46 protein-coding genes, 1 tRNA gene, 1 riboswitch and 3 other annotated features (1 of these 51 only partly in view) are annotated in these 57671 nt (G+C 35.6%); of the genes, 34 read left to right on the forward strand and 13 right to left on the reverse strand.

The window, feature by feature from the left end:
* From uvrA to IGL17_RS02515, 7 genes are all read left to right on the forward strand, one after another.
* Positions 1 to 583: the 3' portion of an excinuclease ABC subunit UvrA gene (gene uvrA / locus IGL17_RS02485; RefSeq protein WP_002361280.1), read on the forward strand. Its footprint begins 2237 nt before the window's first position; 583 of the gene's 2820 nt are visible here — the last part of the coding sequence; the start codon falls outside the window, past its left edge; it ends in the stop codon at positions 581 to 583.
* Between the two features lie 171 nt (positions 584 to 754).
* Positions 755 to 1549 carry a YusW family protein gene (locus IGL17_RS02490; RefSeq protein ID WP_016616606.1) on the forward strand — a complete coding sequence of 265 codons (795 nt, stop codon included), beginning with the start codon at positions 755 to 757 and terminating at the stop codon, positions 1547 to 1549.
* Between the two features lie 165 nt (positions 1550 to 1714).
* Complete coding sequence (rapZ, locus tag IGL17_RS02495; RefSeq protein WP_002355625.1) at positions 1715 to 2602, forward strand: RNase adapter RapZ; 888 nt, start codon at positions 1715 to 1717, stop codon at positions 2600 to 2602.
* Entirely contained in the window at positions 2602 to 3597 is a 996-nt protein-coding gene (locus IGL17_RS02500; RefSeq protein ID WP_002355627.1) for a gluconeogenesis factor YvcK family protein, read from the forward strand. Before rapZ ends, IGL17_RS02500 begins: the two co-directional genes overlap by 1 nt.
* Before the next feature lie 33 nt (positions 3598 to 3630).
* Complete coding sequence (whiA, locus tag IGL17_RS02505; protein ID WP_002358736.1) at positions 3631 to 4566, forward strand: DNA-binding protein WhiA; 936 nt, start codon at positions 3631 to 3633, stop codon at positions 4564 to 4566.
* Positions 4567 to 4799: 233 nt separating this feature from the next.
* Positions 4800 to 5723 (forward strand): DUF7916 family protein, encoded by a 924-nt coding sequence (locus IGL17_RS02510; RefSeq protein ID WP_002358737.1) that lies wholly within the window; start codon positions 4800 to 4802, stop codon positions 5721 to 5723.
* Between the two features lie 112 nt (positions 5724 to 5835).
* Positions 5836 to 6354: a DsbA family protein gene (locus IGL17_RS02515; protein WP_010775633.1), complete on the forward strand. Its 519-nt coding sequence runs from the start codon at positions 5836 to 5838 to the stop codon at positions 6352 to 6354.
* Positions 6355 to 6398: 44 nt separating this feature from the next.
* On the opposite strand, the gene clpP is transcribed toward IGL17_RS02515, so the two are convergent.
* Complete coding sequence (gene clpP, locus IGL17_RS02520) at positions 6399 to 6992, reverse strand: ATP-dependent Clp endopeptidase proteolytic subunit ClpP (RefSeq protein ID WP_002355633.1); 594 nt, start codon at positions 6990 to 6992, stop codon at positions 6399 to 6401.
* Between the two features lie 195 nt (positions 6993 to 7187).
* On the opposite strand from clpP, the gene IGL17_RS02525 reads away from it, so the two are divergent.
* The gene (locus tag IGL17_RS02525) at positions 7188 to 7706 is read left to right on the forward strand and encodes a hypothetical protein (protein WP_002355635.1); all 519 of its coding nucleotides are present in this window, start codon (positions 7188 to 7190) and stop codon (positions 7704 to 7706) included.
* Positions 7707 to 7725: 19 nt separating this feature from the next.
* Here the strand turns inward: IGL17_RS02525 and IGL17_RS02530 are convergent, their stop codons facing one another.
* Positions 7726 to 8130 (reverse strand): DUF1622 domain-containing protein, encoded by a 405-nt coding sequence (locus IGL17_RS02530; RefSeq protein ID WP_002386155.1) that lies wholly within the window; start codon positions 8128 to 8130, stop codon positions 7726 to 7728.
* Positions 8131 to 8594: 464 nt separating this feature from the next.
* Between IGL17_RS02530 and IGL17_RS02535 the strand changes: the two genes are divergently transcribed.
* The 10 genes from IGL17_RS02535 (at position 8595) to IGL17_RS02580 (ending at position 24605) form a co-directional block, all read left to right on the forward strand.
* Complete coding sequence (locus IGL17_RS02535; RefSeq protein ID WP_438759928.1) at positions 8595 to 12407, forward strand: isopeptide-forming domain-containing fimbrial protein; 3813 nt, start codon at positions 8595 to 8597, stop codon at positions 12405 to 12407.
* A gap of 24 nt (positions 12408 to 12431) precedes the next feature.
* Positions 12432 to 12815 (forward strand): bacteriocin, encoded by a 384-nt coding sequence (locus tag IGL17_RS02540; RefSeq protein ID WP_002358745.1) that lies wholly within the window; start codon positions 12432 to 12434, stop codon positions 12813 to 12815.
* A gap of 173 nt (positions 12816 to 12988) precedes the next feature.
* Entirely contained in the window at positions 12989 to 13498 is a 510-nt protein-coding gene (locus IGL17_RS02545) for an SA1002 family membrane protein (protein WP_016618209.1), read from the forward strand.
* A 29-nt stretch (positions 13499 to 13527) separates the two neighbouring features.
* Positions 13528 to 15315 carry a glycerophosphoryl diester phosphodiesterase membrane domain-containing protein gene (locus IGL17_RS02550; protein WP_016618208.1) on the forward strand — a complete coding sequence of 596 codons (1788 nt, stop codon included), beginning with the start codon at positions 13528 to 13530 and terminating at the stop codon, positions 15313 to 15315.
* A 25-nt stretch (positions 15316 to 15340) separates the two neighbouring features.
* Positions 15341 to 15748: an NUDIX hydrolase gene (locus IGL17_RS02555; protein WP_002361287.1), complete on the forward strand. Its 408-nt coding sequence runs from the start codon at positions 15341 to 15343 to the stop codon at positions 15746 to 15748.
* A 233-nt stretch (positions 15749 to 15981) separates the two neighbouring features.
* A complete protein-coding gene (locus IGL17_RS02560; protein WP_002355647.1) occupies positions 15982 to 16182 on the forward strand; it encodes a cold-shock protein in 201 nt (66 codons plus the stop codon).
* A gap of 1326 nt (positions 16183 to 17508) precedes the next feature.
* Entirely contained in the window at positions 17509 to 19806 is a 2298-nt protein-coding gene (locus IGL17_RS02565) for a lectin-like domain-containing protein (protein ID WP_202255330.1), read from the forward strand.
* Positions 19807 to 20846: 1040 nt separating this feature from the next.
* Positions 20847 to 22196 (forward strand): hypothetical protein, encoded by a 1350-nt coding sequence (locus tag IGL17_RS02570; RefSeq protein WP_025193341.1) that lies wholly within the window; start codon positions 20847 to 20849, stop codon positions 22194 to 22196.
* A gap of 193 nt (positions 22197 to 22389) precedes the next feature.
* Positions 22390 to 23856 (forward strand): AAA family ATPase, encoded by a 1467-nt coding sequence (locus tag IGL17_RS02575; RefSeq protein ID WP_016618226.1) that lies wholly within the window; start codon positions 22390 to 22392, stop codon positions 23854 to 23856.
* 155 nt (positions 23857 to 24011) lie between these two features.
* Positions 24012 to 24605: a helix-turn-helix domain-containing protein gene (locus tag IGL17_RS02580; protein ID WP_016618225.1), complete on the forward strand. Its 594-nt coding sequence runs from the start codon at positions 24012 to 24014 to the stop codon at positions 24603 to 24605.
* Between the two features lie 244 nt (positions 24606 to 24849).
* Here the strand turns inward: IGL17_RS02580 and IGL17_RS02585 are convergent.
* A tRNA-Arg gene (locus IGL17_RS02585) sits at positions 24850 to 24921 on the reverse strand.
* 58 nt (positions 24922 to 24979) lie between these two features.
* Here IGL17_RS02585 and rpoN point away from each other — a divergent pair.
* The 7 genes from rpoN to IGL17_RS02620 all read left to right on the forward strand — a co-directional run bounded on the left by rpoN (position 24980) and on the right by IGL17_RS02620 (position 33714).
* The gene (rpoN, locus tag IGL17_RS02590) at positions 24980 to 26311 is read left to right on the forward strand and encodes an RNA polymerase factor sigma-54 (protein WP_002366210.1); all 1332 of its coding nucleotides are present in this window, start codon (positions 24980 to 24982) and stop codon (positions 26309 to 26311) included.
* A 200-nt stretch (positions 26312 to 26511) separates the two neighbouring features.
* On the forward strand, positions 26512 to 28389 hold the full coding sequence (locus tag IGL17_RS02595) for an acyltransferase family protein (protein ID WP_002398099.1): 1878 nt from the start codon (positions 26512 to 26514) through the stop codon (positions 28387 to 28389).
* A 125-nt stretch (positions 28390 to 28514) separates the two neighbouring features.
* Complete coding sequence (locus tag IGL17_RS02600) at positions 28515 to 29210, forward strand: ABC transporter ATP-binding protein (RefSeq protein ID WP_016618224.1); 696 nt, start codon at positions 28515 to 28517, stop codon at positions 29208 to 29210.
* Positions 29203 to 29895: a hypothetical protein gene (locus IGL17_RS02605; protein WP_016618223.1), complete on the forward strand. Its 693-nt coding sequence runs from the start codon at positions 29203 to 29205 to the stop codon at positions 29893 to 29895. Before IGL17_RS02600 ends, IGL17_RS02605 begins: the two co-directional genes overlap by 8 nt.
* A gap of 75 nt (positions 29896 to 29970) precedes the next feature.
* Positions 29971 to 30066, forward strand: a riboswitch (SMK box riboswitch).
* Complete coding sequence (gene metK / locus IGL17_RS02610; protein ID WP_002355656.1) at positions 30064 to 31248, forward strand: methionine adenosyltransferase; 1185 nt, start codon at positions 30064 to 30066, stop codon at positions 31246 to 31248. Its footprint overlaps the riboswitch before it by 3 nt.
* A 169-nt stretch (positions 31249 to 31417) precedes the next feature.
* A complete protein-coding gene (locus tag IGL17_RS02615) occupies positions 31418 to 32884 on the forward strand; it encodes an MDR family MFS transporter (protein ID WP_002364774.1) in 1467 nt (488 codons plus the stop codon).
* 38 nt (positions 32885 to 32922) lie between these two features.
* Positions 32923 to 33714, forward strand: a complete 792-nt coding sequence (locus tag IGL17_RS02620; protein ID WP_010822578.1) for an alpha/beta hydrolase — start codon at positions 32923 to 32925, stop codon at positions 33712 to 33714.
* Positions 33715 to 33794: 80 nt separating this feature from the next.
* On the opposite strand, the gene IGL17_RS02625 is transcribed toward IGL17_RS02620, so the two are convergent.
* Positions 33795 to 34457 carry a TetR/AcrR family transcriptional regulator gene (locus tag IGL17_RS02625; RefSeq protein ID WP_010713863.1) on the reverse strand — a complete coding sequence of 221 codons (663 nt, stop codon included), beginning with the start codon at positions 34455 to 34457 and terminating at the stop codon, positions 33795 to 33797.
* A 253-nt stretch (positions 34458 to 34710) separates the two neighbouring features.
* Here IGL17_RS02625 and erfC point away from each other — a divergent pair, with 253 nt between their 5' ends.
* From erfC to IGL17_RS02650, 5 genes are all read left to right on the forward strand, one after another.
* Positions 34711 to 36426: a multidrug ABC transporter ATP-binding protein/permease ErfC gene (erfC, locus tag IGL17_RS02630; protein WP_016618222.1), complete on the forward strand. Its 1716-nt coding sequence runs from the start codon at positions 34711 to 34713 to the stop codon at positions 36424 to 36426.
* The gene (gene erfD, locus IGL17_RS02635) at positions 36426 to 38195 is read left to right on the forward strand and encodes a multidrug ABC transporter ATP-binding protein/permease ErfD (protein ID WP_002358756.1); all 1770 of its coding nucleotides are present in this window, start codon (positions 36426 to 36428) and stop codon (positions 38193 to 38195) included. The genes erfC and erfD overlap by 1 nt, the downstream gene beginning before the upstream one ends.
* 545 nt (positions 38196 to 38740) lie before the next feature.
* Complete coding sequence (locus IGL17_RS02640; RefSeq protein WP_002355664.1) at positions 38741 to 39346, forward strand: TetR/AcrR family transcriptional regulator; 606 nt, start codon at positions 38741 to 38743, stop codon at positions 39344 to 39346.
* Positions 39347 to 39484: 138 nt separating this feature from the next.
* Entirely contained in the window at positions 39485 to 40564 is a 1080-nt protein-coding gene (locus tag IGL17_RS02645) for an ABC transporter permease (RefSeq protein ID WP_002355665.1), read from the forward strand.
* Between the two features lie 4 nt (positions 40565 to 40568).
* Positions 40569 to 41237: an ABC transporter ATP-binding protein gene (locus IGL17_RS02650; RefSeq protein ID WP_002363221.1), complete on the forward strand. Its 669-nt coding sequence runs from the start codon at positions 40569 to 40571 to the stop codon at positions 41235 to 41237.
* 56 nt (positions 41238 to 41293) lie between these two features.
* Here IGL17_RS02650 and IGL17_RS02655 read toward each other — a convergent pair whose 3' ends face one another.
* The 5 genes from IGL17_RS02655 to IGL17_RS02675 all read right to left on the reverse strand — a co-directional run bounded on the left by IGL17_RS02655 (position 41294) and on the right by IGL17_RS02675 (position 45343).
* The gene (locus IGL17_RS02655) at positions 41294 to 41857 is read right to left on the reverse strand and encodes a class I SAM-dependent methyltransferase (protein ID WP_002368069.1); all 564 of its coding nucleotides are present in this window, start codon (positions 41855 to 41857) and stop codon (positions 41294 to 41296) included.
* Positions 41857 to 42825 (reverse strand): TIGR01212 family radical SAM protein, encoded by a 969-nt coding sequence (locus IGL17_RS02660; RefSeq protein ID WP_002355668.1) that lies wholly within the window; start codon positions 42823 to 42825, stop codon positions 41857 to 41859. Before IGL17_RS02660 ends, IGL17_RS02655 begins: the two co-directional genes overlap by 1 nt.
* 15 nt (positions 42826 to 42840) lie before the next feature.
* Entirely contained in the window at positions 42841 to 43491 is a 651-nt protein-coding gene (locus IGL17_RS02665; protein ID WP_016618218.1) for a phosphatase PAP2 family protein, read from the reverse strand.
* Positions 43492 to 43658: 167 nt separating this feature from the next.
* Positions 43659 to 44684, reverse strand: coding sequence for a DUF4097 family beta strand repeat-containing protein (locus IGL17_RS02670; protein WP_002366219.1), 1026 nt, complete (start codon positions 44682 to 44684; stop codon positions 43659 to 43661).
* The gene (locus tag IGL17_RS02675; RefSeq protein WP_078126840.1) at positions 44684 to 45343 is read right to left on the reverse strand and encodes a DUF1700 domain-containing protein; all 660 of its coding nucleotides are present in this window, start codon (positions 45341 to 45343) and stop codon (positions 44684 to 44686) included. The genes IGL17_RS02670 and IGL17_RS02675 overlap by 1 nt, the downstream gene beginning before the upstream one ends.
* A 316-nt stretch (positions 45344 to 45659) precedes the next feature.
* Here IGL17_RS02675 and IGL17_RS02680 point away from each other — a divergent pair, with 316 nt between their 5' ends.
* From IGL17_RS02680 to IGL17_RS02695, 4 genes are all read left to right on the forward strand, one after another.
* Positions 45660 to 47873 carry an autolysin gene (locus IGL17_RS02680; RefSeq protein WP_048947686.1) on the forward strand — a complete coding sequence of 738 codons (2214 nt, stop codon included), beginning with the start codon at positions 45660 to 45662 and terminating at the stop codon, positions 47871 to 47873.
* 50 nt (positions 47874 to 47923) lie between these two features.
* Positions 47924 to 48156: a binding site (T-box leader), on the forward strand.
* 120 nt (positions 48157 to 48276) lie between these two features.
* Complete coding sequence (gene leuS / locus IGL17_RS02685) at positions 48277 to 50691, forward strand: leucine--tRNA ligase (protein ID WP_025193340.1); 2415 nt, start codon at positions 48277 to 48279, stop codon at positions 50689 to 50691.
* A gap of 470 nt (positions 50692 to 51161) precedes the next feature.
* Complete coding sequence (locus IGL17_RS02690) at positions 51162 to 52484, forward strand: hypothetical protein (RefSeq protein ID WP_438839731.1); 1323 nt, start codon at positions 51162 to 51164, stop codon at positions 52482 to 52484.
* Complete coding sequence (locus tag IGL17_RS02695; protein ID WP_002376017.1) at positions 52450 to 53388, forward strand: glycosyltransferase family 2 protein; 939 nt, start codon at positions 52450 to 52452, stop codon at positions 53386 to 53388. The genes IGL17_RS02690 and IGL17_RS02695 overlap by 35 nt, the downstream gene beginning before the upstream one ends.
* Before the next feature lie 775 nt (positions 53389 to 54163).
* On the opposite strand, the gene IGL17_RS02700 is transcribed toward IGL17_RS02695, so the two are convergent.
* The 4 genes from IGL17_RS02700 to IGL17_RS02715 all read right to left on the reverse strand — a co-directional run bounded on the left by IGL17_RS02700 (position 54164) and on the right by IGL17_RS02715 (position 56919).
* Positions 54164 to 54607 (reverse strand): hypothetical protein, encoded by a 444-nt coding sequence (locus IGL17_RS02700; protein WP_016618182.1) that lies wholly within the window; start codon positions 54605 to 54607, stop codon positions 54164 to 54166.
* Positions 54608 to 54782: 175 nt separating this feature from the next.
* Positions 54783 to 55616 (reverse strand): amino acid ABC transporter substrate-binding protein, encoded by an 834-nt coding sequence (locus IGL17_RS02705; protein WP_002355679.1) that lies wholly within the window; start codon positions 55614 to 55616, stop codon positions 54783 to 54785.
* A gap of 10 nt (positions 55617 to 55626) precedes the next feature.
* Positions 55627 to 56262: an amino acid ABC transporter ATP-binding protein gene (locus IGL17_RS02710; RefSeq protein WP_002355681.1), complete on the reverse strand. Its 636-nt coding sequence runs from the start codon at positions 56260 to 56262 to the stop codon at positions 55627 to 55629.
* A 12-nt stretch (positions 56263 to 56274) separates the two neighbouring features.
* Positions 56275 to 56919: an amino acid ABC transporter permease gene (locus IGL17_RS02715; protein ID WP_002383057.1), complete on the reverse strand. Its 645-nt coding sequence runs from the start codon at positions 56917 to 56919 to the stop codon at positions 56275 to 56277.
* 53 nt (positions 56920 to 56972) lie between these two features.
* Positions 56973 to 57215, reverse strand: a binding site (T-box leader).
* Between the two features lie 154 nt (positions 57216 to 57369).
* Positions 57370 to 57602 (reverse strand) — a binding site (T-box leader).
* Positions 57603 to 57671: the final 69 nt, after the last annotated feature.

Consider the following 57671-nt stretch of genomic DNA (forward strand, 5'->3'; position numbering starts at 1 on the left):
CATCAAAATTGAAATGCACTTTTTACCTGATGTCTATGTGCCTTGCGAAGTTTGTCATGGCAAACGTTATAATTCTGAGACGTTAGAAGTTCATTATAAAGGCAAAAACATTTCTGATATTTTAGATATGACGGTGGAAGATGCCGTAGAATTTTTCAAACATATCCCTAAAATTCATCGTAAATTGCAAACAATTGTGGATGTAGGCTTAGGCTATGTGACATTGGGGCAGCCAGCAACTACTTTATCTGGTGGAGAAGCACAGCGGATGAAGCTAGCGAGTGAACTTCATAAAAATTCTAATGGGAAAAACTTTTATATTCTGGATGAACCAACAACAGGCTTGCATACCGATGATATTGCGCGGTTGCTTCTAGTATTAGAGCGTTTAGTGGAAGCGGGCAATACCGTTTTAGTGATTGAACATAACTTGGATGTCATCAAATCTGCGGACCATGTGATTGATCTAGGGCCAGAAGGTGGCGACGGTGGTGGGACGATCGTGGCGACAGGAACACCAGAAGAAGTTGCTAAAGTCAAAGACAGTTACACAGGATATTATTTAAAACGTGTTCTGAAATAAACATTAATGATTAGATAAAGAACCTTGTTTTTATGGGAAACAAGGTTTTTTTATTATAAAATAACAAATATTTTTTAATTAAAATTAAAAATAAATGTTGACTTAATGTGTAATTAAAAGATATACTATGTTTGTTAACAAAATAACAATGAACACGAAGGGAAGTCTTAAATGAAAAACAAAAAAATAACAACAGGTTTATTAACAGCAGGAATGGTCTTAGCTATCGGAATCACACCTTTTGTACATAGTAACACAATGGAAGCAGCGACCTTAATTTCACAATCAGACCATGAAAAAGTAATGAGCTTTACCAAGAAAGACTTAAAAGAAGCAACGGGCATTCAATTGGAGCCGGCGACAGTACAAGCCGTTCATCAGGAATTAAAGCAACAAATCACCTGGGAAACATTAGGCTATTCCACAATTGATGCGCAAAATATTGCGACACGTTTTACACAAAATACATATCAGGCTCTGGGGATTTTAACAGATATCGCCAACCATTCAGAACTTCAATTGAAAGTCATTACCATTAATAATCCCTATCTAGCAACAGCTAAAATTGGTACCTTTAAGTGGGAAACTGTAACTCCTGAAGTTGGTGGGGACCATGAAACAGCAGACAATGAACTAACCACACCGACACCAACTGTTGCCAGTCTTCAAGAGATTGACGTAGAAATCGAATACGACGAAAATGAAATTGAGTTCACCTATGAAATAAAATCGAACGGAACAATTGAAGCAACGTATGAAGATGAATCTGCTGATTTAGAATTAGAAGGTAAGGCAGCACAAGACAAAATCATGACTCTTTTAGATGGATTGTCAATCAAAACAGCTACAAATGAACAAATTAAAGAACACATTACGAAAAAGTTAGCCGTGAATGAACAAGTAAAACAATTTGAGTTTGAAGCTAATTTTACTGATAAAACAGAAATTGAGTTTGTATTAAAATAACACAGAGTTATATAGTATAATTCAGCAATTAAAACAGCATTGACAAAAATGTCAATGCTGTTTTTCTATGAAAGAATAGAAATCTTTATAAGAATGATTGAAAAGCTTTCTTTGATACGCCCGGGGTGTTATAATATAGTGATGCAAGTGAAGGGAGTGTTGAATATGCCAGAAAATTTACAACTGGTTATTATTACAGGAATGAGTGGCGCTGGAAAAACAGTCGCTGTTCAAAGCTTTGAAGACATGGGCTATTTCTGTATCGACAATTTACCACCAAGCTTAATCCCAAAATTTTGGGAATTAATTAAAGAATCTGGAAAAGTTACCAAGATTGCGTTAGTGATTGATTTACGTTCACGGACCTTCTTTAGAGAAATTCAGGATATGTTAGTCGAACTTGAAAATACTAATTTTATTGATACAACGATTTTATTTTTAGATGCCACCGATGAAGAGTTGGTTTCTCGTTATAAAGAGACACGGCGTGCGCATCCAATGGCGATGGATGGTTTAGTGACAGAAGGTATTCGTAAAGAACGTGCAATGCTGGAAGAAATCAAGGCGGATGCTCAGTTGGTTATTGATACCACGGACTTGTCCCCTCGTCAATTGCGGGAACGTTTGAATAAAGAACTAGCAACGAGAGAGACACACGAATTTCGAGTGGAAATGGTGTCCTTCGGCTTTAAATATGGCTTGCCGATTGATGCAGATATCGTCATGGATGTTCGCTTTTTACCTAATCCCCATTATATTGATGAACTACGGCCGTTAACTGGAATGGATCAACCTGTTTATGATTATGTGATGGGCTTCCCAGAAACAGATGAATTTTATACAAAATTTATCGATTTACTGCGAACAGTCTTACCTGGATATAAAAAAGAAGGTAAAAGTAGCGTCACCATTGCAATTGGCTGTACTGGCGGACAACATCGCTCTGTTGCATTGACAGAACGTGTTGGCGCTGAATTAAAAGAGGAAGATTACCATGTAAATATTACCCACCGCGACCGCTTAAAAAGAAAAGAAACGGTTAATCGCTCTTAATGAAAACCTATCGAATTCGTAAACCGAAGATTGTGGTTGTTGGTGGTGGAACAGGCTTGCCAGTAATTTTAAAAAGTTTAAGAAATCAAAGTGTTGATATTACTGCCGTCGTAACGGTCGCTGATGATGGCGGTAGTAGTGGCGAGCTTCGTTCCTCTATTAATAACATGACACCTCCGGGAGATTTAAGAAATGTTTTAGTGGCACTGTCAGATATGCCACAATTATATGAAGATATTTTTCAATATCGTTTTGATAAATCAGATAGTCATTTTGCCAATCATGCAATCGGTAATTTAATCATTGCTGCTGTCTCAGAAATGAGAGGAAGTACGTATGAAGCGATTCAATTGCTTTCAAAAATGATGCATGTTGATGGACGGATTTATCCATCATCAGAACGGCCATTAACGTTACATGCCGTATTTAAGGATGGCTCAGTGGCGGTGGGAGAATCAAAAATTGCACTGGATCGCAAGACGATTGACCATGTGTTTGTAACAAATACACACGGAGAAGAACAGCCAAGAGCTGCGCGTAAAGTCGTCAAAGCAATTGAAGAAGCAGACATGGTCGTGTTAGGACCGGGGAGTCTTTTTACAAGTATTTTGCCTAATTTAGTTATTACAGAAATTGGGGAAGCCATCAAACAAACGGCAGCCGAAGTAGTCTATATTTGTAACATCATGACCCAAAAAGGGGAAACGGAACATTTTACGGATGCCGATCATGTTCGTGTCTTAAACGAACATCTACAAGCGCAGTTTGTTGATACAGTGCTGGTTAACACAGAAAAAGTACCAGAAAATTACATGGATCCTGAAATTTATGATGAATATTTAGTTCAAGTAAAGCATGATTTTCAAGGATTACGTGAAGAAGGATGCCGAGTTATTTCGACAGACTTTTTAGAATTAAGAGATGGCGGAGTTTTTCATGATGGGGAAAAAGTTGTTGAAGAACTTTTCCGTATCGTATTTGGAACGAAATATTAATTAATCAAAAGAATCAAGAGAGGAGGAGCTTAGATGTCTTTTGCCTCGGATGTCAAAAAAGAGTTAACTGGTTTAGAAGTCCATCGAGAACACGCGAAAGCAGAATTAGCAGCATTAATTCGGATGAACGGCTCACTTAGCTTAGTTAATCAACAGTTTGTCTTGAATGTACAAACGGAAAATGCTGCAATTGCTCGTCGAATGTATTCATTGCTGAAAGATCATTACCATGCACAAGCAGAATTATTAGTTCGTAAAAAAATGAAACTAAAGAAAAATAATGTTTACATTGTGCGTCTAAAACAAGATACACAAAAAATTCTAGCTGATTTGGATATTATGGATGGGGTCGTTTTTAATGGCAATGTGTCAAATGAAATCATGGGTAACGCGCAAAAAATGCGTTCCTATTTACGCGGGGCCTTTATGGCTTCTGGCTCAGTTAATAATCCGGAAACAAGTCGCTATCATTTAGAAATTTTTTCAATTTATGAAGAACACAATAATGATATTTGTAAGATGTTGAATTACTATGACTTAAACGCTCGAACATTGGGACGCCGAAATGGATATATTTGTTATTTAAAAGGTGCTGAAAAAATTGCCGACTTTTTAACGTTAATTGGTGCCACGAACTCTATGTTGAAATTTGAAGATGTCCGGATTGTCCGTGATATGCGGAATTCAGTAAATCGTTTAGTGAATTGCGAAACAGCGAATTTAAATAAAACTATTGATGCGGCTTCAAAACAAATTGAAAATATTCAATTTATTGAAAGTACAGTAGGGCTGACGTCATTACCGGAGAAACTTCAGGAAATCGCAGAATTACGGTTAGAGTATCCGGAAGTTAGTCTCAAAGAACTAGGGGAAATGATTCCTTCAGGAGCTATTTCTAAGTCAGGTATTAATCATCGTATTCGCAAAATTAATGAATTTGCAGAAAAATTACGAGAAAAAAGTGCGTAAATTTTCTGCTCCAGAAGTGAAGAATAACATTTCCGTTTGAAGTGCTATCCTTCACTTTTTCTTTAAGCGTGTAAAAAAAATTAAAGTGTGCAAAAAGTGTGTAGCACTGAAATGTAGTGTTGACCTGTGGTTTAAAGAAAGGACGTTGGCACGAATGTTGCATGTAATAAAATGCAAGCGATTACTTATTGCTGTTTTTAACTAAAACATTAAAAACTATTGGAGGGGTCAAAATGGTTCAACGATTAATTAGTGCAAATGCATCAGAAATCAAACGGATGTCAAAAGAAGAGCTGTTTCAGAGTATTAAAGCGAGCGAAGGGCGCGTAATTTTATCGGAAAATGTGGTAGTTCATCCATCCGTAGCAGGTGATATCACTTGTGCGGAAATGTCAAAAGCATATGGAGCAGACATGATTTTATTGAATGTTTTCGATGTTAATCAACCGATTGTAGTAGCCGCTTATGAAGGGCAATATACTGCGGAAACATGTGTCCCTAATGATGAGGTTGTTCATCGTTTGAAAGAACTAGTCGGTTTACCGATTGGCATGAATGTCGAACCTGTTGATGAAAATTTAGACTTAGCTTCAACGAGAGTTTCGATTGAACCAGGTAGAAAAGCATCAGCAGCTACTTTCAAAAAAGCCAATGAACTGGGTTTGGATTTTATCTTATTGACAGGTAATCCAGGAACTGGCGTGACCAACGACTTGATTGCTAAGAACGTGGCCTTAGCCAAAAAACATTTTGACGGTATCATTATTGCCGGAAAAATGCACAGTTCAGGCGTAGATGAACCAGTGGTCAGTTTAAAATCAGCTGAACAATTTATTGAAGCGGGCGCTGATATTGTCTTAGTACCAGCAGTCGGCACGGTTTGGGGCATTGATGATCAACAAGTCAAAGAAGTTGTGGATTTTGCACATTCAAAAGGAAAATTAGTTATGAGTGCCATTGGAACTTCACAAGAAAGTGCTCAACCTGAAGTTATCCAAGCAATCGGCATTAGAAATAAAATTTTAGGCGTAGATATTCAACATATTGGCGATGCCAATATGGGCTTAGTTGGTATTGAAAATATTAAAGAGCTTTCTGATGCGATACGTGGGAAAAGACATACTGTTGCTAGAATGGCTCGTTCGATTAATCGTTAAAAAAGTGAACAGAGGCACGAATTCAGAAAATTTGAATTCGTGTCTTATGATTTTTTTATTGAAAAACGGTATACTAAAAGAGAAATAAAGGTTTGAAAGGATGAGGTTTTTTATGGATATTTCAGTAATTGATGCAACAAAAGTTAACACAGAAACAGGGCTTCATATTGGTGAGCGCAATGCCCCTGTCAAAATGATAGAATTTATTAATGTTCGCTGTCCTTATTGCAGAAAATGGTTTGAAGAGTCTGAGGAACTGTTAGCACAATTTGTCAAAAGTGGTAAAGTTGAACGTATCATTAAGCTGTTTGATAAAGAAAAAGAAAGTTTACAACGCGGCAATGTGATGCATCACTACATTGACTATTCAGCGCCTGAACAAGCACTGTCAGCATTGCATAAAATGTTTGCTACGCAAGATGAATGGGGAAACTTAACCTTAGAAGAAGTAGCGACGTATGCTGAAAAAAATCTGGGCTTAAAAGAACAAACAGATGCAACGCTTGTTTCCGCCGTGATTGCTGAAGCCAATGCGGCGCACATTCAATTTGTACCAACGATCATCATTGGTGAGCATATCTTTGACGAAAGTGTCACTGAAGAAGAATTACGAGGATACATTGAAAAATAAAAAAATGGAAACAGCGACCGTCGCTGTTTCCATTTTTTTTATTTTTAATTTAAGGCGCTACTATTTTCCATTACTTCATCGATTAAACCATATTCTTTTGCTTGTTCGGCAGTCATATAGTTATCACGATCGGTATCACGTTCAATCACTTCAATTGGTTGGCCAGTTCGTTCAGCTAAAATTGAATTTAAACGTTGACGAGTATCTAAAATGTGACGAGCAGCAATTTCAATTTCTGTTGCTTGCCCTTGAGCGCCACCAAGTGGTTGGTGAATCATGATTTCCGCATTTGGTAAAGCGAAACGTTTGCCTTTTTGACCAGCTGTTAATAAGAAGCTACCCATTGAAGCCGCCATTCCTAATACAATCGTTTGGACATCCGCTTTAACGAAATTCATGGTATCGAAAATCGCTAAACCTGCAGAAACGCTGCCACCAGGAGAGTTAATGTACAAGTAAATGTCTTTTTCTGAATCTTGGGCATCTAAGAATAATAACTGTGCAATCACTGAGTTTGCCACGTTATCATCGATAGGGCCGCTTAGCATAATGATGCGGTCTTTTAATAAACGAGAGTAAATGTCATAAGCACGTTCACCGCGAGATGATTGTTCAATAACTGTTGGAATTAAATTCATAAGTAAATCCTCCTATATAAAGAAACTTTTAAAGTCATTCTATCACAAAGCACTTTGAATGCCTATGAAAAGTATACCTCTTTGGTCAATAAAGGTCAACGAAGTCGCTTGAAAAATTTTGTGTCATTTTTTATCCGAAACTTTTGGATTATGTTATACTAAAATGGAAAATTAGAAAAGAGCGAGGGGAAAAATATGTTTGTTTTTATCGCCGGAATGGTCGGTGTAATCGTCGGTGCGCTAATAGTCACAGCAAGTGCCGCCTTACATTCATCTTACAAAGAGCGAAAAGAAGTACGTTATCGTGAACTAGAACATTTGGTTAAAGAAATTGAATCATTGAATTTATTAAATAAAAAAGTCAAAGAAATTTTACAAAAGCGTGAATTATATATAGACAGATCAATTGAATACTTATCGATGGATGATTGTTTCATTAGCATCGATGATTTTATTTATTTGGAATCATTTTCTGCTCAAAATAATTTTTACTTACCGACGTACTTAATTGAAGAATTTTTCAAAAAAATTGCGCATCGTAAAGTCATTTTGACGGCCAGCGAAGTTGCTGAAATGGGTGGACACACCTATAAAGGCGGCCGTGTTATTTTAGAAAATTTTTCAGACGAGATTCTAGCAATTATTGAAGATAAAAAACGTAAAATGCAGCGTTTGTCTAACGAACCACTTCATTATTTTAAAGCGATTAAATAAAAAAGAACCAGCGTACCCACTAATTTTTTTGGGTATCTGGTTCTTTTTCTTGTTGTTCCATATCGGTCATAGTGTCTTCAATTTCTTTATGTAAGAAATAAGAAATAACTGTACGGATGATCACCAAGGTTGCCAATTTCAAAATATCTTGAAAAGTTGGTTTGACAATAGATTCAATAATATCAGCTGCAATTAAAATTTCTAAACTTAACAAAATGTAGCTGCCAAGGAAGTTTTTGATGAACGTATTCATTTTGGTTAAGGTAAAGCGGCTTTGATTTTGTCGTTCACTTTTAATGAAGTCTTTTCCTGCTAAACAAACACCCCAAACTAAAACAATAATCGAAAAAACATTCAGTCCTAAAATACATAGCTCAAAAAGTGGGGTTAAAAGCGTCATTAACTGATGGGGCCACTCATTCATCGTATTCACTCCTACCAAAAAGCCTTTTCTTTAACTATAACGAAACGGCTGACTAACGTCAAATATTGTTGAAATAAACGGGCTAAACTATTTAGCTTATAGAACAAAACTAAGAAAATTATGAATAGCATCTAACAATTAAGTAAAAGGACTGTAAAGGTTCTTTTACTTTTTTTGTGTAAAAAAAGACTTTTAAAAGGAATCAGGTGTCAAAAAGTAAGTGAAAACCAACTTTGTCAGTGGATAGTCTTTTCATTAATTTTTAAAAGACAAATTTTACGTTTTCAAGAGCCGAATACTGCCAAGTTTTAGCCTATAAAGGTGATAGAATCAGAAATTGAGTAAGAGATGTGTCACAAAAACAAGGGGACACATCGACTTGATGAAAGATTTAAGGAGCTGTAGTTGAAGTAAAGAGAAGCAAGTGTCCCAAACACTAGCGAAAGAAAATAGGGAGGATTAAAATGTTTAAGAAAGCAACGAAATTATTATCGACAATGGTGATTGTCGCTGGAACAGTTGTGGGAAATTTCAGTCCCACAATGGCTTTAGCCGAAGGAGTGGTTAAAGCAGGAGATACAGAAGGAATGACCAATACGGTGAAAGTGAAAGACGACAGTCTAGCTGATTGTAAACGGATATTGGAGGGACAAGCTACTTTCCCAGTTCAAGCGGGTGAAACGGAACCGGTTGATTTAGTGGTTGTTGAAGATGCCAGTGGTAGTTTTTCAGATAATTTTCCACATGTAAGACAAGCGATTGATGAAGTGGTTCAAGGTTTATCTGATCAAGACCGCGTGATGCTGGCTTCGTATCGTGGCGGAAAACAATTTATATTTCCTGATGGAAAAGTAAAAATTAATTCAGCTGATTATGATATGAATGTGCGTGTTGATACTCAATTAACCCATGATAAAAGCCAATTTGTTTCTGGCTTTGGAGATGTTCGGACGTATGGTGGTACACCAACTGCCTCAGGATTGAAACTTGCTTTAGATACGTACAATCAAACACACGGAGATTTAACGAATCGAAAAACATATTTCTTATTAGTGACAGATGGGGTCGCTAATACACGTTTAGATGGTTACTTGCATAAAACCAACACCAATGATTCAATCAATGAATATCCAGATCCAAGACATCCTTTTCAAGTTTCTGTTGAGTATAGTAATGACTATCAAGGTGCAGCAGCAGAAGTTTTAGCGTTAAACCAAGAAATTACTAACCAAGGCTATGAAATGATTAATGCGTATTGGGAAAGTGTTGAATCTTTAAGTTCAGTAAATTCATATTTTGATAAATATAAAACAGAAGTGGGTCCTTTTGTAAAACAAGAGTTGCAACAAGGATCTAGCACACCAGAAGATTTTATTACAAGCCAATCTATTGATGATTTTACAACCCAATTAAAACAAATTGTCAAAGATCGTCTGGCGCAATCGACACCAGCAACAGCTTCATTAACGATTGCCAATCAATTTGACATTCAATCGGCGACCGCTACGGACGATGCTGGAAATGATGTGCCTGTTCAAATTAACGGACAAACCATTTCAGCAACTAGTACAGAAGGTTACGTAGGAAACATCACGATTCACTACGAAGTCAAAGAAAATACAGCGATTGATGCAGCAACCCTTGTAAGTAGTGGGACAATGAATCAAGGAACAATTGCTAAGGAATTTCCAGAAGCGACGATTCCTAAAAATGACAATGCGCATGCGTGTGACGTGACGCCAGAAGATCCAACGATTACAAAAGATATCGAAGGCCAAGAACATTTAGACTTAACTAATCGTGACCAAGCATTCAAATGGAACGTCAAAACAGCCTTTGGTAACGAAACAAGCACTTGGCAACAAGCCAGTTTAGTAGATGATATTAACCAATTATTAGATATCCAAACAGTCGTTGTCACAGATGAAAATGGTAAAGATGTTACAGCTAACGGCACAGTAACACAAGAAAATAACAAAGTAACTTTTGAAATGAACAAACAAGCAGACAGCTATGACTATTTAAGTGGTCATACGTACACAATGACCATTACTACTAAAATCAAAGCTGATGCAACGGACGAAGAATTAGCACCTTATATTGAACAAGGTGGCATTCCCAACCAAGCCGACTTAAACTTTGGTAACGAAGGGGACGTGTTGCATTCCAACAAACCAACTGTAACACCGCCGCCAGTAGATCCAAATATTACTAAAGACGTAGAAGGTCAAGATCACTTAGATTTAACCAACCGCGATCAAGAATTTAAATGGAATGTCAAAACAGCCTTTGGCAACGAAACAAGCACGTGGACCCAAGCCAGCCTGGTAGATGACATTAATAAAGTGTTAGACATTACAGACGTGAAAGTTACTGATGAAAATGGTAAAGATGTTACAGCCAACGGCACAGTAACACAAGAAAATAACAAAGTAACTTTTGAAATGAACAAACAAGCAGACAGCTATGACTATTTAAGCGGTCATACGTACACAATGACTATTACCACTAAAATTAAAGCTGACGCAACGGACGAAGAATTAGCGCCTTATATTGAACAAGGCGGGATTCCCAACCAAGCCGACTTAAACTTTGGCAACGAAGGTGACGTGTTACATTCCAATAAACCAACAGTGACACCGCCTGCACCAACGCCAGAAGATCCAACGATTACAAAAGATATCGAAGGTCAAGAGCATTTAGATTTAACCAACCGCGACCAAGAATTTAAATGGAATGTCAAAACAGCCTTTGGCAACGAAACCAGCACGTGGACCCAAGCCAGCATGGTGGATGATATTAACCAATTATTAGACATCACAGACGTGAAAGTTACTGATGAAAATGGCAAAGATGTTACAGCTAATGGCAAAGTAACACAAGAAAATAACAAAGTAACTTTTGAAATGAATAAAAAAGATGACAGCTACTCATACTTAGCTGGACATACGTACACAATGACTATCACCACTAAAATTAAAGCTGATGCAACGGACGAAGAATTAGCGCCTTATATTGAACAAGGCGGGATTCCTAACCAAGCGGACTTAAACTTTGGCAATGAAGGTGACGTGTTGCATTCCAACAAGCCAACCGTAACACCGCCTGCACCAACGCCAGAAGATCCAACGATTACAAAAGATATCGAAGGCCAAGAACATTTAGATTTAATCAACCGCGATCAAGAATTTAAATGGAACGTCAAAACAGCTTTCGGTAACGAAACAAGCACTTGGACCCAAGCCAGCATGGTGGATGACATTAATAAAGTGTTAGACATCACAGACGTGAAAGTCACAGATGAAAATGGTAAAGATGTTACAGCCAATGGCACAGTAACACAAGAAAATAACAAAGTAACTTTTGAAATGAACAAACAAGCAGACAGCTACTCATACTTAGCTGGACATACGTACACAATGACTATTACCACTAAAATTAAAGACGGCGCAACCGATGAAGAATTAGCGCCTTATATTGAACAAGGCGGGATTCCTAACCAAGCGGACTTAAACTTTGGCAACGAAGGTGACGTGTTACATTCCAACAAACCAACTGTAACACCGCCTGCACCAACACCAGAAGATCCAACGATTACAAAAGATATCGAAGGCCAAGAACATTTAGACTTAACTAATCGTGACCAAGAATTTAAATGGAATGTCAAAACAGCTTTCGGTAACGAAACAAGCACGTGGACCCAAGCCAGCATGGTGGATGACATTAATAAAGTGTTAGACATCACAGACGTGAAAGTCACAGATGAAAATGGCAAAGATGTTACAGCTAACGGCACAGTAACACAAGAAAATAACAAAGTAACCTTTACTATGAACAAAAAAGATGACAGCTACTCCTACTTAGCTGGACATACCTATACCATGACCATTACAACCAAAATTAAAACTGACGCAACGGCCAAAGAATTAGCGGCTTATATTGAACAAGGCGGGATTCCCAACCAAGCCGACTTAAACTTTGGCAATGAAGGTGACGTGTTGCATTCCAACAAGCCAACCGTAACACCGCCTGCACCAACGCCAGAAGACCCAAAAAAACCTGAACCTAAACAACCGCTAAAACCGAAAAAACCGTTGACGCCTACAAATCATCAAGCACCAACGAACCCAGTCAATTTTGGGAAATCAGCAAGTAAAGGAATTCATTTACCAATGACTAATACAACAGTAAATCCACTTTACATGATCGCAGGTTTAATTATCCTTATAGTGGCTATTAGCTTTGGTATAACAAAAAATAAAAAAAGAAAAAATTAGACAAACTAAAAAGGAAGAAAAAACATGAATAAAAAAATTTCGTTCAGTCTGTTAATTTTGTTACTTAGTTTGTTGGTAGGTTTTACATTTATTCCGCATAAAAAGGAATTAAGTTTCAATGAGTATCAAGAAAAAAAACACTCTGGCGAAACATTTTATGTTGTTTTAAAAAAGAAAAACTGTTCAGATTGTCAGGATTTCGAGAAACTATTACAAGCACCTAAACAGGTTTACTATGTAGAATTAACCAACAAAGAGACCATGAAGGAATGGTCAACATTTATCCGAGAAAATAAAGTTTTACATGTGCCATCTATGTTTAAAATAGATAACGGCCATCTCAAGAAAATTGATGGAGAAGGAGATGCGAATCAATTATTCGCAAACTATCAAAAAATAACGAAGTAAAAAGAATAAAAAGACAAGACAAGTTTCCTAAATAAAGGAAACTTGTCTTGTCTTTTTTCTAGTAATAGTCGTTTATTAAATAACATGTGAAATGTTTTACAAATCCATTTTGGTTTGATAAAATAAACGCGAACATATGAATTTGTTTTCATTTGTTTTGGAAGGAGGAACGAATGATTGAATTGATTTTACTTTTGTCGGTGATTCTTTTAGGTTTATTGATTGGAAATAAAAGAGTTGATAAGTGGCTTTTTCTTAAGGCATTACTTTTGTTTTCTGTTATGCTAAGTGTGAGCATCTTAATTTCGGTAGCTATGTATTTATTATTAACAATAGGCGTTGCAAACGTAATAGGGCAGCGGTTAGAGTCGTTATTTCTTTTAGGGATAGTCGTTATCATCAGTACGAGTCTTTTGTTATATTTTTTATTGAATTTAACGACGAAAAAAATTGTTTTATCCATCGCTTTAATGAAAATAATTGAATATTATATTCAATGGGTATTGATTTATGTTACTATTTATCAAGTGATTTTTGATCAGTTTATTGTTTCTTCAGAAGTAAAAAATATGTTACAAGGGACTATTGATGAGCCAGTCGCAATCATTATTGTTATTTTGCCATCATTTATTTCAATTTGGATTGCCGTTGTTTTATTTAGGATTCGTATGGAAGAACTTTAATCAGATACTTTTAGAATGGAGGAGTTTGTATGTCTGCTTGGCAAACATTTAAAAATGGAACAAGGCAATTTTTTAAAGACATCTTGCAGTACTTATGGTTATTTTTTACTTTAAATGTCTTATTATTATTGGTGGGTGGAGCTTTTAGTTGGGCTACTTCCAACGCACTAAAAACTCAAGGTATTCCTTATCTTTCGTTTAATAACCTGAATTTACTGTTAGAAAAGCCGCTTGCTCTGGTGTTATTAATTCTCTTGTTGTTACTTTTTTTAGGTGCAGTTTTTTATCAGTTTACCTTTTTATTATTAGGGATTTTTCAAATACGGCAAGACCATCGTTTTCATTTTAAAGGAGTTACCAAGGCATCTTTTAAGGTTCTTAAAAAGCAAGGTGCCCGTTCGTGGTTATTCTTTTTCGGTTATTTTGTTGTCATTGTCCCTTTTGGTAACCTGATTTTCCAAAGTAATCTATTGACGAAATTTGTGATTCCAGATTTTATTGTTGAATTTTTGTCCCAACGAATTCCTTACTTGGTTGGGTTACTGGCCTTTGGGTTATTAGTCTGGTATTTAGCTATTCGTTTCATTTACACGCTTCCATTAATGATTTTGGAGAGAAAAAAAGCGGGCGAGGCAGTTAAGGCTAGTTGGTCAATGACAAACAAACGATTATGGTTCATTATTCGTAATATTGCATTTGTGACGATCGCGGTATTTGTTTCAACGTATGTTATTTATGTGTTACTTTATCTTCTACAGTTGAAGTTAGATACCTTGAGCGATACCTTTAGTTTGCTAGGTGGGATTTTAAATTTAACGGTTGTCCAATTTTTACAGTTTGTCTCTAATGCTTGGCTTTCAGTATTACTGATTAATTTCTTATATACACAATTAAATGTTCAAGCAGAAACGACGACAAAAGTTGCCTTTGACAAAGAAACGAAACGTAATAAATTAGTGACTATCGGAATGGGCCTAGGACTATTCACCATTTTTGGCGGCTATATAATTTCCAACGCTGTTTACTTAACAGGGCTATTAGAATCAAAACCTTTGATTATTTCGCATCGAGGGGTCACCAATAGTAATGGCGTGCAAAATACTATTCCTGCTATGGAAAGAACCATTAAATTTAAACCAGATTATATTGAAATTGATGTTCAAGAAACCAAAGACCATCAATTTGTTGTGATGCATGATGCAAACCTTCAAGAACTCGCCGGCGTCGATGGCACGCCACAAGAATTTACGTTGGCTGAATTAACAAAAATGACCGTTAAAGAAAATGGCCAAGAAGCACCAATTGCCAGTTTTGATGATTATTTAGCGAAAGCAAACCAAGCCAAACAAAAATTACTAGTAGAAATTAAAACGTCTAAACAAGATAGTCAAGGTGCGCTATCTAACTTTATTGAAAAATATGAACGTCCTTTGATAAAGAATAACCATCAGGTTCAATCTCTCGACTACAATGTGATCAAAGCGTTTAAAAAAGCCAAATCAAAAGTAAAAGTTAGTTTTATTTTGCCCTATAATTTCACTTTTCCAGAAACACAAGCTGATTTGTATACAATGGAAGCTACCACGTTGAACGATACCTTCATTTTAAAAGCTGACCAACAGAAAAAAGCAGTTTATGCTTGGACAGTTAATGACTCAGAGGTATTAAGTAAAATGCTCTTTATGGACGTTGCTGGAGTGATTACCGATGATTTGGAGTTAGTCAATGAAGAAGTCAATGACTTTGAAAAAAATCCATCGTATGCGGATCGTATTTTGCATTATATTTTTATGCTACCAAGTGTGGCTTCTCAATAAAAAATGAAGAAGAGGGTTAAACGAAATGAAAAAAGAATTTTCGCGAGTACTTCTTAAAAATCAATCAGATGAAATTCTTATTTTAAAAGATCGGCCAGACACTTGGAATTTCCCTGGTGGAAAACAAGAACTTGGTGAATCAGCGCTGGAATGTGCGATTCGTGAAATGAAAGAAGAGTTAGCAGTGGAAATTACTGAACTTGAAGAAATTTTTACTGGACCACTCGTTTTTGATTCAATCGTTTGGCAAGGACATTTTTATTTTGCCAAACAAGCCCAAGGAAAAGTTACGCTGAACGAACCAAATAAAATTAAAGGCGTACAATTTATTAAGCGGTTTGAGGAAGTAAATTTTTCACCAGGATTAGCTCCGCTATTTGATTATTTGGCGCGTAGCGATTATTTAAAGTTAAACAAAACTAACTGGAAATAGAAAGAATAGGAGTGTTTTTTGCTAGGGCTTTGTCAAGCGCATCTTTGATTATTTTAGAAAGTCCAAGGAAAAGTCGTGGGCATTGTTTATTTCTAATAAATATGTTATAGTAATTAAGTAATCAATTTTGATAAGTAATTTGAGTTATATATTTAAAAACTATACTTCTCCTTTTGCCACTCAACATTTTTTGCAATAACTTGCATATTTTTATGCACTAGGAGGAAATATATATGAACAACGGTACAGTAAAATGGTTTAACGCAGACAAAGGTTTTGGATTTATTACAGGTGAAGATGGCAATGATGTATTTGCACATTTTTCAGCTATTCAATCAGATGGATTTAAAACTTTAGACGAAGGCCAAGCAGTAACTTTTGATACTGAAGAAGGTCCACGCGGCTTACAAGCAACGAACATCGTAAAAGCTTAATAATGAATGAAAACGGACCACGTGTTGGTCCGTTTTTTTGATAGCTGTTGTCTGATTTCGTCATTAATTACATAGCAAAACAAAGCAGATGCCATTTAAAGGAGGAGAATCTGAAGACGACCTTAACTGAGCTGTTACTTGTAAGTGGATTATTTTGGCTAGTAATCATAATTGGTGTGATTGCGGGTAGCATATTTCTAATTAAGTATTTTAGAGGTCGGAGCTGAACGGTTCTGTTCCCGCCAATTATCAGGTTTTAAGCCTGGGACAAAAATCCAAAGTGATTTTTGCCCCAGGTTCTTTATTTAATTAGGGTATTAAGTTTTAGGTAAAATAATTAACAAATTAAAAGCAATTTACTATATAATCAGAAAGGGATCTTTAAGAGAGAAGCAGGTGTTTACTTGTCGTAATACTTTGTTTAGCAGATAGAAAAAGGAAACGTTATGCGTTACAATAGGAACGGAGGAATTTTAGCCTTATTGGATTTTTAGCTGAAGCAGAACAAATGTTGTCGCGTTAAGTGCGATTGAGCTTGCCACAAGCAACATTTGAAAAAACTACGGATAGAAAAATCATTCCTAAACAAGAAAAAAACACTCTTTAGATGAATAAAGAGTGTCCAGAAACGTTGATAAATCAACATATTTAAATAACGCGCCCTGAGGGAATCGAACCCCCGTCTCAAGAACCGGAATTTTATTGATGATTTTTGTGGAGATCGGTAGCGTTGATATATAAGTATTTGATACTTTTGATAGTTGTAATAAATTTTATAAAATTTTATGGAATGTTTAAGGGCCGTCCCTAAAAGTCGTCCCTATTTTGGAAGAGAAGACTACATAATTAAATAATGCTACTTAACTTGAATAATGTTTTTTTTGCAACTCGAAGGTACTACATGTTTTAGTTGTAGTTATAAGTGAAATATACAGAGATTATGGTTTTAGGTAGTAGTTTCTGTTGAAATGTATTGAGAATACTGGTTTTTAATGTCTTTGTTTGCATAGTAAATAAGTTCAAAAAGCAATGATTGTTAGCTCATGTGTTAGCAGTTATTACTTTTGAGTTTATTTTTTTTATTTATGAATTGATGCTATTGGGAAAGAAAGTAGTTGAATATTTATACTTTTCAAAAAAAGATTTAAACGATGCATTAATCAAACTTCTTTTATAATTTATTTTTAATGTATAAGCATTATTTTTGTCAATCGAATCATTGGATGATACCGTGGGAACATAGCACTAACGAAAATTTGTATATACAAGGAGCGGGTTCATGAATATTGGGAAAGAAAAATAAATTATAAAGTAGTAACACTTTTATTGCTAGCGATTACTCAGATTCTCTATGTGGGTTTTAACTTTACGTCGGCTGAGGCGCAAGGAACAGTAGATAGTAGTCGAGCTGTTGTTGACAAAGATAATTTTTTATATTTCTTCAGATTAAACGGCAATTCTACTTATGATGCTAGTTCAGGTATTTTAACTTTAACAACTGATGAAAAATATAAAGCTGGAAATGCAGCATTAAAAACACAAATTGATATAAATTCTGATTTTACTTTAGATGGTGAAGTTAATATTGGTAATAAAAATAAAGCAGAAAAGGGCGCAGATGGCATTAGTTTTGGCTTTCACCCTAATCCAACAGATATAATTGGTGGATTTGGTAGTACATTAGGGTTAGGAAATATACCAAACGCTTTTGGCTGGAAAGCAGATACTTATTACAACGCTGGAGAAGATAGAATAACAGGAAATGGACGTTTTCATGCAGGACCTGATCCAAAAAGATATGAAACTTCTTCTTTTGGGGCGTTTATGTACAACCAAGTAGACTCTGCAGATTCTGAAAAGATTTGGACTAATACTTACGATGAACCTGATGCTCCAGCTCAAGAAATTACCAGACCAACTGATAATCAATTTAAGCCCATTAAATTTGTGTATTCTGGTTATAGCAAAACTTTATCTGTTGAGTATGATGGGAAAAGATGGAGCAAACAGGTAGATAAATACTTTGTCGGAGAGCTATCTACTTTGTTAATTTCTGCATCAACTGGTGGTAGTACAAACTTACAACAATTTAAATTAAATAAGTTTGATTTTGTACCTAATAAGGGTATTTTAGAAACTAACAAAGTTTCTGATGTTAAAGAAGCTAAGCTAGGAGATATTATCACATACACTATTGAAGCAAAAAACCTTAATAAAGATACAAGTCTATTAAATGTTGTCGTTGAAGATGAATTACCAGAAGGGCTAGAATTAGTTCCCGACACGTTAGCGATAAATGGGGAATCTGTAGTAAATGAGTCCATTAAAGAAAATGGTATTAAAACAAAACTTGACGTTATCACGTATGAGGTTCCAATTTTTATTACATTTAATGCAAGAGTTACAAAACAAGATAGTGGAAGACTAACAAATACTGCAAAAGTAACTACGGAATATCCCGAAGATTCGCAGACACCAACTAATGATGTCGATGTTACAGAGACACCTACACCAACACGTCCAGTTGATCCAGAAGGCAATGAAATTCCACACGAAGGAATCGACTTCCCGAGCTATCCAGGAAAACCAGGAGATAAGATTGTAATACCAAACAAAGATATTCCAGAGATTCCAGGATATGATAAACCAACAGGAGACATTGAAGTAACAATTCCAGAACCAGGGAATTCAATTGATATCCCATACGTACCGAAGAAAGATACAGAAACACCAACACGTCCAGTTGATCCAGAAGGCAATGAAATTCCACATGAAGGAATCGACTTCCCGAGCTATCCAGGAAAACCAGGGGATAAGATTGTAATACCAAACAAAGATATTCCAGAGATTCCAGGATATGATAAACCAACAGGAGACATTGAAGTAACAATTCCAGAACCAGGGAATTCAATTGATATCCCATACGTACCAAAGAAAGAGACAGAAATACCTAATAAACCTAAAGAGGAAAAAGATACCCCAACGCGTCCAGTGGACCCAGAAGGAAAAGAAATCCCGCACGAAGGAATCGACTTCCCGAGCTATCCAGGAAAACCAGGGGATAAGATTGTAATACCAAACAAAGATATTCCAGAGATTCCAGGATATGATAAACCAACAGGAGACATTGAAGTAACAATTCCAGAACCAGGGAATTCAATTGATATCCCATACGTACCAAAGAAAGAGACAGAAATACCTAATAAACCTAAAGAGGAAAAAGATACCCCAACGCATCCAGTGGACCCAGAAGGAAAAGAAATCCCGCACGAAGGAATCGATTTCCCGAGGTATCCAGGAAAACCAGGAGATAAGATTGTAATACCAAACAAAGATATTCCAGAAATTCCAGGATATGATAAACCAACAGGGAATATTGAAGTAACAATTCCAGAGTCAGGGAATTCGATTGATATCCCATATATTCCTAAAAAAAATATTAATAGTAGCAATGGTAATGAAGTTGGAAAAGGATTCAGAAGTAAGGTTGAAAAAAATAGATTCTTGCCTTCAACAGGTACCAAAATAGATTCAAATATTTTTTATGCTGGTTTAATTCTATTAGTAATTTGTGCATTAGGTATCGGTTGGTCTCGATATTCTAATAAAAAAAATTCAAAGTAAGAACTAAATATTTAGTTCAGAGTTATTTTAAAATTGAATAATAGTAATTGGAGAATAGACTAGTTTAAAAAAATTATCTATTAGAAAGCAGAGGTGAAAATCTCTGCTCTTTTAATTTTTCATATTATTAATGAGGAAAATATATCTTATGGGAGGTCATGTATAAAATGGTGGAATCTATTTTTAATCATAGAAACTAATGAGAATATGTACTAAAATTATTGAAGGGAGATAATTTTATATCTATAATTTTATTTCTTAATGTAGATTTACTCATAAAGAAATAGTTAGTTACTTCTTTAAAAGAATTAAATTTTTTTATTACGTAATGAAAAGCAGTATCGTTAGCCATTAAAATACTTGCTCCAGCATTTGCTCTGTACTCTTTTGGAAGGTCTTCTGGAAAGTATTCATTTTTCGGAAGTCATATCGGAAAAAGCGTGCGTTTGGCTATTAATGTATGGAATATCTCTATAGTAATGGATAATTTCATGCATTTTAGTAAAAATTTTTTGTTGTAATATTAAGTCTTTATTTGTCGCAATAATTATCTCATCGTAAACTTTAGTAGTTGAACCAAGCATTCTATTTTTATTGATGGTTTTTGTGGAGATCAGTAGTATTGATATATAAATAATTGATACTTTTGATAGATGTAATAAATTTTATTGAATGTTTAAGGTTCGTCCCTATTTTGAAAGAGAAGACTACATAATTAAATAACACTACTTAATTTGAATAATGTTCTTTTAACAACTTAAAGTTACTACATGTTTCAGTTGTAGTTATAAGTGAAATATACAGAAATTATGGCTTTAGATAGTAGTTTTTGTTGAAATATATTGAGGATATTGGTTTTTAATGTCTTTATTTGTACAGTAAATAAGTTCAAAAAGCAATGATTGTTAGCACTTGTGTTAGCGGTTGTTGCTTTTTGAATTTATTCTTTTAAATTGTTCTTAAATAATACTATTAGGTGTATAATTATATTGTGAATAGTTTTTGTGATACTGAATAGTAGTAAATACGGGGGGATGATAATGGGAAAGCAAGTAGTTGAATATTTATACTTTTCAAAAAAAGATTTAAACGAAGCAATTCTTGAAATATTTCAAGAAGTACTATCTTGTTATGGAATGAACTCACAAATAAAATATGAATTCGAAGGAAAAGTATTTTATTTTGATTTTGAGACAATAACATATAATGAATCATTACATGTTATTTATAAATATGAAAAGAATGGTAGAGTGGGAATAAACGAAGTGGTGGCTTTTCAAGAATTTTTAAATGAAGTGAATATAAAACTAAGTATGAAAAAATTGAATAGTACAACTCTTCTAGATACAAATGCCTTGTTTTTTTCAAAAAAATTAATCCCGTATCTTCATAAGTATGAGTGGTCTATTAGAAAATTCATTTACCTTCTTTCACCTTCTTATTTTACTGGACCGTGGATAGAAGAATCTATTTCAGAAGAAAAAAGAAAGGCAATAAAAAAAAACCTAGAAGGAAAATACGATTCCAATAATCTTTTGCAAGAAATGACTTTGTTTGATTTAGAAGATTATTTATTTGGTAGGAACTATATATCAGTGAGTATTGAAAATGAAGAGAATGTTGTAAGATTTAGGGAATTAAATAGTGAAAATCTTTTGAGCTATATATGTAACAATGGTGCTGTAGTATCTAATCCGTTTTCTTTATGGGAGGAAATATTTAATAAATATGTAGATATTGAATTAGATGAAATTCATGAAGATATGAAATTGATCAGAAAAGGAAGAAATACGGTAGGACATAATAAAGAATTGAAAAGTTCCATATATAGTGAGTTAATAAAAAAACTAAAGAAATATATCGGGCATTTAGAAAATGCTTTCCAAAAGATATTAACTGGCGATGTTGAGAAGGAAGATATAAATATTGTTGCTGATGATTTTGAGGGCTACATTAAAAATCATTGGATTAGAAAGGATAAAGTAGACTACGAAATAACAGAAAATATATTAGATACATTGTCTGTAATACACAAATATGCTGAAAATCCATGGAAAACATCAGCAAAAAGTTTTTCTGAAACAATGTCTGAAATCGCAAAAGTTGATATGAGTTCATGGAAATTGCCGTCAAATAACTTTTCTGAGATAATACCTGCGTTCAAGCAAATCAATACAAATTCATGGACAGTCCCAGCAAAAAGCCTTTCTGAAACAATGTCTGAAATCACAAAAGTTAATATGAATTCATGGAAATTACCGTCAAATACTTTTTCTGAAGCAATACCTGTATTGAAACAAATCAATACAAATTCGTGGAAAACTCCAGCAGAAAGTTTTAAGAATATAATGCCTGAATTTGAAATTGAAACATTTGATCAAAGAGAGTAGATGTTAATTAAAAACTACAGTGATATTTAAAAATAATAATTGGTTTAAGTAATGTAGGGGTGTAGAGTAAGTATTGATAATGTAGAGATGCCTTTTTAATAAAACGTATATGTAAAAATTTAATAGGCAATTAGCTAAATATAAATGATGGATATTTGGTAGCCTTGCTGAAATCAAAGGAGAGTTTAAACAAGTGAAAAAACCGATTAATCTATTATCATTAATAGAATCTTTCGAGAATCTTACAGAAGAGACATTTAAAAAGAATAAATTATTTCTAGAATTTGATATTAGAGATACAGAAATATATCAAATAAAAGAATTAATCAACAATTTTAATGGTTCTTATCGTAGATATAGTTATTTCTACATTGGCTATACAATTCCACAGATTAACAAAGAATTTGATTTGTTAAGGTTTGGCGATGACTATATATTGAATATCGAGCTGAAGACTGGTAATAATAAAGAAAAAGCATATGAGCAATTAAACAAAAATAAATACTATTTAAGTAGTCAAAAAAAGAAATTATTTCTATTTACTTATTTTAGTGATGAGAATACGATCTATTCTTTAACTGAAGGAGGGGATTTTCATGAGACTACTTTTAATGAGTTAAGTCGATTGATTGATTCCCAAGCAGTAATGCATGTTGAGGATATTGATAGTCTGTTTGATCCCACGATTTTTTTAATTTCGCCTTTTAATAGTACAGAATTGTTTATGGAAAATTCTTATTTTTTAACTTTACATCAAGAAGAGATTAAAAGAAAGATTTTAGATTCTAATAAAAGGTTTGAAGTAATAATAGGGAGGCCTGGAACAGGTAAATCATTATTGTTATATGATTTAGCGAAAGAATATTTTAGAACGTGTAAAATAGCTATTATACATTGCGGTATTTTAAATTTGGGACATTTAAAGTTAAAGCAACAATACGGAATGAATATTGTTGCCGCTAAAGATTGTTTAACTTTAAGAGAAATGAGTCCAGATGTGATTTTTGTAGATGAAACACAACGGTTTAAACCTAGTCAGTTAGAATTTGTTATAGATTATGTAAAAGAAAATGAAATAAAAGCAATTTTTTCAATTGATCCAAAACAAATTTTAGGTGTTTGGGAAAAGGATTACAAAAATTTACAAACTATTATTGATACAAATTCTTACAATCAATATGAGTTAGGGGAAAAAATTCGTTCTAATAAAGAATTAGCGGCTTTTGTTAAAGGAATACAGAACTTAGATAAGATGCACTATTGTAAATGTTTTGACAATATTTCTTTACATTACTTTTCATCAATAGAATCGGCTAAAGATTTTGCTAATGAAATGACTAACGAAGGTTGGCAAGTAATAGATTATACTGCACAAAAATATGGTGGTCATTTTATCGAGAGAATGAAACTAGATATAGGGCCTTCTGTGCATGGAGTAGTTGGGCAGGAATTCGATAATGTATTAGTTTTACTAGGAGACATATTCTATTATGGTACAGACAATAGGTTAACTGTAAGATATAGCAATCATTATGATCCAGAAAGAATGTTTTATCAAGCCATTACAAGATCAAGAAAAAAGATAATGTTAGTTGTAGTAAATAATAATAAATTGTATACAGATTTAATTAATAAGATAAAGTTGAAAGAAGAACATTAAAATTATGTATAAAACCTATTAATTGAATAGGGTTAATAGGTTTTAAAAATAGAGCTAGATAGTCATAGAGAGTGAGTAAAAAGATATCACTTATTAGTGCATATCTTTTTTTACTCAAAAATTGATTATATTCTAATTAAAAGGAGGAAGTACATATGAAAGAAAAAGCGATTAATGAGTTAGTTAGAGAAGTGAGAATCGATTCTGGAATGAAGCAGAAAGATTCAAGAAAAAACGTGATGGGATCAGCTGTGTATTCACGAATCGAAAATGGGAAAAAAGAATTGACGGTTAATGAACTAATAGGCGTTCTTGGTAACTTACAGATTTCTTTATTTGAATTTGTTTCTTCTTACGTTGAACCAAGAATTTCTCAAAGTATAAGAAAGAAGTTTAGAGATTTATTTTACGGTCTTCCGTCAGAAGAGTCTCAAAACGAAATATTTATGATGTATGACAATTTGGAAAAGAGGTATCCTGATTTAGCTACGGATGAATTAGGTGTATATTTTGATATTAAGGCGATTTTTCATCAACGTTTTCCTAAGAAGATTAATCCAATTACAAAGAAACAGTTAAAAGATGTTTTACATAAAGTTGAAAGAAAATCTCGTATGAAATACTTTGATGAGGATTATAGATTAATTAGTCAAACGATTATGGATATGGATAAAGAAGATATGAGAAGAATTTTGGATAATATTTTTGGAGAAAGGACTATTGTCCCATTCTCCTCATTTTTTGTTTAAGGAGCAAAAATATGTACCTGATTAACTGACGTCTATACCATCTATATTGTAAAAATTCTTTTTTGGCACTCAATAGGGTTCTATTGTTTTTTTAACTATTTTTTTAAATTATAATAATTAGAAATTTTATATGGTAGATAGAAAAAAGTACCATTATAGGCTACAATGAAGAAGGTGAAAAAGCAAAGAGACATTTTCAAAAGGAAAATGTCTCTTAAAATCAGTATTCTCTGTAATTGAATAACGCGCCCTGAGGGAATCGAACCCCCGTCTCAAGAACCGGAATCTTACGTGATATCCACTACACTAAGGGCGCGGCACGAATACTAGTTTAGCTGATATTGACAAAAATTACAAGAGGGAGGACGAAAATAATGAAATTTGAGCAACGAATGTCCCAACAACAAAAACAAGTCCAGAAGTTGGCCATGACTCAACAGCTTCAACAATCCATTCAAATTTTACAATTTAATACGGAAGAACTCGCTGCCTTTGTTGAAGCGAAAGCACTAGAGAATCCATTAATTGATTTACAAGTAGACACGCAGTACACCACAGATTTTCCGATAACTAGTCGTTCTTACACCAACCAAGACGAAGAAAATAATTATATGAATCAAATTCCAGACTATCATTTATCATTATTTGAGTCTTTAATTGATCAAATTCATTTGAATTATCGAGATACATACTTGCGAACATTGGTATTGTTTTTAGTAGAATATATAGACGTGAATGGTTATTTAACGATTTCGTTAGAAGAAGCGGCAGAGAAAACCGAAGCAAGCGCCATTCAAATGCTAGATGCATTAACTTTGTTACAACAGCTAGATCCAGCAGGTGTGGGGGCACGCAATTTACAAGAATGTTTGATGCTACAAACAGAACGAGACGATACCGCACCTAATTTAGCGTATATTTTATTGGAGGAAGAGTTTGATGCCTTAGTGAGTCGTAAATGGGGCCCGTTAGCTAAAAAATTCGGGATTGAATTAGCAGAAATTCAATTGATCTTTGATTATATACAAACGTTATCGCCAGCGCCAGGGAATATTTTTGATGCGACCGAGGAATTGTATATTCGACCAGATTTAACTGTCCGAATCAAGGAAGATCGAATAGTGGTGATTTCCAACAAAGCCGGTCGACCGACATTAAATTTTCAAGAAAATTATTTCAAACGAATGCAAGAGACTGACGACAAAGAAGTCCAAGAATATATTAAGGATAAGAAAAACGAATTTGAATGGTTAGAGCGCGCAGTGAATCAGCGGGGGGATACAATTCTACGTGTAGGGCAAGAAATTGTGCGCCGTCAAGAAGCCTTCTTTTTAGAAGCAGATCGGCCATTAAAACCAATGACTTTAAAAGAAATTGCGGATGCTTTGTCTATTCATGAATCGACAGTTAGTCGTGCGGTCAATGGAAAATATCTAGAAACCACGTTTGGCGTCTTTGAATTGCGCTCATTCTTCTCCACAAGTATTCTTTCATCAGAAGAAGATGGCGAGGATGTCTCAACAACAATGGTTAAAAAGCAACTACAAAAATTAATTGATGAAGAAGTAAAAAGTAAACCGTTATCTGATCAAAAATTAGTCGAGCGATTAAAAGATTCAGGCATGGAAATATCCCGGCGAACGGTGGCAAAGTATCGTGAAGCCTTAGGGATTCCATCTTCATCTAAACGAAAACGATATGAGTAAACAACCAAAGCTTATGAGTGATTTTCATAAGCTTTGATTGTTTTTTTACAATTTAAAAAATGTTGGTTTTTTGAATTGTAAAAAAAGCCTAAAGGAGGCAAAGTTTGCTTGCCATTTCCTAGGAAAAAACGTATATTAAAGTTACTTGCTTCTTTAAATAAAGGAAAAGAATAATTTTATAGAAAAGTTGGAAAGCACAAATGAATCAGACAGCAAATAGCAAGAAAAAACGCTATATTACAGGTTTTGATGGCATTCGGACGATCGCTGTAATTGGCGTGATTTTGTATCACCTTTTTCCCCAAGTCATGCGAGGTGGCTACTTAGGTGTTCCGATTTTCTTTGTTGTTTCAGGTTATCTTATTAACGACTTGTTGCGGCAAGAATGGGCAGAAAATCAGACCATTGATTTAAAAGGATTTTATGTGCGAAGGATGAAACGGCTGTATCCAGCATTAATTGTGATGCTTTTAAGTGCAGTTAGTTATATTACACTCTTTCAGCAGGATTTATTAAACAATATTCGCAGCGTTGTCGCTAGTAGTATTTTTTATTACAACAACTGGTGGCAAATTTTTAAAGGGTTTTCTTATTTTGATGGATTTGCGACACAATCGCCATTTGTACATATTTGGTCATTGGCAGTTGAAGCGCAAAATTATTTAATTTGGCCATTACTTTTTATTCTTCTGGAACGCTTTGTTCGTAAGCGCGGTCGAATTTTCAGTTTAGTTTTAATCGGCGCCTTGATTTCGGTGACGCTGATGGCCGTTTTATATGTTCCTGGCGCAGATCCTACACGTGTCTATTATGGAACAGACACACGTGTTTTTTCTATTTTACTAGGTAGTGCATTGGCGTATGTTTGGCCAAGCACACGTTTGAAAGAAGAAATTCCAGAAGCCTCCAAAAAAATCTTAAATGGCGCTGGGTTAAGTGCCTTAGTTCTTTTAGTATTAGCCTTTTTAACATTATCAGATCATACAAATTTTGTTTATTATGGCGGCATGTTTTTAATTAGTTTGGCAGCCACTGTCTTAGTGGCCGTCACTGCACATCCAGGGGCAGATATGAATCGTTGGTTAACGAATCCAGTCTTTACGTGGATAGGTAAACGGAGTTATGGCATTTACTTGTATCAATTCCCAATCATGATTTTTTATGAGGCCAAAATTAAGACCTTATCGGACCATGTTTTTCTACATTCATTGGTTGAAATAGCATTAATTTTAGTCGTGAGCGAATTGTCATATCGTTTTATCGAACATCCACTGACACGATTGTCTTATAAGGATGTCTGGACTCAATTCACTGAATTCTTACGGAAACCGTGGGACCTTCGTGAAAAAGGGACAATGGCCTTTATGACAGTGATTAGCGTGATTGCAGTATTCGGTTTAATTGTGGCTCCAGCAAACGCTAAAAGTGCGCAACAAGAGCAACTAGAAAAAAATATTGCGAAAAATCAGCAAAAAATTGAAGAACGTAAAAAAGAAGTCCAAGAAAGTGGCACGAAAAATAGTAGCACGTCCACAGAAAGTAGTACAAAACCGAGTGAAAGCCAAGACGTTCTACCCACACAACTCACACCAGAGCAAGTAAAAAAAGCGCAGAATTTAGAAATCACAACTATTGGTGATTCTGTTATTCTAGATGGTGCTAGCGGGTTACAAGATATTTTCCCTAAAATGATTATCGATGGAGAAGTGGGCCGTCAATTGTATAGTAGCATTTCACTAATTGGTGAACTAGACAAAAAGAAAATGCTCAAAGATACTGTTTTAGTGAGTTTAGGTACGAATGGTCCTTTTACAGAGGCACAATTTGATGAATTTATGAAAGCGTTAGGTAATCGAAAAGTTTATTGGATTAATGTTCGCGTCCCAACTAGAAGATGGCAAAATCAAGTGAATAGTTTACTTAGTCAAATGGACAAAAAATACGATAACTTAACGGTCATTGACTGGTTTAATTATAGTAACGCCCATGATGATTGGTTTTATGATGACCGAGTTCATCCAAATGTGGCAGGCGGCGAGCAATATACACACTTTATCGCGGAGAAAATTTTACAGTAGCAAAAAACTTCCAGCTCAGATGAAAGAGGCTGGAAGTTTTTTGTTACAGATGAAGAAATCGTTTACAAAATATGGTGTTTACGTTACGATAAATAAATAATCATCGTTTTTATAGGAGGTAGATAATGAGAGAAAATCGGAGTGAGAACAGCGAAATTTATGCTAAAGATATTAGTTTTTTCTACAAAAAAAATTATTTTGTTTTGGAAGATATTAATTGGAAAATCGAAAAAGGACAATGTTGGGGGATTCTCGGGCACAACGGTGCGGGAAAAACGACACTAAGTTATTTAGTTTTAGGATTGCTGAAGCCGAGCAAAGGTGTAGTACATAATTATATAAAAAAAGTAGAATATCTTCCGGAAATGGGTGGTTTCTATGAACGACTGACAGTCAGAGAAAATATACTTTTTAAATTGGAGCTGTCGGGGGAAAAACAAAAGTCAAAAAAATTGAAACAAGTGTTAAAAGAATTTGGATTAATAGACTATCAGTTTAAACGTGTAGATAAATTGTCACAGGGATTAAAAAAAAGAGTTGCTTTAGCAATGCTTTTTTTAAGAGAGAGTGAAGCTTATTATTTTGACGAACCTACGAATGCTTTAGATCCAGAAATGAAAAAGAAGTTACGACAATTAATTATTCATTTAAAAGAAGCAGGAAAAATCATTTTAATTAATAGTCATGATTTAGCTTTCGTTGAAGAAATATGTACTAATTTTTTAATATTAAATAATGGAAAAGTCTGCTTCAATGAGCCAAATATAGGAGTCAATTTAGAAGAAATCTATTTGGAAAAAGTAGGTGGACACCATGAATAAAGAATTTTTTTATGAAATCCAAGTAGTGATTAAACGTGAGTTTCTGGAATTAAAAAGTCATCTTTGGAAATATTTCAGTTTAATGCTTTATTTGATTTTTTTTACAGTTTTCATTAGTAAAAGCGGCGGTTCAGAAGGAATTGTTTTGCCAAATGAAGCTAACTTATTTTCCAGCTTTACTTTGGCCGGTAGTTTTGCTGCTATGTTTATCATGAGTACAATGCTTCAAGAAAAAAAGCAAATGACCTTACCTCTATTACTTCTGTCTTCTGTCAATATAACTAGGGTAGTTGTTGGGAAAATAGTGGTTGCTGTAATGATTAGTGTACCTTTTCAAGTGTTTCAACTACTTATTAGTCTTGTTATTTTAAATAACCAAAAGAGTCCATATCTTTATCTCTTGGCACCACAGAACGTAGTTACTTTACCTTTTATTACTTACCTGTTAGGAAGTTTAGTTCTATTGCTTTCGGTAATTATCAAAGATAAAAAGGTGGCAGAGTATCTTTCTGTTTTTTGTTCGCTGACTTTAGGTGGCATTCTCGCAAGTGCCTATATTTTATTCAATGTACAGTTTTCTTTAGTAAAGATTTTACTTTATTTTCTGTTTTTAATAAGTTGTAGTATTTTGCTAACTATGGCAACAAGTAAGATAGTTAAAAATTCGCTATTCTTTATTGAATAGTGTGATAGAAATTTATAATAGGTTAATGATTTTCTTGAAAACCTAAGCTTTTTTTTTAGATATCTGGTATACTGTTTTTGTTACAAGTTCCCGAAAGGATTTAGCAAGTAATTGTCGTTACTGGCTAAAGATGCCTTGTAACCGAAACTATTTAGGGGGAATAACATTATGACAGAAAGACATTTATTTACATCAGAATCCGTTTCAGAAGGACATCCAGATAAGGTAGCTGACCAAGTCAGTGATGCAATTTTAGATGCGATTTTGGAGAAAGATCCGATGGCCCGCGTGGCATGTGAAACATCCGTAACAACTGGTTTAGTCCTAGTATTTGGAGAAATTTCTACAACAGCTTATGTAGATATCCAAAAAATTGTTCGTCAAACTGTGAAAGATATTGGTTATACACGAGCAAAATATGGATTTGATGGAGAGACTGTCGCAGTTCTTGTAGCAATCGATGAGCAATCACCTGATATCGCTCAAGGGGTTGACGCAGCCTTAGAAGTGCGTGATCAAGATGAAAAAGACGATATTGGCGCTGGCGACCAAGGCTTAATGTTTGGTTTTGCCGTTGACGAAACACCAGAATTAATGCCATTACCGATCGCGTTAAGTCATCGTTTGGTTCGCCGTTTAGCAGAATTGCGGAAGGAAAAAGTCTTACCTTACTTACGTCCTGATGCAAAATCTCAAGTAACAGTGGAATATGATGATCAAGGTCAACCACAACGTGTGGATACGATTGTCATCAGTACACAACATGATGATGAAACAACCTTAGAACAAATCGAAAAAGACATTAAAGAACAAGTAATCAATGAGGTGATTCCTCATGAACTTTTAGATGATGAAACAAAATACTTTATCAACCCAACTGGTCGCTTTGTAATCGGTGGCCCTCAAGGAGATGCCGGCTTAACTGGTCGTAAAATTATCGTTGATACTTATGGCGGTTATGCTCGTCATGGCGGCGGTGCTTTTTCTGGAAAAGATGCAACCAAAGTTGACCGCTCTGCTAGTTATGCTGCGCGTTATATCGCGAAAAACATTGTTGCTGCTGGTTTGGCGAAAAAAGTAGAAGTCCAATTAGCTTATGCAATTGGTGTGGCGCAACCAGTGTCTATTTCTATTAATACGTTTGGTACGAGTGATCTTCCAGAAAGTAAATTAATCGAAGCAGTTCGTAAAAACTTTGATTTACGTCCAGCAGGTATTATTGAAATGCTAGATTTACGTCGCCCAATTTATAAACAAACTGCGGCTTATGGTCATTTTGGTCGAACAGATATTGATTTACCTTGGGAACAAACAGATAAAGTTGAAGCGTTAAAAGCTAGTTTAGCTGAATAATTAAATAAAAAAAACAAGAAGTCAGCCAAGTATTGGCTGACTTCTTGTTTTTTTTGCAATAATTTTTTTATGAAAAAGCATTTTTTTAAGACATTTTGTTCTTTTTTGTATAGAATAGCTATGGAGCAATTTAGAAAATTGACAATTGAATAGAAAAGGATGTGAACAAATGGCAAAAGAAACAAATGTTAAGTTAGTCACGGTGAGTGTTTTTGTGGCAACATTTATGACAGCCATTGAAGGGACCATTGTGTCTACTGCGATGCCAACGATTGTCGGCTCGTTACATGGCATGGAAATTATGAACTGGGTATTTTCAATTTATTTATTAACGAATGCGATGTTAACACCGATTTATGGGAAACTTGCGGATAAAATTGGTCGTAAACCTGTCTTCATGATTGGCATTATTATTTTTATTTTGGGCTCCTCGTTGTGTGGCTTTGCCCAAGATATGTTGACCTTAATTATTGCCCGCGCAATTCAAGGTGTGGGGGCAGGCGCAATTTTACCAGTTGCGTTAACGATTATTGCCGATATGTATTCATTGGACAAGCGAGCGAAAATTTTAGGTTTAAACAGTGCCGCCTGGGGAATTGCTAGTATTTTTGGTCCGTTAGCAGGTGGTTTTATTGTAGATACAGTCGGTTGGCATTGGATTTTCTTCATTAATGTTCCTATTGGACTTGTTTTATTGGGCTTGATTAGTATTTTCTTAGTTGAACCAAAGCGGGAACGGACCAAGATGCCAATGGATATTTTGGGCAGCGTCACTTTGATGGCAGTGCTGCTAACGTTATTGCTAGGTTTTCAAATGATTAGCGATAATGGTTTTACATTAGTAACATTTGGTTGTTTGAGTTTGAGTGTGCTCTTTTTTGTAGCGTTTGTGATGATAGAAAAACGCGCGCAAGACCCAGTGATTGATTTGCATTTATTTAATCAACCAACGTTTGTTTTAGTAAATCTTATTGCAGCGCTTATTAGCGGTTTCTTAATGGGGATTGATGTCTACATTCCGATGTGGATGCAAGGTGTCTTAGGAAAAAGTGCAGGAATTGGTGGCTTAGTTTTAGCGCCTATGTCGTTACTTTGGATGGCTGGATCATTTATAGCAAGTAGCTTTATGGAAAAATATGCTATGAAAAAAGTCTTAACGATTGGGTTATCGATTCTATTAGTCGGGGCCATCTTTTTAGTGGTAATGCCAATGGCCGTTCCGTTTTGGCTTTTCTTTGTAGTGTCTTCTGTCTTAGGAGTTGGTTTTGGGATTACTATCACAACGACTACGGTGACAGCACAAAGTACAGTGGAGCCTGAAAAAATGGGGGTTGCAACATCGTTTAATACGTTGGTGCGTACAATTGGGCAGACTGTGATGGTGTCAATTTTTGGTGTGATTTTAAATGCAGGAATGTTTGCGAAATTGGAAGCGAGCGCGTTAAACGTCGATGCAGATGTCATGAATCAATTAGTGAATCCACATACTGCAAATTTAATTCCAGCTGCGTTGTTAAAACCATTACGCGGTATCCTCTATGCAGGTCTGCATAATGTTTACTTAGTCGGTGCGGGCTTAGTTGTTGTCGCTCTTTTGTTAAATATTTTCGCAAAAGCGCAACGAGCGAAGGTTTAGTGGTACACTAATAGAAAGAGTATTGGAGGGAAAAGTAGATGGCCTTTTTACAAGCAAATATTTATTCAAATGTATTGGAAATGGAAGTGAATGTGAACGTAATTTTACCACAAGAAACGGTAAAAAAAGTGGGCACAAGTACCCAAGCAGCATTGACAGATATTCCCGTGTTGTATTTATTACATGGGATGGGAGGGAATCACAGCGTCTGGGCTCGCAGAACCTCTATTGAGCGGTATGTCGCTGATTTGGGGATTGCTGTCATTATGCCGTCCACGGATTTAGCTTGGTATACGGACACGCAATACGATATGAACTATTGGACGTTTATCTCAGAAGAATTACCGGAAATTTGTCATCAACTCTTTCCACAGTTAAGTACAAAACGAGAAAAAACCTTTGCCGCTGGTTTGTCAATGGGTGGTTATGGCGCCTTGAAATTAGGATTAGCTAAACCAGAATCTTTTGCAGCCGTTGCTTCTTTGTCTGGGGCAGTCAGTTTATCATCCACTAGTTTTGGGGAATTATTAAAAGTCCGTAAGCGAAGCTATTGGGAAGGTATTTTTGGCCCGTTAGATCAAATTGAAGGTTCTATTCACGATCCGCTGTATTTACTACAACAATTAGTAGAAAGCCAAACAGAAATGCCCCAATTTTACCTTTGTTGTGGGGAGCAAGATATGTTACTTTCTGCTAATCAACAGATGGCTCAAGCGTTGGAACAGGCACAGGCAAGTTACACTTTTGAAACTGGACCAGGAGAACATGACTGGGTGTTCTGGGATGAATGGATTCAAAAAGCCTTGGCTTGGCTACCAATACCAAAATAGAGAAAGTAGTTTTCAATATTTATTTTAAAAGTTAACCCTTGGTCCGTCAGTCGAAATGACTGACGGACCAAGGGCTTTTTTTATTTAAATGAAGATGTGTTGTCTGCTTGCAACCCATCTAAGTAGGTTTTAACGGCTTGAATAAAGGCGGATTTTTGGTGGATGGAGCGCCGAAATTGAATGCTTTCTTCCATGTATGTTAACTCATTGTCAGAGACATATTGTTTCATGTGCAGCACTTGTTCTTTTAGATAGTCATCTCCGTTCAACACTTGCGAAACGAGCTGTTTTTCCTCCGTTGCGTCCATAATCATCCCAAATAAAAGATGTTGTAAAGACGTTACTGCTAAATGAGTCATTTCTGGTGAAAAACCTGCTTCTCTTAAAATGCCCATCATTTGATTCAAATGGCGTAATCGTTGGGGATAGGCAGGGACGGTTTGGATTTCGATAGCTACGGCACAGGGAAATTGTTGATAGAGATCATAATAGTTTTCCATGAAGGCTAGTAAGTCAGAATACCATTCACCACATAATGCAGGTTCTTGAAAGTGCTCTTCAATCGCTTCAGCCATACTTTGAAGTAAGGCTTGCTTATTTTTAAAATACCAATAAATTGCGGGCGCCTGTACACCAAGCTGTTTGGCGACTTTACGCATAGAAAGTTGTTCTAAAGTGGGACTTTTTTCTAACAAAGAAAATGCGGCTGCAATAATCGTGTCTTTTGATAATTTCGGTTCCATGATTTTAGCTCCTATTAAACGTTATCTTCGTAAGTTTATCAAAAAGAAGGTACACTTTATGATAGGAAAAACTTGTGAAAAATTAACTTGTTCGCTTGTATTTTACCACTAAAAATGGTAAATTATGAATCGGCCTTATTTTACAGTGTTAAATTGGTGAAGTCAATGAGCAAATTGATTTTTTTGTAATGGGGAAGAATTCGCAGACCAACACTGAAGAAGCAGGGAACTATTTTAAGAAAGTAGGGATAAGATGGACCTTATTATTCAACACGCCAAAAAATACAAAGGCTCGGTAGTTATTGCCTTGTTGGCGGTGATCGTAATGGTTGTCTCAGCACTTTGGCAACCAAAATTGTTACAACAAGTGTTGGAAGCAATTATGAATGACGATAGCGACAAAATGAAAAACTTAGGGATTCAATTAATTGCCATTGCAGGATTAGGACTCGTTGCAGGGGTTATTAATACAATTTTTTCTGCCAAAGTTGCCCAAGGTGTCAGTGCTGACATTCGTGAAGCAACTTTCCGCAAAATCCAAACTTTTTCATTTGGCAATATCGAAAAATTTTCAGCAGGTAACTTAGTTGTTCGTTTAACAAATGACGTTACTCAAATTCAAAATGTCATTATGATTGCGTTGCAGACACTTTTTAGAATTCCTTTTTTATTTATCGGGAGTTTTATTTTAGCGATGCTAACCTTGCCACAACTATGGTGGGTGATTGTTGCACTTGTCATCGCAGTTATTTTGATTTCTATGCTGTCCTTTTCGCAAATGGGCAAGCATTTCATGATTATTCAAAACTTGATTGATAAGATTAATGGTATCGCAAAAGAAAATTTGTTAGGCATTCGTGTCGTCAAATCATTTGTTCAAGAAAAAAATCAATTGTCACGTTTTACAAAAGTGAGTGAAGAATTAACCACCCATAACTTAATCGTAGGTAGCTTATTTGCTGTGATGATTCCAGCGTTTATGTTGGTGGCGAACTTAGCCGTTGTAGGCTCGATTTTCTTTGTGAGTAACTTAGTCAAGGATGATCCAACTTTAATTGGTGGTGTCGCTTCCTTTATGAACTATTTAATGCAAATCATGATGGCGATTATTATCGGCGGAATGATGATGATGATGACTTCTCGTGCCGCTGTTTCCATTAAGCGGATTAAAGAAGTGATGGAAACAGAACCAGATGTTACCTACAAAAAAGTCCCAGAACAAGAGTTAATTGGTAGTGTTGAGTTTGACCACGTATCTTTCCGTTATCCTGGGGATGAAGAAGATACCTTGAAAGACATCTCTTTCTCTATTCAGCCAGGTGAAATGATTGGGATTGTGGGTGCAACTGGTGCTGGTAAATCTACGTTGGCACAATTAATTCCACGTTTGTTTGATCCGACAGAAGGAAAGATTGAAGTTGGTGGTGTCGATTTACGAGAAGTGAACGAACACAGTTTACGAAAAACAGTTTCCTTTGTGTTGCAAAAAGCAATCCTGTTCTCTGGAACGATTGCGCAAAATCTACGCCATGGTAAACGTGACGCTTCTGAAGCGGACATGGAACGGGCTTCAGGCATCGCCCAAGCCAAGGAATTTATTGAAAAATTAGCAGAAGGTTATGATGCACCCGTCGAAGAACGGAGTAATAACTTTTCTGGTGGACAAAAACAACGGTTATCAATTACAAGAGGTGTGATTGCTGAGCCTAAAATTTTGATTTTAGATGATAGCACCAGCGCGTTGGATGCTCGTTCGGAGCGGTTAGTCCGAGAAGCGTTGGATAAAGAGTTAAAAGAGACTACCACGATCGTTATTGCCCAAAAAATTTCTTCTGTTGTCCATGCAGATCGTATTTTAGTATTGGATAATGGACGTTTAGTCGGGGAAGGCACGCATGAAGAATTAGCAGCTACGAACCCCGTATATCAAGAAATTTACGAAACTCAAAAAGGAAAGGAGGAAGCTTAATGACTGATTTAATAAAAGCTAGTAAATTTTTCTATCATTATTTAAAACGTTACAAAGTTTCTTTCCTCTTTATTTTCTTAGCAATTTTCGCAGCGACTTATTTACAAGTCAAAGCGCCGCAATTCGTTGGGGAAGCTATTCAGGAATTAGCGAAATATGCGGTTAATGTGATGCAAGGAAAAGACGATAAAAGTGCGTTCGTTTCTGTCATTTGGAAACTACTCATTTTTTATGTCTTAACTAGTGCCGCTAGTTTCATTTATAGTATTCTCTTTACACAAGTCGTGGGGAAATCGACAAACCGCATGCGGATTGGTTTGTTTAATAAATTAGAAAAATTGACGATTCGTTTCTTTGATTCTCATCAAGATGGTGAAATTTTAAGTCGTTTTACTAGTGATTTAGACAACATCCAAAACAGTTTAAACCAAGCGTTACTACAAGTATTAACCAATATAGCCTTATTGGTTGGTGTCTTAATCATGATGTTCCGTCAAAATGTGGAACTAGCATGGGCCACAATTGCTTCTACGCCGATTGCGATTTTAATTGCGGTCTTTGTGATTAGCAAGGCGCGCAAATATGTCGATTTACAGCAAGATGAAGTGGGTAAATTAAATGGCTATATGGATGAAAAAATTAGTGGGCAACGTGTGATTATCACTAATGGCTTACAAGAAGAAACCATTGACGGCTTTTTAGAGCAAAATGAAAAAGTTCGTGCAGCTACGTATAAAGGTCAAGTGTATTCAGGATTACTTTTCCCAATGATGCAAGGAATGTCATTAGTCAATACGGCGATTGTTATTTTCTTTGGTGGTTGGTTAGCAATCAATGGCTCTGTTGATCGTGCCGCTGCGCTAGGTTTAGTCGTTATGTTTGTCCAATATTCCCAACAATATTATCAACCATTGATGCAAATTTCTTCAGGTTATAGCATGATTCAATTAGCTGTTACAGGCGCTCGTCGTTTAAATGAGATGTTTGATGAACCAGATGAAATTCGTCCCGAAAATGGCGAAAAATTAGAAGAGATTAACAAAGCTGTGGCTTTAAATCATGTTGTTTTTGGCTATAATCCAGAAACGCCTGTGTTGAAAGATGTTTCTATTCATGTGGATAAAGGTGAAATGGTCGCTTTAGTCGGACCGACAGGCTCAGGAAAAACAACGATTATGAATTTAATGAATCGCTTTTATGATGTGAATGAAGGCGCCGTGACGTTTGATGGTGTGGACATTCGTGAAATGGATTTAGATAGCTTGCGTTCACATGTAGGTATTGTTTTGCAAGAGTCCGTTCTATTTTCAGGAACAATTCGTGAGAATATTGCTTTTGGTAAGCCAGAGGCCACGGATGAAGAAATTGTTCAAGCAGCGAAACAAGCGAATATCCATGAATTTATTGTAAATCTTGAGCAAGGCTACGATACTGAGATTACGGAAGAGAATAACCTTTTCAGTACGGGGCAAAAGCAATTAGTAAGTATTGCACGAACGATTATTACCAATCCAGAATTATTAATTTTGGATGAAGCAACAAGTAATGTTGATACAGTAACAGAAGCCAAAATCCAAAAAGCGATGGACGAAGCAATTAAAGGGCGTACCAGTTTTGTGATTGCCCATCGTTTGAAAACGATTCTAAATGCGGATCGGATTATTGTTTTACGAGACGGTGAAGTCATTGAAGAAGGCAATCACCATGAACTAGTTGAACAAGATGGATTCTATGCGGAACTTTATAAAAATCAATTTGTTTTTGAATAAGTTGAAAGAGGTCGGGACAGAAGTGTTTAACTCCGAGAAATAAGAAGGAATTTCCGAAAATTGTTCTATAATTTTTGGAGAATTTCGACTTATTTCCGAAGGAGTTGCTTCTTTTCCCGCCATTTATCAATTTTTAAGCCTGGAACAAAAATTCAAAGTGATTTTTGTCCCAGGCTCTTTTTGCTATGCTAAATAGAAAAAGGAGAAATGTCAATGGAAAAAATGAGGAATGTACGGCAATTACGGCGAACGTTTTTGGTGCTAAATACTTTATTTGTACTGAGTGTATTCAGAGAGAATCGATGGACAAAATCGGCACTACTTTTTTGGTTGTTGGCTAATAGTTTTTTATATGGACTGCAGTGGTTGATTTATCTTGGGGGCGAAAAAGGCTGGCTGATACATTTGCAGCGGTGGTATTATTGCGCGATTCTTCTCCAAATAGTAGGCACATTGATTGTATATTTTTCGTTTTTTGTATAAAGGTCTCTCGTTTCTTGCCGGAGAATATGCTAAAATAAAAAGCAGCAGGGGGCGAGAAAACCATGGAAAAGCCAAATAAACGCAAAGCTGATTTAGAACGTACACGGCAAATTATTTTGTCTGTCGCTTCTGAATTATTCATGACAAAGGGGTTCAAAAATACCTCCACTCGTGAAATTGCTTTAAAAGCGAACATTACCCAACCGAATCTCTATCACCATTTTAAAAATAAAAAAGAACTGTATTTAGCTGTGATTGAAGAATTAACGTCCCGTGTTCAGGAAGAATTAGTCCCAATTGTTTCTGGAAATGCATCAGTAGAAGAAAAACTTTATCAATTAATCAAAGTTTTGTTAGATGAACATCCGACCAATCTTTTCTTAATGTTGAACGATATGTTTCAAGAAATGGGCCCTGATTACAATCGTACGCTGTATCAAATTTTCAAAAAAACCTATATCAATAATATTGCGGCTATTTTTGAAAGTGAACCTGAAACCAATTGCTTACAAGAGGGCATCAGTGTAGATGATGCAACTCGGTTTATTTTATATAACGTTAGTGCATTATTAAGTATTGAAAAAACGTACCAGCGAAAAACAGTGGATGACGATGTCAAAAAATTTATTCAATTTATGCTACATGGCGTTTTGAAAAGTCACAAATAAAAAATAGAGAAGCCCTGTTGAAAAACAGACTTCTCTATTTTTTTGTAAAATTCATTTATCAATCGATAAATAATTATTGATTTATCGATTGATAAGTGATATAGTTTATTTCGAAAAGAAGAAAGAGGTGAACCATTCATGTTTTTAGGATTTAATGAAATGAAGTATTCAAAAGGACGGTACGTCCTTGTAGTCTTAGTAATGGTCTTGATTGCTTGGTTAATTTTTATTTTGTCAGGTTTAGCGAACGGTTTAGCTCAAGGAAATCGTTTAGCGGTAGATCAATGGCAAGCGAATCAAGTGGTTTTATCAAAAGAGGCCAATAGTAATTTAAATGTATCAGTGTTAGATGAAAACGTGAAAGAAACGATTTCAGGAGGCAAAATTGCACCGATTGGTCAACAGTCGTTAGCTATCCGCCCAGCAGATGACAAAAAGGCTGAATTAACGAATGTTAGCTTATTTGGGATTGAAAAAGAAAGTTTTTTAATGCCAAAAGTGATTGAAGGAAACGCATTTACTGATAAAAATCAAGTGATTGCTTCAGAAACATTGAAAAATCAAGGATTTAAAATTGGCGACAAATTAACTGCAGGGAAATATGATGAGCAATTAGAAATTGTCGGCTTTATTTCTAAAAGTAGCTATAACATTGTGCCGGTTATTTACACTTCTCTGGATACTTGGCGGTCAATTAAATATGGTGACAATCCAGCAATGGCCAAAATGGTTAATGGTTTCATTGTTCGCAGCAAGGACAACGCGGAAGTTAAAACGACTAATAAAGACAGCCAAGTTCTTTCAATTTCAGATTTTATTGAAAAACTGCCAGGATACAGCGCTCAAAACTTGACCTTGGATGGCATGATTTATTTCTTGATTGTGATTGCAGCGTTCATTATCGGTATTTTTATCTTTGTGATGACTTTACAGAAAACAGCAATGTTCGGTGTCTTAAAAGTTCAAGGGGTGCCGACTAGTTTCTTAGCAAAGGCAGTCATGCTACAAACCGCTTTATTGGCTGTTCTAGGAGTGGCGATTGGTCTTGCTTTAACTGGAATTACCGTGCTCTTTTTACCAGAAGCGATGCCTTATGCAACTAATGGACCACGCATGATTTTGTTTAGTGTACTATTGATTTTATCTGCATTAATTGGCGGGGCATTTTCAATTCGAACGATTGCTAAAATTGATCCGTTAATCGCGATTGGAGGTTAAAGACATGGCAAATGTTTTAGAAATGAAAAATATTTATAAAAAATATGGTGAAAAACATACAGAAGTGATCGCGTTAAAAGAATTATCTTTTGCGGTTCAGCCAGGTGAATTTGTCGCAGTAATTGGTCCTTCTGGTTCTGGTAAAAGTACCTTTTTAACGATTGCAGCTGGTTTACAGGCACCGACAAGTGGTGAAGTCATTGTTGGCGGGCAATCACTAAATAAGTTAACGAAGAAGCAACGTTTGGCGCAACGTTTTCAAAAAATCGGCTTTATTTTACAAAGCTCTAATTTGGTGCCATTTTTAACAGTGGAAGATCAATTTCACTTAATTGAAAAAGTTGATAAGTCACGTAAAAATAGTGAATTAAAAGAGCAATTGTTAGAGACGTTGGGGTTAAAAGAATTACGAAATAGTTATCCTCGTGATCTCTCTGGTGGGGAAAGACAACGGGTAGCCATTGCGTGTGCATTGTATCATGAGCCAGACGTAATTTTGGCAGATGAACCAACGGCTAGTTTAGATACAGAAAAGGCATTTGATGTTGTCCAATTACTAGCGAAAGAGGCCAAAGAGAAAGATAAAGGGATTATCATGGTGACACATGATGAGCGTTTGTTGAAATACTGTGATCGAGTGGTTCGTATTCGTGATGGTGAATTGACAGAGTAACAAAACAAATAAAAGAGAACATGATCGGATTGCTGGAGCAATCCGATCATGTTCTCTTATTTCTTTTCAATACAGAAAAGAACAGGTGGCTGATTTTTTTGATTAATAAACTCATAACGTAAGACACTGTAAACATCTTGTGGTAAGGCTTGCGTGTAATTCGTGACCAAATCAAGTTCCTCTGAACCACCTTCGTGGCCATAATAAACGACTAAAATAATGCGACTTCCTTTTACCAAATGAGGCAGTAACCCATCTAACGCCTGTTTAGTCGTAGTGGGTTTTGTAATAATTTCCTTATTACTTTTAGGTAAATAGCCTAAGTTAAAAATAGCGGCAGTGATTTCTGTTTCTTCATCTAGGACAGCATGAAGATGTTCATGTCCTAATGGAAATAACGTAGTTTGTGGGAGTAAATTAAGTTCTGTTAACTTTTGTTCTGTATTGATCAACGCTTCTTTTTGGATATCAAAGGCGAAAACTTCACCAGAAGGGCCAACCAGCTCTGCTAAGAATGCTGTATCATGACCATTTCCCATTGTTGCATCAATGACGAAGTCGCCAGGTTCCACCACTTCTTTTAAAAGTTGGTGACTAAAATGTAGGGCTGTTTGTAGCATTAATTGAAAACTTCCTTTCCTGAAATGACAGTATATTTTCCTTGATAACTGTTGCGGCGTTTCATTTCCGCATCAATCGCATTGAGAACTTCCCATTTTTTCAAGCTCCACATCGGTCCGATAATTGTTTCAAAGGGAGCATCGCCTGTCAAGCGATGAATAACAATTTCGGGTGGAATCATTTCTAACTGATCACAAATCACTGAAACATAGGCTTCTTTACTCATCAATTGTAAGCGTCCTTCATTATAATCCCGCATCATTTTGGTATTTGTCATTAAATGAAGTAAGTGCAGTTTAATCCCTTGGATATCTGAATCCTGAATAGTTCGCCGCACATTTTCACGCATCATGGCGGGGGTTTCACCAGGTAGCCCGTTAATTAAATGTGTACAGACTCGAATCCCGTGTTTCCGTAATTTAGCCACACCATCTAGATATGTTTGATAATCATGAGCGCGATTAATGGCAGCGCTAGTTTCCTCAAACGTGGTTTGCAAACCCAACTCTACCCATAAATAAAAGCGTTCGTTTAATTCAGCTAAATAGTTCACCACCTCATCAGGCAAACAATCAGGACGGGTACCAATGGATAAACCAACGACACCTTTTTCATTGACTACTTGTTCAAACCGATGACGAATAACGTCAACGGGCGCATGTGTATTGGTGAAATTTTGGAAGTAAACAATGTATTGATCGACAGTTGGCCATTTTTGATGCATCAATTGGATTTCTTTTTGAAATTGAAGCGGCAGGGGATCGCTAGGTGCAACAATCATGTCGCCTGAGCCAGAAACACTACAGAACGTACAACCACCTTTGGCAACCGTCCCATCACGATTGGGGCAATCAAAGCCACCATCAATTGGCACTTTAAAAATCTTTTCACCAAACTGTTGACGAAGTGCATAGTTCCAAGTGTGATAGCGTTTATTTGGATCATCTGAATAAGGAAAAATTTGCATAATCAAGACTTCTTTCTAGCGTTGTTTGCTTTGAAATCGCCAAACAAAGCGTTTTTCTAAATAAATAGGGTAACTTAATAACAACCAAGTTAAACCAAGACAAAAACCACCTAATATATCGCTAGGGAAATGGACACCTAAATAGATTCGACTAACCCCAATCATGAAAATCCCAATACCTAGTAAAATTTGCACACAAAGGCGGACCGTTTTATTTTTAATGAAAATTGGCAGAATCAATAAAATAGTGCCGTAGAACAAGGTACTTCCTACAGCATGTCCGCTAGGAAAACTATACGTATGTTCAGTTACTAAATGCTCCAAAGTAGGACGTTGGCGCATAAAGAATAATTTTAATAAAGAATTACCTACGCCAGCAATTAAGGCAGTATTAATAAAGAGCCATAATGCTTCAGCATAATATTTCCAAACAATAAATAGAGCAATGACAACAATCGCTAAGATGATAATCGTCAATGAATTGGCAAATTTGGTGTACCAAATAAAAAAGTTATTTAGCTGTGGAAAAGGACGACGAACAAAGGAAGTAATCGTTTGATCAAAGCCTTTGAGCCAGGTTGGATAAAAACGAACAACGTAGCCTAAAAACATAAATACTAAAAGAAAACAACTACCTGCAAATTGATAATAAAGTTTGTTTTTCATAAAAAATCCTTTCAAAATTTAATCGCAACAATCCGTATTATACCATCAAAAGGGTAAAAAATTAAAAGATAATTTCATTGCCTGATTTGGAGGGGATACAGATATTAAAAAAGTTCTGGCAGCACAATCTCTCATTGTGGTGCCAGAACTTTTTTAAATGGCCATGTTTATTGATTATCATCATCAGGAGTATCAACGGTAATATCGCCGAATTCGCTAGAAAGGTTAAACTCTGTATCCGCACGACCATTCTTATAAGATGTTCGCTCTTTGTTTAAAAGTTGAACATCGCCTAATTTTGATTCCCCTTTGATTGAAATGTTACGCAAAATTTCTCCAGAATTTACATAAATATCTCCATGGACAAGAGCGACAGTTAATTTTTTAGGCACAGCAGGCATGTCTAAAGAAAAATCACCATTTTCACTTGAAAAGTTAGCTTCTCCTTTGAAATCATAGACGCTAATATCGCCATCTGTCGTTGTTGCTTGGATGTTTCCACGAGCATTTTGCACTCGAATATCACCAGAAATAGTAGTATTTTTGATTTCATCGAAATAGGCTGAATCCAACGTTATATCGCCGTCAGTGGTTTCAACTGTTGCTTTTTTAGCGGAAGTATCCGCTGAAAGGTAGATACCATCTGAAGAGTTAAGCGTCATTTTTTTGGCTTTAACACCCGATAGACTAACATAAGAATTTGGTAGATTAGTTGTTAATTCGTCTACGTTAAAAGCATTCAATGAAACTTGTGAATGGGTTGAGCCATCAATTACTAACTTTTTCACATTATTAGGAATCTGGACACTCACGTTCGGTGTGAAGTCACTAAAAATACCAATATTAAAGAATGACAATTCGGGTTGGTTTTGTGTGCGAGTGGTATTGATGGTTGCTGTTATTTTATTTTTTTCTTCTTTGACATCTAAGGTGCCTTCAGCTTTTGAATAAAAGGCATTATTCGGTGATCGTAATCCCATTTTGTTACTATCAGTTTTATAAATGGTATAAGGGCCTTTGCCTTTTAAGGATAAGTGAAGTTCTTCGCCTGCTTGTTTATTTTTTAGTGTATAACTTTCTTTTAGCGGTGTGACTGATTTTTCCGCTTGCTTGTAATAATAGACGGCGCCAGATCCACCAATTAGCATCGCTAAGACAGCAATGGATAAGAGAATCCCTGTTGTTTTTTTCATTAGATATCACCTCGTAAAACAGCAATGTTCCATTGGAAATAACGCTTAAAGACATGTGCTGAAAATTTTAAAATTGGTAGAAACAGTAACCAACCAATGATTGATGCACCAAATAAAAAGAGACTCATAGATAATTGGAAAAAGGAAGCGGCATTTGCTTGGGTAATAACACTATAAATACCATAAATTGGTGAAAATAAAGTTGCAGCTCCGGCAATACCACAACCGACGTACATTAAGGCAATCCCTAAAATAACCCAAAACATGAAGAAAAAATTTAAACAGAAAATACCAAGCACTTGGAAAAATCGGGTTAGTGGCCGATGCTGTGGTCGTTGATAGTATGGAGAATCATTATCATAGTAAAATTCAGATTCTTCTTCATAGGGATGATCATAAGCAGGTGTAGACGCTGGAATTTCTTGCCAGCCATTATTTTCAATTTTTCGTTCCGTCAATTCGATGCCTTGTTCTTTTAAAATTTCTTCTGCGATAACCCGTGGTTTCCCCAATGATTTTGCCACTTGTTCTTCTGTTTCGCCTTCCGCAACACGAGCATCAAATAACGCCTTGTATTTCGCAAGAATAATAGCTTGATCTTTTGGATTTAATGCTTTTAAATAAATTTTCAGCTCAATAATAAAATGTTCTTTATTCATTCCGCTCCCTCTTTCTACACGATTCATTTCTCATCTTAAACTATAATTTCTTTTTGAGCGAATAACAAGAGGAATTAAAAAAATCAGACTAAGGTAAAGAAGCGTCTACAACTAAAGTCGCAGTTTTTTTCCGAGTAGTAACAAGAGAGGAAATCCATGTTAAAAAACATTACTTCTTTACAATCTAGTTACAGTAATATGAAATTTTGTTGAAGTGTTTTTAATTCGCCAGAAAAAAAGGTATACTTGTTATAATAACAAAACTAAAAAATTACATTTACATATAAGTTAAAAAAGGAAAGTTGGGGACGTATCAATGAAGAAAGAATCAATGTCACGTATCGAAAGAAGGAAAGCACAACAAAGAAAGAAAACGCCAGTACAATGGAAGAAGAGCACTACTTTATTCAGCTCGGCGTTAATTGTTTCATCTGTAGGAACGCCCGTTGCGTTACTACCAGTGACTGCTGAGGCAACAGAAGAGCAGCCAACAAATGCGGAAGTTGCCCAAGCACCTACTACGGAAACTGGCTTAGTAGAGACACCAACAACAGAAACTACGCCAGGAACTACGGAACAACCGACAACGGATTCGTCAACAACGACTGAATCGACAACTGAATCATCAAAAGAAACACCAACAACACCAAGTACCGAGCAACCAACAGCTGATTCAACTACACCTGTGGAATCAGGAACGACTGATTCTTCAGTAGCAGAAATTACGCCAGTAGCTCCTTCAGCAACCGAGTCTGAAGCAGCGCCTGCGGTTACACCCGATGATGAAGTAAAAGTACCAGAAGCTAGAGTAGCTTCTGCGCAAACTTTTTCAGCGTTATCACCGACGCAAAGTCCTTCAGAATTTATTGCCGAGTTAGCTCGTTGTGCACAACCTATTGCGCAAGCCAATGATTTATATGCATCAGTGATGATGGCTCAAGCAATCGTTGAAAGTGGTTGGGGAGCAAGTACGCTATCTAAGGCACCAAACTATAACTTATTTGGGATTAAAGGCAGCTACAATGGACAATCTGTCTATATGGATACATGGGAATATTTAAACGGTAAATGGTTAGTGAAAAAAGAACCTTTCCGTAAATATCCTTCTTACATGGAATCATTCCAAGATAATGCGCACGTGCTAAAAACAACTTCTTTCCAAGCGGGCGTTTACTATTATGCTGGGGCTTGGAAAAGCAATACAAGTTCGTACCGCGATGCAACTGCTTGGTTAACAGGTCGTTATGCGACAGATCCTAGCTACAATGCTAAATTAAATAATGTCATTACCGCATATAACTTAACTCAATATGATACACCATCTTCTGGTGGAAATACTGGGGGCGGAACAGTTAATCCAGGAACAGGCGGCTCGAACAATCAATCAGGAACGAACACGTACTATACTGTAAAATCAGGAGATACCTTGAATAAAATTGCCGCGCAATATGGTGTGAGCGTTGCTAATTTACGCTCATGGAATGGCATCTCTGGCGATTTAATTTTCGTTGGTCAAAAGCTCATCGTGAAAAAAGGTGCTTCAGGTAACACTGGTGGCTCAGGCAACGGTGGTTCTAACAATAATCAATCAGGAACGAACACGTACTATACTGTAAAATCAGGGGATACCTTGAATAAAATTGCCGCGCAATATGGCGTGAGCGTTGCTAATTTACGCTCATGGAATGGCATCTCTGGCGATTTAATTTTCGTTGGTCAAAAGCTCATCGTGAAAAAAGGTGCTTCAGGTAACACTGGTGGCTCAGGCAGCGGTGGTTCTAACAATAATCAATCAGGAACGAATACGTATTACACAATTAAATCAGGCGATACCTTGAACAAAATTGCCGCGCAATATGGTGTGAGCGTTGCTAATTTACGTTCATGGAACGGCATCTCTGGCGATTTAATCTTCGCTGGTCAAAAAATTATTGTGAAAAAAGGTACTTCAGGTAACACCGGCGGCTCAAGCAATGGTGGTTCTAACAATAATCAATCAGGAACGAATACGTACTACACGATTAAATCAGGGGATACCTTGAACAAAATTTCTGCACAATTCGGTGTTAGTGTGGCTAACTTACAAGCCTGGAATAACATCAGCGGTAGTTTGATTTTTGCTGGTCAAAAGATTATCGTGAAAAAAGGCGCTAACTCAGGTTCAACGAATACGAACAAGCCTACGAATAATGGTGGCGGTGCGACAACATCTTACACGATTAAATCAGGCGATACGTTGAATAAAATTTCTGCACAGTTTGGCGTGAGTGTTGCTAATCTACGTTCATGGAACGGGATCAAAGGCGATTTAATTTTTGCTGGTCAAACAATCATCGTGAAAAAAGGCGCTTCTGCAGGTGGCAATGCTTCTTCAACAAATAGTGCATCAGGCAAACGCCATACAGTTAAAAGCGGTGATTCACTTTGGGGCTTATCAATGCAATACGGAATCAGCATCCAAAAAATCAAACAATTAAATGGCTTAAGCGGGGATACAATTTATATTGGTCAAACTTTAAAAGTTGGTTAATTTAAGATTGAAAAAAATAGCTATCTTTGGTAACATGAGTCTTGTAATAGAAAAAAACAATGAGAAGGAATAGTAGAAAGAACCATGTGATAGAGAGCGTATGGCTGGTGGAAATACGTACAGAAGCTTTTGAACTCGCCTTTAAGTTACTTTTTTGAACAAACCAAGTAGGAAAAGTCGGTGACGATCGTTAAGACGTTTGAGGTTAAGGTGACGGTGACTGACCGTTTCTTTGACGAATTTAGGTGGTACCACGTTGCATTTGTATGTTCACGTCCTATAGGAATTTTTCCTATAGGACTTTTTTTTATCACTAAGTGGCTAGTTTAAGTCAGAATAGTGACAATGGCTGCAGGTGGCAAATTTTAAGAATGAAAAATTTTATATTACTAGGAGGAATAACATGAGCTACAATCACAAAGAGATTGAGAAAAAATGGCAAAAATATTGGGCTAAGAACAATTGTTTCAATACATTGGACGACCCAAATAAAGAAAAATTTTATGCACTAGATATGTTTCCCTATCCATCTGGACAAGGCTTACACGTAGGTCACCCGGAAGGCTATACAGCAACCGATATTCTTTCACGTATGAAACGTGCGCAAGGCTATAATGTTTTGCATCCAATGGGCTGGGATGCGTTTGGTTTGCCAGCAGAGCAATATGCGTTAGACACAGGGAATGACCCAGCTGAATTTACTAAGAAAAATATCGAAACATTCCGTCGCCAAATTAATTCACTAGGATTCAGCTATGATTGGAATCGTGAAATTAATACCACTGACCCTGAATATTACAAATGGACACAATGGATATTTACAAAATTATATGAAAAAGGGTTAGCTTATGAAGCAGAAGTTGCGGTTAACTGGGTACCTGAACTAGGAACTGTTATTTCAAATGAAGAAGTCATTGATGGAAAAAGTGAACGTGGCGGTTATGACGTGGTTCGCCGACCAATGCGTCAATGGATGCTGAAAATTACTGCTTATGCAGATCGCTTATTAGAAGATTTAGAGCTTGTTGATTGGCCAGAAAGTATTAAAGATATGCAACGAAATTGGATTGGACGTTCTGAAGGAGCCAATGTGACCTTTAAAGTCGCTGGTACAGAAGAAAGTTTCACGGTGTTTACAACCCGTCCTGATACCTTGTTCGGTGCAACCTATACTGTTCTAGCTCCTGAACTAGAACTAGTGAAAAAAATTACGACACCTGAACAAACAGCAGCTGTAGAAGCATATATTGAAGAAACCTCAAAAAAATCTGATCTAAATAGAACGGATTTAGCAAAAGAAAAAACAGGTATTTTCACAGGTGCGTATGCTATAAACCCGGTCAATGGCCAAGAAATTCCAATTTGGATTGGCGATTATGTTTTAGCAAGCTATGGCACAGGCGCAATCATGGCGGTCCCAGCGCATGATGAACGGGATTACGAATTTGCGAAAACATTTGGCATTGATATCCTACCAGTAATCGCAGGTGGCGACATTACAACAGAAGCCTATACAGGGGATGGACCGCATATCAATTCTGATTTCTTAAATGGATTAAACAAAGCAGAAGCCATCGCTAAAATGAATGAGTGGCTAGAAGAAAATCACGTAGGGAAAAAAGAAGTATCTTATCGTTTACGTGACTGGTTATTCTCTCGTCAACGCTACTGGGGTGAACCAATTCCTGTGATCCATTGGGAAGATGGAACAACCACAACGGTTCCTGAATCTGAGTTACCTCTACGTTTACCAGTAACATCGGATATTCGCCCAAGTGGAACTGGGGAATCGCCATTAGCAAACATTGATGAATGGGTCAATGTCGTCGACCCTGAAACTGGTATGAAGGGAAAACGTGAAACGAATACTATGCCACAATGGGCTGGAAGCTCTTGGTATTACTTACGATTCATTGATCCTCATAATAAAAATGAAATTGCTGATTTTGAAAAATTAAAACGTTGGTTACCAGTTGATATCTATATTGGTGGTGCCGAACATGCGGTGTTGCATTTACTTTATGCTCGTTTTTGGCATAAATTCTTATATGATATTGGTGTGGTTCCTACCAAAGAACCTTTCCAAAAATTATACAACCAAGGTATGATTTTAGGAGAAAACAACGAAAAAATGTCTAAATCACGTGGCAATGTTGTAAATCCCGATGATGTGGTGGCTAAATATGGTGCGGATACGTTACGTCTTTATGAAATGTTCATGGGCCCATTAGATGCTTCCATTGCTTGGAATGAAAATGGCTTAGAAGGAAGTCGTAAATTCTTAGATCGCGTTTGGCGTCTGATTGTTGATGAAGAAGGCAAAATGCGTGACCGAATTACCACAATTAATGATGGCCGTTTAACGAAAGTTTATCACCAAACGGTTAAAAAAGTGACAGAAGATATGGCAAACTTGCACTTTAATACAGCGATTTCTCAATTAATGGTTTTTGTGAATGAAGCCAATAAAGTGGATGCCTTACCTTATGAATATGTGGAAGGATTTGTCCAATTACTTGCGCCAATCGCGCCACATATTGGTGAAGAACTATGGCAAATTTTAGGTAACGAGGAAAGTTTAACTTATGTCCCTTGGCCAACCTATGATGAAGCAGCCTTAGTAGAAGATGAAGTGGAAGTAGTTTTCCAAGTGAACGGAAAATTACGTGGCAAACAAAATGTCGCTCGTGGGTTAAGCAAAGAAGAATTAGAACAAATTGCAATGAACCATGAAGCTGTTAAAGAATTTATTGAAGGAAAAACAGTGCGCAAAGTGATTGCTGTTCCAGATAAATTAGTAAATATTGTTGCAAATTAAGTTATATATTTTAATACTAACTAGTAATATTCATTTATACTCATATGAAATTTCCGATAGTTTCTAGCTAGAGACTATCGGAAATTTATATAAGAATGAATAGGATATTTCATGTTACAATTTCCTTGCATTATTTATTTTTTATAAAAATAAGAAATTTTTTTAATTGTTAGTGTATTCTATTTGGAGGTTTATGAGAAAGGATAAAGATAATGAAAATAGAAAATTCAATTTTTAAATTGATAAATATAGTCAGTTCAATAGTCATTTTATTGACTATTTTTGGAGCTGTTCAATCCGATAATTTAAACTTGTCAGAATTAAAAGCGTCTCACCTGATTTGTATTCTATTTATAATAGTTGCTATGACAATGTTGATAGTTTCTAGCTATTATAGAAAAAGATTCCTTATTTTTTTTGAGAATATGATATTTTTTTTGAAAAAACATCTGAAAAAAATAACATTTATATTGATTACCATTACAGTTGTTTTCCAAATAATTATTGTAGCAGTAACTACCGCCCCAATTGGTTGGGATGTTGGTAGTATTTTTAATGGGCTAAAAAACTTAGATGTAACCAATGAATCCATTAGCAATTATTTATCGATGTATCCTAATAATTCTTTTTTCTTTTTTTTAATGTTGGGAATTATTAATTTAGTAAATCACTTTTCTCCTAATATTGGTAATACATGGCTTTTTTGGCAGTTATTGAATATCGTTGTTTTAGATACGGGTATAGGTGTATTAACAGTAGCAGCTAATAGACTTTTTTCGAAAAGAGTTAGTTATCTAGTTTTATATCTATCTATGTTTAGTCTAACATTATCACCATGGTTATTAGTTCTTTATACTGATAGTCTTTCCTTTATGCTTGTTTCTTTAGTACTATTGGTTTATTCTTTTCTTGGAAAAAAGAATAAACATCATTTTATATGTATTCTTTTTTTAGGGATATTATGTGGAATTACCTTTTTGATTAAACCTTCTGCAATTATATTTTTAATTGCTTGGACAATAGTATTTATAGTAATTTTTGTTGCAAATTACAAAAAAAACAGGAAATATGTTAACATACTCAGTGTTTGTTTATTTGTTATAGGAATGGTAAGTTCAGTAACTACATTTACTATTTATAAAAATCAACAGACGGTTATTCAATATGATAAAGAAAAACAATTCCCTATGACACATTGGATGATGATGGGTTTAACTGGAAGTGGCGGTTATAACTCACAAGATGTATCAACCATGAGTAAGCTCAAAACAACTAAGGAAAGGAAAGAGTATGCAGGGAAGACAATAAAAAAAAGACTTCAAGATTATGGAGTAGGTGGTTATCTGAAATTTATTATCAAAAAGCATTTTAATAATACTGATCGTGGTGATTTTGGTTGGGGAAGCGATGGAACTCCTCAAAAACCAGAAAATAAATCTAAATCTAAATTTCAGAGTTTTTTCAGAGATTTTTACTATCAGCAAGGAAAAAGAACACGGACACTCCGTTTTTATATGCAAATTTTATGGATATTTACGTTATTTGGTATGTACTTAACAACGGTCTCCTTTGATAAAAAACAAATTTCATATAGAGAAATTATCATAAAGCTTACTATTATTGGAGCTATGATGTTTCTACTATTATTTGAAGGTGGTCGCTCACGCTATTTAATTCAATTTTTACCATTTTTCTATTTACTTTCAGCAATTGGATGGGAAAGTGTGTTAACAGCAACTAATAGGAGGAAAAAAGAAAATGTCAAAACTTTTTATAGTAGTACCATGTTATAATGAAGAGGAAGTACTACCTATTTCCAGCAAGGTATTGTTGGATTTTTTAAAACGAATGATTGCTAAGAATAAAGTAAGTACAGAAAGTTCCATTTTGTTTGTGGATGATGGTAGTAAAGATAAAACATGGGCTATTATTAAAAGACTATCTGAACAAGAAGAACATTTTAAAGGTCTTAAATTTAGTCGCAACTTTGGTCACCAAAATGCACTTTTAGCTGGTATGACGACAGCGGTTCAATTTGCAGATATGATTGTTACGATTGATGCAGATTTACAAGATGATGTCGAGGCAATTGAGGGAATGATTGATGCTTATCATGATGGAAACGATGTTGTTTATGGCGTTCGTAGTAACCGTGATACAGATACCGCGTTCAAAAGAAAAACTGCAGAAATGTTTTATTCATTTATGAATAAACTAGGTGTGAATACCGTACCAAACCATGCAGATTTTCGTTTGATGAGCAATCGGGCGACTAAGGTATTACTAACTTTTAAAGAAGAAAACTTATTTTTAAGAGGGATGGTTCCATTAGTTGGATTTCCTAGTACAAAAGTTTATTATTCAAGAAATATTCGAGTAGCTGGTGAGTCAAAATATCCGCTAAAAAAAATGCTTAATTTTGCTATGGAAGGCATTACTTCCTTTTCAATTGTACCAATAAAAATGGTTAGAAACATAGGGTTTATTACTTTATTAATTGGTATCTTTTATATGATTTATAGTTTGATACAACATTTTACAGGAAATGTTGAAGCTGGTTGGTCTTCTCTTATCATCAGTATCTGGTTTTTAGGGGGAATTCAATTAATCAGTCTGTCTATTGTGGGCGAATATATTGGTAAAATTTATTCCGAAGTTAAGGGGCGACCACGTTTTATTATTGAAGAAGAAGTCTAAATTAAAAAATAGAATTTTTTAGTAAAATACAAAATTGAGCTCGAATACCGGCTGGAGAAATCTAGTCGGTATTTTTATGAAATGAACCGTTTACAGTATTGAACACTGAACCGAAGTTTCGTTTTGCTTCGCTGATAATTAGAGGAAATCAATTTATTAATTTCTTTTGTCAAGAATCGCTTTTATATTCGAGTGTTTAGCAATATGGAAAGGACAAAACTTTATCATTAAACAAATCAAGAAAAGGATTCAGCTAGAGCATCATTCTTAATTAGGCTGTTCCGTTTTGATTATGTTTCGAATGCTTAAATTCAGGTGTATCCGTTGGCAGTTTTTGATTAGGAGTGGTTTACACATCATACAGCAGATTTTTTTGATTGTAAGATAATCAGGTAATCCTCTTTACTTCAACGCAACAACTAGACAAGGTTCAAGAGTAGTTAAATAATAGTGTTATAATATCTTGCTTGAATTTTGAAGAGTAATATTGGCAAGTTTTTTGATGAAGGACTTTAAAACCAAATTTTTCTACTATTTTGACTCATTTTTGTCCAGTGGAATATGAAGAGATATTAAATTGCTTTGTCCAGTGTTTGATAGCCTCTATTCTCCATTTTGATAAGCTTTTACTACTTTGTTTTTGAATGTATAATCATAATTTGCTAGTTTAAATACGCCTCCAAAGTTAGATTTTTGTTCTAATTTTGGAGGCGTATTACATTTTTTCACTTCTTTTTTGTATAGTAAAAGTTAATAAATAATGAAAATCTATTTTCTAAGTTTGTCGTTGTTGGTAATTGGTTAAGATCATACGTGAAAAGGGACCGACAATCAGCAATTGATAAGGAAGGGCAACAATAAAGTTCAGGCCCCAAGCTTGGAAATACGCACTTAGTGACAATGTCTGGCCTTCCATTAATAAGCCAAATAAAGACATACAAGTCACCATGCCGATAATCATGAGACTCGAAATGGTCAGAATAAGTAATAGCCGTTTTTCTTTATTAAAGGGTAAAGAAAAAGCGATTTTCTTAGCTAAGACACCAACGATGAAAACGTCTAAAATAAAAGCAACGATAAATCCAGGAAGCAAACCTTTTGATAAGACGTACAATGAAAATTCTCCATGCAATAATAAATTATAGGTGCTCATTCCGAAAACCATCAGAAAGCACATTAACGTAGTAAAAAGCATTCCTTCTTTTTTATTAGTAGGCATTTTTTTCTCCTTTCATTTATTGAGAGTAATGATTGTTCTAGGCAGAAAAGGACAAATTCTCTCGACTTTTACTAGTGTAGCAAAAATAAAAGTTCTTCATAAGTTAGAATTTGCTAAGAATTTGATTCAAATAAAAAGGTGTACTAAGTCAGCAGTACACCTTTTTATTCGTTATTTAGTTTATTTTTGTGTTATTTGTAACATCCTCTCCAAACCATTTTTGAGAAATTTTACTAAGGGTGCCATCTTTTCGTAACGTTTCAAAGGCAGTATTGATTTTTTGGACTAATTGATTGTCTGATTTGCGGACGCCCACAGCAAAATCTTCATTGTCATAGCCGACATGAGAAATAGTATAGTTTTTTAAATTATCTTCGTGGGAAAGATAGTAGTTGGCGTAGACGCGATCAATTAGGAGCCCATCAATTCGGCCAGATTTTAAATCTAAGAAAGCTTCATTAAAGCCGTCATATAAAATAGGTGTTTGGTCTTTAACAAATTTTTTCAAAACGTCAGGCTGACTTTCGAAGCCATCATAGCCAGAAGAGCCATTTTGAACCCCTAAAATTTTGCCTTGCATGTCGCTCGCTGTTGCAATGTTTTTTTCTTTTAAAGAAACAAGTACTTGGTCGTTCGTCATGTAAGGTTGTGTGAATTGAACTTTTTCGGCCCGCTCGCTCGTTTTAGTGTAGCCGTTCCAAATAAGATCAATGGTTTGATTTTGTAATTCTGTTTCTTTCATAGACCAATCAATCGGTTGGAAGTCAACGGAAATGCCATAAAGTTTAAAAACCGCTTTGGCTAAGTCGACATCAAAGCCGACAATTTTGCCTGATTTATCTTGAAAACCCATGGGCACAAAGGAGTCATCTAAGCCAATAATAATCCGTTTTTCTTCGTTAATCCGTGTCCATTGATCTTCGTTGCTTTTTCTTTTACCACAACCTGCAAATAGGAGTAAACTACAACAGATAACCAGCAAGGCTAAAGAATATTTCTTTTTCATCATAAACTCCTTTCTATTGGACGGGGGCAACCGTCAAAAGATTGTCTGCAATTTTTTCAGCGAAAGCCATATCGTGGGTCACGACAATCTGTGTCATGCCTTGTTTCCGTAAATCTAAAATAACTTCTTCCACTTGTTGGCGTAAAGCTGGATCTAGCGCGCTCGTTGGTTCATCGTACCCAAGAACTTTTGGCTTCATTGCTAAGGCACGAGCAAGTGCAACTCGTTGTTTTTGTCCACCAGAAAGTTGGTACGGATAGAGTTTTTCTTTACCAGCCAAGCCCAATTTTTCCAGTAATTCTAAAGCTTCTTGCTGACTTTTTGCTTTTTCTTCTTTTAGTACTAATGTAGGTGCTAAGGTAATATTTTCTAAAACTGATAAGTGAGGGAAAAGTTGGAAGTCCTGGAAAACGACCCCAACCACTTGATCGGCATTGTCCATTTCAGCAGGATTGAAAGGAACACCATCCAACAAAAGCTCGCCAGAATCAATGGTTTCTAAACCAGCCAAACAACGAAGTAAAGTGGTTTTTCCGCCGCCTGAAGGACCAACAATCGTTAAAATTTTACCCTCTGGAATTTCTAAATTTAAGTGATCAATAATGGTCCGGTTATCAAAATGTTTGGTTAAATTTTTAATAGTTAACATGGTAGAGTCCTCCTATTTATAATATTGATAGAATTTTTCAATTTTCTTAGAAGCAACAGTCAAAATTGCCGTAAAGAGTAAATAAATCACTCCCACTAAAGCTAATGGTACTAATGTAACATCGCGGCTCATCGCAATTTTACCAGCACGTAAAAGATCGCCTAAGCCAAGTACATAAATAAGAGAAGTATCCTTGACCAAATTGATAATTTCATTTCCTACGGAAGGCAGCACGATTTTAACAACTTGTGGCAAAATAATCCGGGTGACTGTTTGAAAGCGTGTTAAACGTAAAACCTTAGCAGCTTCATATTGACCTTGGGGAATTGCTTGAATCCCCCCGCGGAAAATTTCAGCAAAGTACGCAGCATAATTTAAAATAAATGCGAATAAGGCCGCATCATAACGTTCAAAGACAATACCAATTAATGGTAAGCCGTAAAAAACAAAAATTAATTGTAACAATAGCGGAGTGCCGCGCATTAACCAAATGTAGAGGTTAATTAAGTAACGTAAAGGTTTAAATGAACTTTGTAAAATAAAGGCAATGATAATCCCCAGTGGAATCGAGCCAAGGAGCGTAAAGAAAAAGACTTTCAGTGTCATGCCAGCTCCGCTAACTAAAGCAGGTAAAATTTCTAAAATATAATCCATCATTTTTTCCTCCAACAATTTTTATTAAAAAACAAAAAAACCTCTTGGCTGTGAGCCAAGAGGACGAATCGCATTCGTGGTGCCACCTCAATTTACTTATCTTTCACAAGATAAGCCTTATGTAGTTGCGTTGACAACTACTCTCTGTTAACGATAGAGTCACCGGTTTTTCTTACTAAAGGATTCAGAAAAACATCTTTTAGGTGTGAGTAAAGAAGAATCCATCTTTTTCTTTCAGCCAATGAAAAAGTCTCTGTAAAGGAAGAGCTAAATTACTATGTCCTAAGCCTTGATTGTAAGTATGAAATTGTTCGAACGGAACAGAAAACCTGTTGCTTTTCTAGCTTATCCCATTAAGCATATAGAAAAGAGGACAACAGACTTGAGCAGTTAAGGCACTCTCTCAGGTTGAAAAGCGCATCTAAAAAACAAAAAAGTCCTTTGGCTGACTAGCCAAAGGACGAATAATCAATTATCGTGGTTCCACCTTAGTTTATTCGTGTTTCGCAACACGAACCTTATGAAGTTCATAACTTCGCCTGTTAACGAGTGGTCCCGGACTTTCCTACTAAGGGTTCAAAAAGTCAACTCCCAGATGTGGTTCGCTGTTTCTTTACGTCTTTTTCCACCAACCAAAGACTCTCTTCACTAAAGGAAACAGTTACTCTTCTGTTCTCTGTTTTTCAATACTTTACCACCAGAAAAAATATCTGTCAACTCTTATTCTTAAAAAATATTTTTCTTTCAAAAAGTAA

It is taken from the genome of Enterococcus sp. AZ088, from assembly GCF_051714845.1.
In the GTDB taxonomy this organism is placed as follows: domain Bacteria; phylum Bacillota; class Bacilli; order Lactobacillales; family Enterococcaceae; genus Enterococcus; species Enterococcus faecalis.

Bases quoted from the DNA above. Each gene is read 5' to 3' on its own strand.
- IGL17_RS02490 (WP_016616606.1), top strand. From the start codon at position 755: ATGAAAAACAAAAAAATAACAACAGGTTTATTAACAGCAGGAATGGTC.
- rapZ (WP_002355625.1), top strand. From the start codon at position 1,715: ATGCCAGAAAATTTACAACTGGTTATTATTACAGGAATGAGTGGCGCT.
- IGL17_RS02500 (WP_002355627.1), top strand. From the start codon at position 2,602: ATGAAAACCTATCGAATTCGTAAACCGAAGATTGTGGTTGTTGGTGGT.
- whiA (WP_002358736.1), top strand. From the start codon at position 3,631: ATGTCTTTTGCCTCGGATGTCAAAAAAGAGTTAACTGGTTTAGAAGTC.
- IGL17_RS02510 (WP_002358737.1), top strand. From the start codon at position 4,800: ATGGTTCAACGATTAATTAGTGCAAATGCATCAGAAATCAAACGGATG.
- IGL17_RS02515 (WP_010775633.1), top strand. From the start codon at position 5,836: ATGGATATTTCAGTAATTGATGCAACAAAAGTTAACACAGAAACAGGG.
- clpP (WP_002355633.1), bottom strand. From the start codon at position 6,992: ATGAATTTAATTCCAACAGTTATTGAACAATCATCTCGCGGTGAACGT.
- IGL17_RS02525 (WP_002355635.1), top strand. From the start codon at position 7,188: ATGTTTGTTTTTATCGCCGGAATGGTCGGTGTAATCGTCGGTGCGCTA.
- IGL17_RS02530 (WP_002386155.1), bottom strand. From the start codon at position 8,130: ATGAATGAGTGGCCCCATCAGTTAATGACGCTTTTAACCCCACTTTTT.
- IGL17_RS02535 (WP_438759928.1), top strand. From the start codon at position 8,595: ATGTTTAAGAAAGCAACGAAATTATTATCGACAATGGTGATTGTCGCT.
- IGL17_RS02540 (WP_002358745.1), top strand. From the start codon at position 12,432: ATGAATAAAAAAATTTCGTTCAGTCTGTTAATTTTGTTACTTAGTTTG.
- IGL17_RS02545 (WP_016618209.1), top strand. From the start codon at position 12,989: ATGATTGAATTGATTTTACTTTTGTCGGTGATTCTTTTAGGTTTATTG.
- IGL17_RS02550 (WP_016618208.1), top strand. From the start codon at position 13,528: ATGTCTGCTTGGCAAACATTTAAAAATGGAACAAGGCAATTTTTTAAA.
- IGL17_RS02555 (WP_002361287.1), top strand. From the start codon at position 15,341: ATGAAAAAAGAATTTTCGCGAGTACTTCTTAAAAATCAATCAGATGAA.
- IGL17_RS02560 (WP_002355647.1), top strand. From the start codon at position 15,982: ATGAACAACGGTACAGTAAAATGGTTTAACGCAGACAAAGGTTTTGGA.
- IGL17_RS02570 (WP_025193341.1), top strand. From the start codon at position 20,847: ATGGGAAAGCAAGTAGTTGAATATTTATACTTTTCAAAAAAAGATTTA.
- IGL17_RS02580 (WP_016618225.1), top strand. From the start codon at position 24,012: ATGAAAGAAAAAGCGATTAATGAGTTAGTTAGAGAAGTGAGAATCGAT.
- rpoN (WP_002366210.1), top strand. From the start codon at position 24,980: ATGAAATTTGAGCAACGAATGTCCCAACAACAAAAACAAGTCCAGAAG.
- IGL17_RS02595 (WP_002398099.1), top strand. From the start codon at position 26,512: ATGAATCAGACAGCAAATAGCAAGAAAAAACGCTATATTACAGGTTTT.
- IGL17_RS02600 (WP_016618224.1), top strand. From the start codon at position 28,515: ATGAGAGAAAATCGGAGTGAGAACAGCGAAATTTATGCTAAAGATATT.
- IGL17_RS02605 (WP_016618223.1), top strand. From the start codon at position 29,203: ATGAATAAAGAATTTTTTTATGAAATCCAAGTAGTGATTAAACGTGAG.
- metK (WP_002355656.1), top strand. From the start codon at position 30,064: ATGACAGAAAGACATTTATTTACATCAGAATCCGTTTCAGAAGGACAT.
- IGL17_RS02615 (WP_002364774.1), top strand. From the start codon at position 31,418: ATGGCAAAAGAAACAAATGTTAAGTTAGTCACGGTGAGTGTTTTTGTG.
- IGL17_RS02620 (WP_010822578.1), top strand. From the start codon at position 32,923: ATGGCCTTTTTACAAGCAAATATTTATTCAAATGTATTGGAAATGGAA.
- IGL17_RS02625 (WP_010713863.1), bottom strand. From the start codon at position 34,457: ATGGAACCGAAATTATCAAAAGACACGATTATTGCAGCCGCATTTTCT.
- erfC (WP_016618222.1), top strand. From the start codon at position 34,711: ATGGACCTTATTATTCAACACGCCAAAAAATACAAAGGCTCGGTAGTT.
- erfD (WP_002358756.1), top strand. From the start codon at position 36,426: ATGACTGATTTAATAAAAGCTAGTAAATTTTTCTATCATTATTTAAAA.
- IGL17_RS02640 (WP_002355664.1), top strand. From the start codon at position 38,741: ATGGAAAAGCCAAATAAACGCAAAGCTGATTTAGAACGTACACGGCAA.
- IGL17_RS02645 (WP_002355665.1), top strand. From the start codon at position 39,485: ATGTTTTTAGGATTTAATGAAATGAAGTATTCAAAAGGACGGTACGTC.
- IGL17_RS02650 (WP_002363221.1), top strand. From the start codon at position 40,569: ATGGCAAATGTTTTAGAAATGAAAAATATTTATAAAAAATATGGTGAA.
- IGL17_RS02655 (WP_002368069.1), bottom strand. From the start codon at position 41,857: ATGCTACAAACAGCCCTACATTTTAGTCACCAACTTTTAAAAGAAGTG.
- IGL17_RS02660 (WP_002355668.1), bottom strand. From the start codon at position 42,825: ATGCAAATTTTTCCTTATTCAGATGATCCAAATAAACGCTATCACACT.
- IGL17_RS02665 (WP_016618218.1), bottom strand. From the start codon at position 43,491: ATGAAAAACAAACTTTATTATCAATTTGCAGGTAGTTGTTTTCTTTTA.
- IGL17_RS02670 (WP_002366219.1), bottom strand. From the start codon at position 44,684: ATGAAAAAAACAACAGGGATTCTCTTATCCATTGCTGTCTTAGCGATG.
- IGL17_RS02675 (WP_078126840.1), bottom strand. From the start codon at position 45,343: ATGAATAAAGAACATTTTATTATTGAGCTGAAAATTTATTTAAAAGCA.
- IGL17_RS02680 (WP_048947686.1), top strand. From the start codon at position 45,660: ATGAAGAAAGAATCAATGTCACGTATCGAAAGAAGGAAAGCACAACAA.
- leuS (WP_025193340.1), top strand. From the start codon at position 48,277: ATGAGCTACAATCACAAAGAGATTGAGAAAAAATGGCAAAAATATTGG.
- IGL17_RS02695 (WP_002376017.1), top strand. From the start codon at position 52,450: ATGTCAAAACTTTTTATAGTAGTACCATGTTATAATGAAGAGGAAGTA.
- IGL17_RS02700 (WP_016618182.1), bottom strand. From the start codon at position 54,607: ATGCCTACTAATAAAAAAGAAGGAATGCTTTTTACTACGTTAATGTGC.
- IGL17_RS02705 (WP_002355679.1), bottom strand. From the start codon at position 55,616: ATGATGAAAAAGAAATATTCTTTAGCCTTGCTGGTTATCTGTTGTAGT.
- IGL17_RS02710 (WP_002355681.1), bottom strand. From the start codon at position 56,262: ATGTTAACTATTAAAAATTTAACCAAACATTTTGATAACCGGACCATT.
- IGL17_RS02715 (WP_002383057.1), bottom strand. From the start codon at position 56,919: ATGATGGATTATATTTTAGAAATTTTACCTGCTTTAGTTAGCGGAGCT.